General features: G+C 60.5%; 45 protein-coding genes (2 of these 45 cut by a window edge). 25 read left to right on the plus strand and 20 right to left on the minus strand.

Annotation, left to right across the window (positions count from 1 at the left end):
• Positions 1 to 586, minus strand: partial view of a rod shape-determining protein MreB gene (gene mreB / locus J3P93_RS23260; protein WP_002555108.1) — the 5' portion only. The gene continues 452 nt to the left of window position 1, outside the view; the window shows 586 of its 1,038 coding nt (coding positions 1-586); the start codon lies at positions 584 to 586; the stop codon falls past the left edge of the window.
• A gap of 211 nt (positions 587 to 797) precedes the next feature.
• On the opposite strand from mreB, the gene gatC reads away from it, so the two are divergent.
• The 6 genes from gatC (at position 798) to J3P93_RS23290 (ending at position 6,015) form a co-directional block, all read left to right on the plus strand.
• The gene (gene gatC / locus J3P93_RS23265; protein WP_007976465.1) at positions 798 to 1,085 is read left to right on the plus strand and encodes an Asp-tRNA(Asn)/Glu-tRNA(Gln) amidotransferase subunit GatC; all 288 of its coding nucleotides are present in this window, start codon (positions 798 to 800) and stop codon (positions 1,083 to 1,085) included.
• A gap of 16 nt (positions 1,086 to 1,101) precedes the next feature.
• On the plus strand, positions 1,102 to 2,553 hold the full coding sequence (gatA, locus tag J3P93_RS23270; protein ID WP_434592350.1) for an Asp-tRNA(Asn)/Glu-tRNA(Gln) amidotransferase subunit GatA: 1,452 nt from the start codon (positions 1,102 to 1,104) through the stop codon (positions 2,551 to 2,553).
• A 10-nt stretch (positions 2,554 to 2,563) separates the two neighbouring features.
• Positions 2,564 to 4,009 carry an Asp-tRNA(Asn)/Glu-tRNA(Gln) amidotransferase subunit GatB gene (gatB, locus tag J3P93_RS23275; RefSeq protein WP_090281763.1) on the plus strand — a complete coding sequence of 482 codons (1,446 nt, stop codon included), beginning with the start codon at positions 2,564 to 2,566 and terminating at the stop codon, positions 4,007 to 4,009.
• Between the two features lie 149 nt (positions 4,010 to 4,158).
• Positions 4,159 to 4,530 carry a septal ring lytic transglycosylase RlpA family protein gene (locus tag J3P93_RS23280; protein ID WP_434592351.1) on the plus strand — a complete coding sequence of 124 codons (372 nt, stop codon included), beginning with the start codon at positions 4,159 to 4,161 and terminating at the stop codon, positions 4,528 to 4,530.
• A 46-nt stretch (positions 4,531 to 4,576) separates the two neighbouring features.
• The gene (locus J3P93_RS23285; protein WP_434598471.1) at positions 4,577 to 5,638 is read left to right on the plus strand and encodes a calcium/sodium antiporter; all 1,062 of its coding nucleotides are present in this window, start codon (positions 4,577 to 4,579) and stop codon (positions 5,636 to 5,638) included.
• Complete coding sequence (locus tag J3P93_RS23290; RefSeq protein ID WP_434592353.1) at positions 5,635 to 6,015, plus strand: carboxymuconolactone decarboxylase family protein; 381 nt, start codon at positions 5,635 to 5,637, stop codon at positions 6,013 to 6,015. The genes J3P93_RS23285 and J3P93_RS23290 overlap by 4 nt, the downstream gene beginning before the upstream one ends.
• A 135-nt stretch (positions 6,016 to 6,150) precedes the next feature.
• Here J3P93_RS23290 and J3P93_RS23295 read toward each other — a convergent pair whose 3' ends face one another.
• From J3P93_RS23295 to kdgD, 5 genes are all read right to left on the minus strand, one after another.
• Positions 6,151 to 7,092 (minus strand): AEC family transporter, encoded by a 942-nt coding sequence (locus J3P93_RS23295; protein WP_434592355.1) that lies wholly within the window; start codon positions 7,090 to 7,092, stop codon positions 6,151 to 6,153.
• Positions 7,093 to 7,310: 218 nt separating this feature from the next.
• Positions 7,311 to 8,864 carry a galactarate dehydratase gene (garD, locus tag J3P93_RS23300; RefSeq protein WP_208938746.1) on the minus strand — a complete coding sequence of 518 codons (1,554 nt, stop codon included), beginning with the start codon at positions 8,862 to 8,864 and terminating at the stop codon, positions 7,311 to 7,313.
• Positions 8,865 to 8,875: 11 nt separating this feature from the next.
• On the minus strand, positions 8,876 to 10,237 hold the full coding sequence (locus tag J3P93_RS23305; protein WP_090281757.1) for an MFS transporter: 1,362 nt from the start codon (positions 10,235 to 10,237) through the stop codon (positions 8,876 to 8,878).
• 153 nt (positions 10,238 to 10,390) lie between these two features.
• Positions 10,391 to 11,836 carry an aldehyde dehydrogenase family protein gene (locus J3P93_RS23310; RefSeq protein WP_434592358.1) on the minus strand — a complete coding sequence of 482 codons (1,446 nt, stop codon included), beginning with the start codon at positions 11,834 to 11,836 and terminating at the stop codon, positions 10,391 to 10,393.
• Between the two features lie 74 nt (positions 11,837 to 11,910).
• Complete coding sequence (kdgD, locus tag J3P93_RS23315; protein WP_434592360.1) at positions 11,911 to 12,822, minus strand: 5-dehydro-4-deoxyglucarate dehydratase; 912 nt, start codon at positions 12,820 to 12,822, stop codon at positions 11,911 to 11,913.
• A 378-nt stretch (positions 12,823 to 13,200) separates the two neighbouring features.
• Here kdgD and J3P93_RS23320 point away from each other — a divergent pair, with 378 nt between their 5' ends.
• Positions 13,201 to 13,500 carry a hypothetical protein gene (locus J3P93_RS23320; protein WP_434592363.1) on the plus strand — a complete coding sequence of 100 codons (300 nt, stop codon included), beginning with the start codon at positions 13,201 to 13,203 and terminating at the stop codon, positions 13,498 to 13,500.
• Between the two features lie 141 nt (positions 13,501 to 13,641).
• Positions 13,642 to 13,995 (plus strand): hypothetical protein, encoded by a 354-nt coding sequence (locus J3P93_RS23325; protein ID WP_434592366.1) that lies wholly within the window; start codon positions 13,642 to 13,644, stop codon positions 13,993 to 13,995.
• A gap of 3 nt (positions 13,996 to 13,998) precedes the next feature.
• On the opposite strand, the gene J3P93_RS23330 is transcribed toward J3P93_RS23325, so the two are convergent.
• The 4 genes from J3P93_RS23330 to J3P93_RS23345 all read right to left on the minus strand — a co-directional run bounded on the left by J3P93_RS23330 (position 13,999) and on the right by J3P93_RS23345 (position 18,577).
• Positions 13,999 to 14,745 (minus strand): FadR/GntR family transcriptional regulator, encoded by a 747-nt coding sequence (locus J3P93_RS23330; protein ID WP_258450506.1) that lies wholly within the window; start codon positions 14,743 to 14,745, stop codon positions 13,999 to 14,001.
• A gap of 191 nt (positions 14,746 to 14,936) precedes the next feature.
• On the minus strand, positions 14,937 to 16,664 hold the full coding sequence (locus tag J3P93_RS23335) for an ABC transporter ATP-binding protein/permease (protein ID WP_434592369.1): 1,728 nt from the start codon (positions 16,662 to 16,664) through the stop codon (positions 14,937 to 14,939).
• Positions 16,665 to 16,760: 96 nt separating this feature from the next.
• Complete coding sequence (locus J3P93_RS23340; protein ID WP_003221630.1) at positions 16,761 to 17,321, minus strand: response regulator transcription factor; 561 nt, start codon at positions 17,319 to 17,321, stop codon at positions 16,761 to 16,763.
• Positions 17,318 to 18,577 (minus strand): ATP-binding protein, encoded by a 1,260-nt coding sequence (locus J3P93_RS23345; protein WP_332767943.1) that lies wholly within the window; start codon positions 18,575 to 18,577, stop codon positions 17,318 to 17,320. The genes J3P93_RS23340 and J3P93_RS23345 overlap by 4 nt, the downstream gene beginning before the upstream one ends.
• 258 nt (positions 18,578 to 18,835) lie before the next feature.
• Here J3P93_RS23345 and J3P93_RS23350 point away from each other — a divergent pair, with 258 nt between their 5' ends.
• Positions 18,836 to 19,552, plus strand: coding sequence for an SIMPL domain-containing protein (locus J3P93_RS23350; protein WP_434592374.1), 717 nt, complete (start codon positions 18,836 to 18,838; stop codon positions 19,550 to 19,552).
• A 171-nt stretch (positions 19,553 to 19,723) separates the two neighbouring features.
• On the opposite strand, the gene J3P93_RS23355 is transcribed toward J3P93_RS23350, so the two are convergent.
• Entirely contained in the window at positions 19,724 to 20,089 is a 366-nt protein-coding gene (locus J3P93_RS23355) for a DUF6124 family protein (protein ID WP_434592377.1), read from the minus strand.
• Positions 20,090 to 21,037: 948 nt separating this feature from the next.
• On the opposite strand from J3P93_RS23355, the gene J3P93_RS23360 reads away from it, so the two are divergent.
• From J3P93_RS23360 to J3P93_RS23400, 9 genes are all read left to right on the plus strand, one after another.
• Positions 21,038 to 22,639, plus strand: a complete 1,602-nt coding sequence (locus J3P93_RS23360) for an ABC transporter substrate-binding protein (RefSeq protein ID WP_434592380.1) — start codon at positions 21,038 to 21,040, stop codon at positions 22,637 to 22,639.
• A 260-nt stretch (positions 22,640 to 22,899) separates the two neighbouring features.
• A complete protein-coding gene (locus tag J3P93_RS23365) occupies positions 22,900 to 24,525 on the plus strand; it encodes an ABC transporter substrate-binding protein (RefSeq protein WP_434592383.1) in 1,626 nt (541 codons plus the stop codon).
• A 300-nt stretch (positions 24,526 to 24,825) separates the two neighbouring features.
• Positions 24,826 to 26,424, plus strand: a complete 1,599-nt coding sequence (locus tag J3P93_RS23370) for an ABC transporter substrate-binding protein (RefSeq protein WP_434592386.1) — start codon at positions 24,826 to 24,828, stop codon at positions 26,422 to 26,424.
• 176 nt (positions 26,425 to 26,600) lie between these two features.
• Entirely contained in the window at positions 26,601 to 28,016 is a 1,416-nt protein-coding gene (locus tag J3P93_RS23375) for an OprD family porin (RefSeq protein WP_434592389.1), read from the plus strand.
• A gap of 77 nt (positions 28,017 to 28,093) precedes the next feature.
• On the plus strand, positions 28,094 to 29,689 hold the full coding sequence (locus tag J3P93_RS23380; protein WP_434592392.1) for an ABC transporter substrate-binding protein: 1,596 nt from the start codon (positions 28,094 to 28,096) through the stop codon (positions 29,687 to 29,689).
• A gap of 73 nt (positions 29,690 to 29,762) precedes the next feature.
• Positions 29,763 to 30,773, plus strand: coding sequence for an ABC transporter permease subunit (locus J3P93_RS23385; RefSeq protein ID WP_016771720.1), 1,011 nt, complete (start codon positions 29,763 to 29,765; stop codon positions 30,771 to 30,773).
• 11 nt (positions 30,774 to 30,784) lie between these two features.
• The gene (locus J3P93_RS23390; protein ID WP_208938760.1) at positions 30,785 to 31,711 is read left to right on the plus strand and encodes an ABC transporter permease subunit; all 927 of its coding nucleotides are present in this window, start codon (positions 30,785 to 30,787) and stop codon (positions 31,709 to 31,711) included.
• A 10-nt stretch (positions 31,712 to 31,721) separates the two neighbouring features.
• Positions 31,722 to 32,690, plus strand: coding sequence for an ABC transporter ATP-binding protein (locus J3P93_RS23395; protein WP_101158004.1), 969 nt, complete (start codon positions 31,722 to 31,724; stop codon positions 32,688 to 32,690).
• The gene (locus J3P93_RS23400) at positions 32,690 to 33,670 is read left to right on the plus strand and encodes a peptide ABC transporter ATP-binding protein (protein ID WP_434592397.1); all 981 of its coding nucleotides are present in this window, start codon (positions 32,690 to 32,692) and stop codon (positions 33,668 to 33,670) included. The genes J3P93_RS23395 and J3P93_RS23400 overlap by 1 nt, the downstream gene beginning before the upstream one ends.
• A 217-nt stretch (positions 33,671 to 33,887) precedes the next feature.
• Here the strand turns inward: J3P93_RS23400 and J3P93_RS23405 are convergent, their stop codons facing one another.
• From J3P93_RS23405 to J3P93_RS23415, 3 genes are all read right to left on the minus strand, one after another.
• The gene (locus tag J3P93_RS23405; protein ID WP_434592400.1) at positions 33,888 to 34,151 is read right to left on the minus strand and encodes a hypothetical protein; all 264 of its coding nucleotides are present in this window, start codon (positions 34,149 to 34,151) and stop codon (positions 33,888 to 33,890) included.
• A 159-nt stretch (positions 34,152 to 34,310) separates the two neighbouring features.
• Positions 34,311 to 35,492, minus strand: a complete 1,182-nt coding sequence (locus J3P93_RS23410) for an MFS transporter (protein ID WP_434598474.1) — start codon at positions 35,490 to 35,492, stop codon at positions 34,311 to 34,313.
• A 797-nt stretch (positions 35,493 to 36,289) separates the two neighbouring features.
• Positions 36,290 to 37,873, minus strand: coding sequence for a peptide chain release factor 3 (locus J3P93_RS23415; RefSeq protein ID WP_203420722.1), 1,584 nt, complete (start codon positions 37,871 to 37,873; stop codon positions 36,290 to 36,292).
• A gap of 358 nt (positions 37,874 to 38,231) precedes the next feature.
• Between J3P93_RS23415 and J3P93_RS23420 the strand changes: the two genes are divergently transcribed.
• The 5 genes from J3P93_RS23420 (at position 38,232) to J3P93_RS23440 (ending at position 43,471) form a co-directional block, all read left to right on the plus strand.
• On the plus strand, positions 38,232 to 38,921 hold the full coding sequence (locus J3P93_RS23420) for an ABC transporter permease (RefSeq protein ID WP_172833351.1): 690 nt from the start codon (positions 38,232 to 38,234) through the stop codon (positions 38,919 to 38,921).
• A gap of 20 nt (positions 38,922 to 38,941) precedes the next feature.
• Positions 38,942 to 39,835: a glycine betaine ABC transporter substrate-binding protein gene (locus J3P93_RS23425; protein ID WP_434592403.1), complete on the plus strand. Its 894-nt coding sequence runs from the start codon at positions 38,942 to 38,944 to the stop codon at positions 39,833 to 39,835.
• Positions 39,836 to 39,848: 13 nt separating this feature from the next.
• A complete protein-coding gene (locus J3P93_RS23430) occupies positions 39,849 to 40,502 on the plus strand; it encodes an ABC transporter permease (RefSeq protein ID WP_090281735.1) in 654 nt (217 codons plus the stop codon).
• Complete coding sequence (locus J3P93_RS23435; RefSeq protein WP_093104729.1) at positions 40,499 to 41,656, plus strand: osmoprotectant ABC transporter ATP-binding protein OsmV; 1,158 nt, start codon at positions 40,499 to 40,501, stop codon at positions 41,654 to 41,656. Before J3P93_RS23430 ends, J3P93_RS23435 begins: the two co-directional genes overlap by 4 nt.
• Before the next feature lie 651 nt (positions 41,657 to 42,307).
• A complete protein-coding gene (locus J3P93_RS23440; protein WP_090281733.1) occupies positions 42,308 to 43,471 on the plus strand; it encodes a type III PLP-dependent enzyme in 1,164 nt (387 codons plus the stop codon).
• Between the two features lie 183 nt (positions 43,472 to 43,654).
• On the opposite strand, the gene J3P93_RS23445 is transcribed toward J3P93_RS23440, so the two are convergent.
• Together J3P93_RS23445 and J3P93_RS23450 are read right to left on the minus strand one after the other, a co-directional pair.
• Complete coding sequence (locus J3P93_RS23445) at positions 43,655 to 44,413, minus strand: tetratricopeptide repeat protein (RefSeq protein ID WP_434592408.1); 759 nt, start codon at positions 44,411 to 44,413, stop codon at positions 43,655 to 43,657.
• Positions 44,410 to 45,090, minus strand: a complete 681-nt coding sequence (locus J3P93_RS23450; protein ID WP_434592411.1) for a Fe2+-dependent dioxygenase — start codon at positions 45,088 to 45,090, stop codon at positions 44,410 to 44,412. Before J3P93_RS23450 ends, J3P93_RS23445 begins: the two co-directional genes overlap by 4 nt.
• Before the next feature lie 207 nt (positions 45,091 to 45,297).
• Here J3P93_RS23450 and J3P93_RS23455 point away from each other — a divergent pair, with 207 nt between their 5' ends.
• Together J3P93_RS23455 and J3P93_RS23460 are read left to right on the plus strand one after the other, a co-directional pair.
• Complete coding sequence (locus J3P93_RS23455; protein WP_206415510.1) at positions 45,298 to 47,601, plus strand: TonB-dependent receptor; 2,304 nt, start codon at positions 45,298 to 45,300, stop codon at positions 47,599 to 47,601.
• A gap of 234 nt (positions 47,602 to 47,835) precedes the next feature.
• Positions 47,836 to 50,364: a PepSY domain-containing protein gene (locus J3P93_RS23460; RefSeq protein ID WP_434598477.1), complete on the plus strand. Its 2,529-nt coding sequence runs from the start codon at positions 47,836 to 47,838 to the stop codon at positions 50,362 to 50,364.
• Between the two features lie 124 nt (positions 50,365 to 50,488).
• Here J3P93_RS23460 and J3P93_RS23465 read toward each other — a convergent pair whose 3' ends face one another.
• The 4 genes from J3P93_RS23465 to ptsP all read right to left on the minus strand — a co-directional run.
• Positions 50,489 to 52,030, minus strand: coding sequence for an alkaline phosphatase D family protein (locus J3P93_RS23465; protein ID WP_434592414.1), 1,542 nt, complete (start codon positions 52,028 to 52,030; stop codon positions 50,489 to 50,491).
• 180 nt (positions 52,031 to 52,210) lie between these two features.
• Positions 52,211 to 53,947 carry a PTS fructose-like transporter subunit IIB gene (locus J3P93_RS23470; protein ID WP_434592417.1) on the minus strand — a complete coding sequence of 579 codons (1,737 nt, stop codon included), beginning with the start codon at positions 53,945 to 53,947 and terminating at the stop codon, positions 52,211 to 52,213.
• Between the two features lie 11 nt (positions 53,948 to 53,958).
• Positions 53,959 to 54,900: a 1-phosphofructokinase gene (pfkB, locus tag J3P93_RS23475; RefSeq protein WP_434592419.1), complete on the minus strand. Its 942-nt coding sequence runs from the start codon at positions 54,898 to 54,900 to the stop codon at positions 53,959 to 53,961.
• Positions 54,900 to 57,671 carry the 3' portion of a phosphoenolpyruvate--protein phosphotransferase gene (gene ptsP, locus J3P93_RS23480; RefSeq protein ID WP_434592422.1) on the minus strand. It continues 90 nt past the right edge of the window, so 2,772 of the gene's 2,862 nt are visible here — the last part of the coding sequence; its start codon lies off the right edge, out of view; its stop codon occupies positions 54,900 to 54,902. Before ptsP ends, pfkB begins: the two co-directional genes overlap by 1 nt.

Here is a 57,671-nt window from a genome sequence, read left to right on the forward strand (position 1 = left end):
TCGCTTCGTCGAAACGGTCGCCGCCCACACGTACGGATTCGGCATAGACCACGCCGTTCAGGGAGATCAGTGCGATTTCAGTGGTACCACCACCGATATCGACCACCATCGAACCGCGTGCTTCTTCCACCGGCAGGCCGGCACCGATGGCAGCGGCCATTGGTTCTTCGATCAGGAACACTTCACGGGCTCCGGCGCCAAGGGCCGATTCACGGATGGCGCGACGCTCAACCTGAGTGGATTTGCATGGAACGCAGATCAGCACACGAGGGCTGGGCTGCAGAAAACTGTTTTCGTGAACCTTGTTGATAAAGTATTGCAGCATCTTTTCGCAGACGCTGAAGTCGGCGATCACGCCGTCCTTCATCGGACGAATGGCAGCAATGTTGCCCGGCGTACGGCCGAGCATGCGCTTGGCTTCGGTGCCGACAGCGACGACACTTTTCTGGTTACCGTGTGTCCGAATGGCCACAACCGATGGCTCATTCAGGACGATACCGCGCTCGCGCACGTAAATAAGGGTGTTGGCAGTGCCCAGGTCAATGGAAAGATCGCTGGAAAACATGCCACGCAGTTTCTTGAACATGGGAAAGGGACCCTAGGCAACGCGTGGGTAAAAAAGTGCGGCAAACTCTAACAACGACAGGGATTTTGGGCAAGGCGCCAATATGTTAAATTGGCCGCTTTTCTGTGCACCAAGCCCCACAATCGCGGCCTTATGACCGTAGAAGTGCGGTAGTGTTCCGACAATCTAACACACGGACGCCGTCCGTTCTGTTTTCCACAGGAGAATCCCGATGGCGCTAGAACGCTCCGACGTGGAAAAAATCGCTCATCTGGCCTGCCTTGGCCTCAATGATGCCGATCTTCCACACATTACTTCCGCCCTCAACAGCATTCTCGGTCTGGTCGACGAAATGCAGGCTGTTAATACCGACGGAATCGAGCCTCTGGCCCACCCGCTGGAAGCCAGTCAGCGCCTGCGCGCCGACGTTGTGACCGAGACCAATAACCGCGAGGCCTACCAGTCCATCGCACCAGCGGTCGAAAACGGCCTGTATCTGGTTCCGAAAGTCATCGACTAAAGGGAAAGAGCCTGCAATGCATCAATTGACTCTGGCCGAGATCGCCCGCGGTCTCGCCGATAAAAAGTTTTCCTCCGAAGAGCTGACCAAAGTCCTGCTGGCGCGCATCACCCAGCTCGATCCGCAGCTCAACAGTTTCATCAGCCTCACCGAAGAGCTGGCCCTCGAGCAGGCGAAAGCCGCCGACGCGCGCCGCGCCAACGGTGAGAGCGGCGCCCTGCTCGGCGCGCCGATCGCCCACAAAGACCTGTTCTGCACCCAGGGCATACGCACCAGCTGCGGCTCGAAGATGCTCGACAACTTCAAGGCGCCGTACGACGCCACCGTGGTGGCGAAGCTGGCTGCTGCCGGCGCCGTGACCCTGGGCAAGACCAACATGGACGAATTCGCCATGGGTTCGGCCAACGAGTCGAGCTGGTACGGCGCGGTGAAAAACCCGTGGAATCTGGACCACGTACCGGGCGGTTCGTCCGGTGGTTCGGCCGCCGCTGTCGCTGCTCGCCTGTTGCCTGCCGCGACCGCCACCGACACTGGCGGCTCGATCCGTCAGCCGGCAGCATTCACCAACCTCACCGGCCTGAAACCGACCTACGGTCGCGTATCGCGCTGGGGCATGATCGCCTACGCGTCCAGCCTCGATCAGGGCGGCCCGCTTGCGCGTACCGCTGAAGACTGCGCGATCCTGCTGCAAGGCATGGCCGGTTTCGATCAGAACGATTCGACCAGCATCGACGAGCCAGTGCCGGATTACTCCGCGAGCCTCGGCGATTCCCTGCAAGGCCTGCGCATCGGCGTACCGAAGGAATACTTCAGCGCCGGTCTCGACCCGCGCATTGCCGAACTGATCCAGAACAGCATCCAGCAGTTGCAGAAGCTCGGTGCGGTGATCAAGGAAATCAGCCTGCCGAACATGCAGCACGCGATTCCGGCGTACTACGTGATCGCCCCGGCAGAAGCCTCCTCGAACCTGTCGCGTTTCGACGGCGTGCGCTTTGGCCATCGCTGCGAGAACCCGGAAAACCTGATCGACCTGTACAAGCGTTCCCGTGGCGAAGGCTTCGGGCCTGAAGTGCAGCGCCGGATCATGGTCGGTGCCTACGCGCTGTCCGCCGGTTACTACGACGCCTACTACCTGAAAGCGCAGAAGATCCGTCGTCTGGTGAAGAACGATTTCATGACGGCCTTCAACGAAGTCGACATCATTCTCGGCCCGACCACGCCGAACCCGGCCTGGAAGCTCGGCGCGAAGAACAGCGACCCGGTCGCTGCCTATCTGGAAGACGTCTACACCATCACCGCCAACCTCGCCGGCCTGCCGGGCCTGTCGATGCCGGCCGGTTTTGTCGACGGTCTGCCGGTGGGCGTGCAATTGCTTGCGCCGTATTTCCAGGAAGGTCGCCTGCTCAATGTGGCGCACCAGTACCAGCTCAATACCGACTGGCACACCCGCACCCCAACCGGCTTCTGAGGAGACACACATGCAATGGGAAGTCGTGATCGGGCTGGAGATTCACACTCAGCTCACCACCCGGTCGAAAATCTTTTCCGGTAGTTCCACCACGTTCGGCTCCGAGCCGAACACCCAGGCCAGCCTGGTCGACCTGGGCATGCCCGGCGTGCTGCCGGTGCTCAACCAGGAAGCGGTGCGCATGGCGGTGATGTTCGGTCTGGCGATTGACGCCGAGATCGGTCAGCACAACGTGTTCGCACGCAAGAACTACTTCTACCCGGACCTGCCGAAGGGCTACCAGATCAGCCAGATGGAATTGCCGATCGTCGGTAAAGGCCACCTGGACATCGCCCTGGAAGACGGCACGGTCAAACGCGTCGGCATCACCCGTGCGCACCTGGAAGAAGACGCCGGCAAGAGCCTGCACGAAGAATTCAACGGCGCCACCGGCATCGACCTGAACCGTGCCGGCACGCCGCTGCTGGAAATCGTTTCCGAGCCGGACATGCGCAGTGCCAAGGAAGCCGTGGCTTACGTCAAGGCAATCCACGCGCTGGTGCGTTACCTGGGCATCTGCGACGGCAACATGGCTGAAGGTTCGCTGCGTTGCGACTGCAACGTCTCGGTGCGTCCTAAAGGCCAGGTCGAGTTCGGCACGCGCTGCGAGATCAAGAACGTCAACTCGTTCCGCTTCATCGAGAAGGCGATCAACTCCGAGATCCAGCGCCAGATCGAGCTGATCGAAGACGGCGGCAAAGTGATTCAGCAGACCCGCCTGTACGATCCGAACAAGGACGAGACCCGTCCGATGCGTTCGAAAGAGGAAGCCAACGACTACCGTTACTTCCCCGACCCGGACCTGCTGCCCGTGGTCATCGAGGAATCGTTCCTGGGCGAGGTGCGCGCCACCCTGCCGGAACTGCCACCGCAAAAGCGCGAGCGCTTCCAGAGCCAGTTCGGTCTGTCGGCCTATGACGCCAACGTGCTGGCCACCAGCCGTGAGCAAGCAGATTACTTCGAGAAAGTCGCAGCCATCGGCGGCGACGCGAAACTCGCGGCGAACTGGGTGATGGTCGAGTTGGGCAGCCTGCTCAACAAGCAAGGCGTGGACATCGACGAATCGCCGGTTTCCGCCGAGCAGCTGGGCGGCATGCTGCAGCGCATCAAGGACAACACCATCTCTGGCAAGATCGCCAAAGTGGTGTTCGAAGCGATGGCTAACGGCGAAGGCAGCGCGGACGAGATCATCGAAAAGCGCGGCCTGAAGCAAGTCACCGACACCGGCGCGATTTCGGCCGTGCTCGATGAAATGCTCGCGGCCAACGCCGAGCAGGTCGAACAGTACCGCGCGGCGGATGAAGCCAAACGCGGCAAGATGTTCGGCTTCTTCGTCGGCCAGGCCATGAAAGCCTCCAAAGGCAAGGCCAACCCGCAGCAAGTGAACGAACTGCTGAAAAGCAAGCTCGAAGGCTGACCACAAATGGAGCCAGATCCAAAGCCTGGCTCCATCCCCTGTAGGAGTGAGCCTGCTCGCGATCGCGAAATGTCAGACACTGAAAAGTTGACTGTCGAACCGCTATCGCGAGCAGGCTCACTCCTACATTTGATTCGGGATACCTTTGAATGAAGCGTCTGTTCCTGAGCAGCGCCCTGCTCTCCCTGCTGTCCGGTTGCGCCAGCACCGACACCATCGACCCGCACGGTTACGACCAGAGCGGCGTCGCCTCCTATTACGGAGCCAGACATCACGGTAAACGCACCGCCAGCGGCGAAGCGTTCAACCAGCATTCCCTGACTGCCGCCCACCGCCAATTGCCCTTTGGCACGCGGGTGAAAGTCACTAACCTGAAAAACGATGAATCGGTCGTGGTCCGCATCAACGACCGCGGCCCGCACACCCGTGGCCGGATAATCGACTTGTCACGCGAGGCCGCCGACCAGATCGGCATGCTGCGCAGCGGCACCGCGCGGGTTCGCGTACAGGCCCTCGATTAATGGAGCACCGACCATTTTCGGATTAGCCGACCTCCCCCTGATCAGCCTGATCGAACTGCTCGCCGGCCTGTGCCTGCTGATCTTCGGTGCCGAACTGATGGTGCGCGCGGCGGTGCGTCTGGCGGCACGCCTGCATGTACGGCCGCTGATCATCGGCCTGACCATCGTCGCCTTCGGCAGCAGCGCACCGCAAATGGCCGTCAGCCTGCAGGCAGCGCTGGCGCACAATCCGGACATCGCGGTCGGCAGCGTAGTCGGCAGCAGCATCTTCAACATCCTCGTCACGCTCGGACTGTCGGCGCTGATCATTCCGCTGCGCGTCTCGCGGCAATTGGTGCGACTCGATATTCCGCTGATGATCGGCGCCAGCCTGCTGGTGTTTCTGCTGGCCTGGAACAAAGAGATCGGTCGCTTCGACGGCATCTTGTTGCTCGCCGCTTTGGCGCTGTACCTCGGCCTGTTGTTGCGCCAGTCGCGTCACTCGACACGGCCACACTCCGAACAACCTGACGTCGCCCAGGCGTCGTGGTTCGGCAGTTTGCTGATGATCAGCGTCGGGCTGGCGATGCTGGTCTTTGCCGGGCATCTGTTGCTGGGCGCCGCGGTTGTGGTCGCCACCGATCTGGGTTTCTCCGAACGGGTGATCGGTCTGACCGTCGTCGCGGTCGGTACTTCATTGCCAGAACTGGCTACCTCATTGATCGCCGCACTGCGCGGGCAACGCGATATCGCCGTCGGCAACGTGATCGGCGCCAACCTGTTCAACCTGCTCGGCGTGCTGGGCCTCACTGCGCTGATCGCACCGACGCCACTGTCGGTCTCGCCGAATGCGCTGGATTTCGATTTGCCGGTGATGCTCGGCGTTGCGGCGCTGTGCCTGCCGGTGTTCTATTCCGGCTATCGCGTTACCCGCGCCGAAGGTTTGCTGTTGCTCGGTTTGTATCTGGTGTACGGACTGCATGTGGTGTCGTTCACCACCGGCATGCCGTTGGCCGGCCGGCTCGAGCGACTGATGCTGTTTTACGTCTTGCCGCCGCTGTTGATGTTTTTGCTGTTCACGTCGATACGCGCCTGGCGCCGCCAACATCACAAGAAGGATATGCCATGACCGAATCGAAGCAGTCCGGAGTTGAAATCCGCCGCCAGGTAATGGGCGACGCGTTCGTTGATCGCGCGCTGGGCAACGCCACCGAGTTCACCCAGCCATTGCAGGATTTCGTCAATGAACATGCTTGGGGCGGGGTGTGGAATCGTGAAGGCTTGCCGCTGAAAACCCGCAGCCTGATCACCCTCGCCGCGCTGACCGCACTGAAGTGTCCGCAAGAATTGAAGGGCCATGTGCGCGGCGCGCTGAATAATGGCTGCACGGTGGAGGAGATTCGTGAGGCGCTGCTGCATTGTGCGGTGTATGCCGGCGTGCCGGCGGCGATCGACGCGTTTCGCGCGGCGCAGGAAGTGATTGATAGCTACCAGAAACCTGAGTGACCTCCCGGGCCTCATCGCGGGCAAGCCCGCTCCCACAGGTTTTTCGGTTGCTAATCAAATTTCATCAACAACGAGATCCCCGTGGGAGCGGGCTTGCCCGCGATGAGGCCGGAACAATCACCGAAAATCGTTCACTTAGATCCACCCACCCCACTGCAACACAAATATCCCGACATTGGTGGTAATCGCCGCCATCAACGTGGTCATCACGATAATCGCCGCCGCCAGTTCATGGTTGCCCTGCGCCGCCCGCGCCATGACGAAACTCGCCGCTGCCGTCGGACTACCGAAGTAGAGAAACAGAATCCCCAGCTCCGCCCCGCGAAAGCCCCACAACCACGCGCCCAGCGTCGCCAGCACGGGCAAGCCGACCATTTTTACCAGACTGGAACTCAGCGCCATCTTGCCGCTCTTGCGCAACGCCGCCAGCGACAGCGTGCCACCGATGCAGATCAGCGCCAGCGGTAATGTGGTCTGCGCCAGATACTGACCCGACGTCTCCAGCCAGCCTGGCAAGGCGATCTTGAAATAGGCAAACGGCGCCGCCGCGATCACGCTGATGATCAACGGATTGCTGAACACGCTTTTGCAGATGCTCCACGGATCGGACTTGATCACCGGGCTGTAGACCGCCAGGACGATGGTCGACAGGGTGTTGTAAAACAGGATCACCAGCGCCGCGAGAATCGCCCCGAGGGAAATCCCGTAGTCGCCGTACATGCTCGCCGCGAGGGCCAGACCGATCACGCCGTTGTTGCCGCGAAAGGCGCCTTGGGTGTAGATGCCGCGATCCTCACGCGGGCATTTGAAAATCGCCCAGCCCCAAGCCACGGCAAAGCTCACCAGGGTGGCGAGGGAGAAGTAGATCAGCAGAGAGGGTTGCAGCGCGGCGTGCAGGTCCGCATGCAGGATGCCGAGAAACAGCAGCGCCGGCATGGTCACGTTGAACACCAGCGACGAGGCGGTGTGGATGAAGTTGTCGTTGATCCAGTCGATGCGCTTGAGCAGCACACCGAGAAACAGCATGGCAAATACCGGCGCGGTGATGTTCAGGGTTTCGAGGAAGATTGCCAGCATGCCGGGGAGCCTTGGGTGAGCGTCGATAGGAGGCTAATAATAAGCCACTTTCACCCTGATCGTTCCCACGCTCTGCGTGGGAATGCAGCCCGGGATGCTCTGCGTCCCCAAAGCGTGACGCGGAGCGTCACATGAGGCATTCCCACGCAGAGCGTGGGAACGATCACATGCAGTTCCCTGTGGGAGCGAGCCTGCTCGCGAAGAACGATGACGCGGTTTCAGGTAATCGGCGCCGGGTTGAACAAGGTAATGTCGTTATGCAGCTTGTGCTTCTCCGCCCAGGTCTGTTGCTTGCCGCTCGCCACGTCCAGATAGTAGTGAAACAGCTCCCAACCCAACTCCTCGATGGTCGCGCGCCCGGTAGCAATGCGCCCGGCATCGATGTCGATCAGATCCGGCCAACGCTGCGCCAGTTCGGTTCGCGTCGAGACCTTGACCACCGGCGCCATCGCCAGCCCATAAGGCGTGCCGCGCCCGGTGGTGAACACATGCAGGTTCATCCCGGCCGCCAGTTGCAACGTACCGCAGACGAAATCGCTGGCCGGCGTCGCGCAGAAAATCAAACCCTTCTGTTTGAAGCGCTCGCCCGGGCCGAGTACGCCGTTGATCGCGCTGCTGCCCGACTTGACGATCGACCCCAGCGACTTCTCGACAATGTTCGACAAGCCGCCCTTCTTGTTGCCCGGCGTGGTGTTGGCACTGCGATCGGCCTCGCCCTTGGCCAGGTAACGGTCGTACCAGTCCATTTCGCGTACCAGCTCTTCAGCGACGGTTTGCGTCTGCGCCCGTGAGGTCAGCAGGTAGATCGCATCGCGGACTTCGGTGACTTCGGAAAACATCACCGTCGCCCCGGCACGCAGCAGCAAATCCGAGGCAAACCCCAGCGCCGGGTTGGCGGTGATGCCGGAGAAGGCGTCGCTGCCGCCACACTGCATACCCAAAATCAGCTCGGACGCCGGCACGGTTTCGCGGCGGCGCTGGTCGAGTTTCTTCAGGCGCACTTCGGCCAGTTCCATGATCTGCTCGATCATCTCGGTAAAACCGTGACTGGAATCCTGCAAGCGATACAACCATGGATCGCTGAGATCGACCGAGGCATCGTCCTCGTGCATCACCTGCCCGGCCTGCAATTTCTCGCAGCCCAGGCTGATCACCAGCGCCTCGCCACCCAGGTTCGGGTTGCGTGCCAGATTGCGCACGGTGCGGATCGGAATGTAGGCGTCGGTGGCGGTGATCGCCACGCCGCAGCCGTAGCTGTGGGTCAGTGCCACCACGTCATCGACGTTCGGGTACTTGGGCAGCAGCTCTTCCTTGATCCTTTTCACCGCATGATCGAGCACGCCGGTCACGCACTGCACGGTGGTGGTGATGCCGAGAATGTTGCGCGTGCCGACGGTGCCGTCGGCGTTGCGATAACCCTCGAAGGTAAAGCCTTCCAGCGGCGCCTGCGCGTCCGGCACGTCGGTGGACAGCGGCAGGCTGTCCAGCGGCGGCGCGGTCGGCATGCGCAGTTGATCTTCCTTGACCCAACTGCCGCGACGGATCGGCTGCAAGGCGTAACCGATGATCTGCCCGTAGCGAATCACCGCGCCGCCCTCGGGAATATCTTCCAGGGTGACCTTGTGGCTCTGCGGAACAAAGTCCACCGTCACCAGGCCATCGGCAAACTCGGTGCCGGCCGGTACGCCCTGGTCGTTGACCACCACTACAACGTTGTCCCGCTCGTGCAGGCGGATGTAGCGCGGCGAGTCGGAATGTTCAATCAACTGCATGACGCCGCTCCTCAGGAATGCGCTTGAGACAAATTGCCGGTGGCTTCATTACCGCCCTTGGCAGGCGGCTCTTTGAGGACCACGCGCTTGATCGGGCCGACGATCACCAGATAGCTGAACACTGCGACCAGTGCGTTGGCACCCACAAACACCAGCGCCCATTTGAACGAACCGGTAGAGCTGATGATGTAGCCAATCACGATCGGTGTGGTGATCGAGGCGATGTTGCCAAACGTGTTGAACAGGCCGCCACTCAAACCGGCGATCTGCTTCGGCGAGGTGTCGGACACCACCGCCCAGCCCAGTGCGCCCACGCCTTTGCCGAAGAATGCCAGGGCCATGAAGCCAACGACCATCCATTCCACTTCGACATAGTTGCACGCCACGATGCTGCTCGACACCAGCAGACCGGCAATGATCGGTGCCTTGCGGGCGAAGGTCAGCGAATGGCCTTTGCGCAGCAGGTAATCGGAAATCACCCCGCCGAGCACACCACCGATGAAGCCGCAGATCGCCGGCAACGAAGCGATGAAACCAGCCTTGAGAATGGTCATGCCACGCTCTTGCACCAGATACACCGGGAACCAGGTCAGGAAGAAATACGTGATGCCGTTGATGCAGTACTGGCCCAGATACACGCCGAGCATCATGCGGTTGGTCAGCAACTGACGGATGTAGTCCCACTTCGGACCGTCGGCCTTCTTGCCCTTCTGGTCCATGTCGACCATGCCGCCGTTGTCGGCGATATGCTTGAACTCGGCGTCATTGATGCGTGGATGCTCGCGCGGGCTGTAGATCACTTTCAGCCAGACCAGCGAGAACACGATGCCGAGGATACCCATGACGATGAACACGTGCTCCCAGCCGAAGCTGTAGACGATCCAGCCCATCAGCGGCGCGAACAACACGGTGGCGAAGTACTGCGCCGAGTTGAAGATCGCCGAGGCGGTGCCGCGTTCAGCGGTCGGGAACCACGCAGCGACAATGCGCGCGTTGCCAGGGAACGATGGTGCTTCGGCCAGGCCCACGAGGAAGCGCAGCATGAACAGCGCAACCACCGCGGTGGACATGCCGAATTCACCGACAAAGCCTTGCAGCACGGTAAACAGCGACCAGGTGAAAATGCTCAGGGCATAAACTTTTTTCGAGCCGAAGCGATCGAGCAGCCAGCCACCGGGAATTTGCCCGGCCACGTAGGCCCAACCGAATGCGGAGAAGATATAGCCGAGGGTGACGGCATCGATGCCCAGATCCTTTTGCAGGCTGGAGCCGGCAATGGCGATCGTGGCACGGTCGGCGTAGTTGATCGTGGTCACCAGAAACAGCATGAGCAAGATCAAATAGCGGACGTGAGTCGGCTTGGACGATTGCATGTAGATGTACTCCCACTGATTATTTTTATGCGGGTAAAACATTCTTTGGTCTTTGTGGGAGCTGGCTTGCCAGCGATGGCATCAGCGCGGCGTGCCTGAAGCACCGCGTTGCCCGAATCGCTGGCAAGCCAGCTCCCACAGGTATTGCACGTATCAGGAACCGATGTAGGCAGTCTTCACGACCGTGTAGAACTCTTGCGCATAGCGCCCCTGCTCGCGCGAGCCGTAGGACGAGCCTTTACGGCCACCGAACGGTACGTGGTAATCGACACCGGCGGTCGGCAGGTTGACCATCACCATCCCGGCCTGGGAGTGGCGCTTGAAGTGGTTGGCGTACTTCAACGAAGTGGTGGCGATGCCGGCCGACAGACCGAATTCGGTGTCGTTGGCCATCGCCAATGCTGCTTCGTAGTCCGCCACGCGCACGACGTTGGCCACCGGGCCGAAGATCTCTTCGCGGCTGATGCGCATCGACGCTTCGCTGTCGGCAAACAGGGTTGGCGCGAGGAAGTAACCCTCGGTATCGCAGGTCACCACACCACCGCCGCTGACCAGACGTGCACCTTCGGACTGGCCGATGTCGATGTACTTCATGTCCTGTTCGAGCTGCGCCTGGGACACCACCGGACCAATGTCGGTGCCGGCTTTCAGCGCGTGGCCGACCTTGATCGACTTCATGCGCTCGGCCATGGCCTCGACGAATTTGTCATGGATGCCGGCAGTCACGATCAGACGGCTCGACGCCGTGCAGCGCTGACCGGTGGAGTAGAAGGCGCTCTGCACCGACAGCTCGACCGCTTGCTTGAGGTCGGCGTCGTCGAGAATGATCTGCGGGTTCTTGCCGCCCATTTCCAGCTGAACCTTGGCCTGGCGCGCAACGCAGTTGACCGCGATCTGGCGACCAACGCCCACCGAACCGGTGAAGCTGATGCCGTCGACTTTCGGGCTGTTGACCAACGCCTCGCCAACCACGCGACCGCTGCCCATCACCAGGTTGAACACACCGGCCGGGAAGCCTGCGCGGGAGATGATTTCCGCCAACGCCCAGGCGCAGCCCGGTACCAGATCGGCAGGCTTGAGCACGACGCAGTTGCCGTAGGCCAGGGCCGGAGCAATCTTCCACGCCGGGATGGCAATCGGGAAGTTCCACGGGGTGATCAGACCGACCACGCCCAGCGCTTCGCGGGTGACTTCAACGTTGACGCCCGGACGCACCGACGGCACGTAGTCGCCCGACAGGCGCAGGCATTCACCGGCGAAAAACTTGAAGATGTTGCCGGCGCGGGTCACTTCGCCGATGGCTTCCGGCAAGGTTTTGCCTTCTTCGCGAGCCAACAGCGTGCCGAGCTCTTCGCGACGGGCGAGGATTTCGGTGCCGACCTTGTCCAGCGAATCGTGACGGGCCTGAATGCCCGAAGTGGAATACGCCGGGAATGCTGCGCGGGCGGCGTCGATGGCAGCGTTGACCTGATTCAGGTCAGCCTTGGCGTAGTCGCCGATGGTGTCGCTCAATTCGGACGGGTTGATGTTGGCCGAGTAATCGGCACCGGCAACCCACTCGCCGTTGATGTAGTTGTCGTAGCGTTTTGCTGTTGTCACAGGGCAGCCCTCAACTCTAAAAGCCTTTACGCAAAAAGCCGCTGATTGCTCAGCGGCCTCGCTTTACTCGGGTATTACTGCGCGCCTTGCTTGTCGATCAGCGCGGCGAGCATGTCGTACTCTTCGCCGGTCAGGTCGGTCAGCGGCGCACGCACCGGACCTGCGTCATAGCCGGCGATTTTTGCACCTGCCTTGACGATGCTCACGGCGTAACCGGCCTTGCGGTTGCGGATGTCCAGGTACGGCAGGAAGAAGTCGTCGATGATCTTGCCGACGGTCGCGTGATCTTCACGAGCGATCGCGTGGTAGAAGTCCATCGCGGTTTTCGGGATGAAGTTGAACACCGCCGAGGAGTACACCGGCACGCCCAGTGCCTTGTAGGCCGCGGCGTAGACTTCGGCGGTCGGCAGACCACCCAGGTAGCTGAAGCGATCACCGAGGCGGCGACGGATCGATACCATCAACTCGATATCACCCAGGCCATCCTTGTAACCGATCAGGTTCGGGCAGCGCTCGGCCAGACGTTCCAGCAGCGGCGCGTTGAGGCGGCAAACGTTGCGGTTGTAGACGACCACGCCGATTTTCACCGAATTACACACGGCTTCAACGTGAGCGGCAACGCCGTCCTGGCTCGCTTCGGTCAGGTAGTGCGGCAGCAGCAACAGGCCTTTGGCGCCCAGACGCTCGGCTTCCTGAGCGTATTCGATGGCCTGACGGGTCGAACCGCCCACACCGGCGAGGATTGGCACGCTGGTCGCGCAGGTGTCGACGGCAGTCTTGATGATTTCCGAGTATTCGCTGGCCGCCAGGGAGAAGAACTCACCGGTGCCGCCCGCTGCGAACAGGGCCGAAGCGCCATACGGAGCCAGCCATTCCAGGCGTTTGATATAGCCCGCGCGGTTGAAATCGCCTTGCGCGTTGAAATCGGTCACCGGGAACGACAGCAGGCCGGCAGAGAGGATGGACTTCAGTTCTTGTGGATTCATTATTCGAACACCCTGGTAGCAACGTTTTATTGTGAGTGGACCGTTCAGCCTTGGCTGAAGTTGTAGGTCATCGTACAACTTAAAAGACAACCGTCAACTGCATTTCATCGTTGTCGGCACTTTTTTGTCGGACAATATTGGCTCGAGTACTGGCAAAAATCGCTGCAAAGCCCGTCTTTGCGGCTTCCGTTCACGGAAATATCTGGTCTGGATTCGTTTAATTCATTGAGGGCGAGCGGCTCGTAAAGTAGGTCGACTGCCACGAAGGATCGTGGCGGACCATTCAAAGGAAGCCGTTATGTCGATGCATTTTGCTGCCCCTACCTTTCTCATGCCGCCCCCGCTCAGGATGACTGCGTCACGCTTCAGCTCTCGCAATTGCCGGACATTCTCGCTGTACAAGTACCGGACTCCAGCGATTTCGCCGCGAACTGGACCGTCTACGCGATCCTCGGCAGCGATGGTGAAGAGCCGGAATGGGAAGGTGATGAAGTGGACACGGGCGCCTGGGACGACGCCGAGGATGAAATGGAAAAGCTGTTCGACATCGAAGCGCAACTGCCGAAAGAAGCGCTGCAACCGTACCTTGGCCGCGAGGTGGAGCTGCGCTACAAGTTTCGCGATGAGTCGAGTATGGAGCCGTATTCGCAGGCGTTGAGGTTGCGGATCGAGGCGTGATGGACTGTGCGTTTGACGTTTTGACCGTTGGTCGGGACTGGTATTTCTTACAGGTGCGACTCCAGGTTCAGCGGTCCTTTAATGAATACGCGGGACAAGCACTCTATTAAGCCGACTGATACTGACAAAAGGACCTTGAACATGACAAATGCAACGCTTCCCCCTCTACCTGCACCGAAACTCACAGAAGCGTCAAACGGCACCCTTTCCGTGAGCACAATCAAAGACCCGACCGAAGCGGTGGTACCTCTATATGCTGAAGCCTCGGCAGGAGACCAAGTGAAACTGATGCTTGTCATCGGCGATAAGCAATGGGATTACGTGAAAGCTCTGACTTACGCCGATCTGGGCAAGGACATCCCTTTCGCAATTGAGAAGGCTCATTTTGAAAAAGGTCTAAGTGCAGCAGCCGATGCCCGATTGCGTTACAGCGTATCGAAGCAAGGTCAAGTTCCCGCAATGTCTGAAGAACTCAAAGTCGCCATAGTGCGTTGAGCACTAACCCTGCGCCTGCGCTTCTTCATGAGCCTGGCGCAGTCGTTCGCGGCTGTTGGTCAAGTGCAACCGCATCGCCGCGCGGGCAGCATCGGAATCCTGACGGGCAATCGCGTCGTAGATTTCCTCGTGCTCACGGCTCAAGCGCCCCATGTAGTGCTGTTGATCATCGTGAGCCAGACGCGCCGAGTTCAACCGCGTACGCGGAATGATGCTGGTACCCAGGTGAGTCATGATGTCGGTGAAGTAGCGGTTGCCGGTGGACAGCGCGATTTCCAGGTGGAAGGCAAAGTCTGACGACACGGCATCACTGGCGTGGGACGCGCTTTCGTTCAACGCATCAAGGGCGGCGCGCATGGTTGCCAGTTGCTCGGGGCTGCGGCGTTGCGCGGCGAGGCCGGCGGATTCGACTTCGAGGCTGATGCGCAATTCGAGAATCGCCAGGACGTCACGCAGGGTGACGACGGTCGCCGGGTCGATACGGAAACCACTCGGGCTCGGCGTGTCGAGGACGAAGGTGCCGATGCCATGGCGGGTTTCCACCTGACCTGCGGCCTGCAGACGGGAAATCGCTTCACGCACTACGGTGCGGCTGACGCCATGGGCTTCCATGATCGCCGACTCGGTGGGCAACTTGTCGCCACGCTTGAGCAGACCGTCACGGATCTGCTCGCTCAGCACCGTCACCAGTTCCTGAGCCAGACTGCGGCGCTTGCGCGGTAGGCGCGGGGTGTCCATCAGCTTTTCCATGGTCTGCATCTTGTCTCGAAAGTTCGGCTTGCGGCCATCATAGCTCAAGCGGGTTGTACGATCACTTTCCGTTTCCACACAAATCCTGTGGGAGCTGGCTTGCCAGCGATGAGGCCATACCAAGCGACATAGATGTCGTCTGTTCCGCCGCCATCGCTGGCAAGCCAGCTCCCACAGGGGTATCGCATTATTCAGGCAGTTACGGGTTGCTCGACCAAATGCCCGCTGTCGATCCGCACATGCCGAGGATGGAAGCGTTTCAGACTGCTGCGATGGCCGACGCTGACGATACTCAACCCCGGGATCTGATCGATCAGCGCCTGGTACAGCGTCGCTTCGTCTTCCTCATCCATCGCCGAGGTCGCTTCGTCCATGTACAGCCATTGCGGTGCATAAAGCAGCGCGCGGGCGAAGGCCAGACGTTGCTGTTCGCCTGGTGAAAGCATGCGTTGCCAGTGATTGGCTTCGTCCAGCCGTGCAACCAGATGCGGCAGGCGACAGGTTTCCAGCACTTGGGCATAACGCTCTGTTGCATACGCGTCGCCCGGTTGTGGATAACTCAGCGCTTCACGCAAGGTGCCGATCGGCAGGTACGGTTTCTGCGGCAGGAACAGATAACGCGCCGCTGGCAGGCGAATGTTGCCATGCCCCGCCGGCCACAAGTGCCCCATCGCCCGCAGCAACGTCGACTTGCCGCTGCCGGAACGCCCGCTAAGCATGACTCGCTCGCCCGGTTCCACGGTCATGTCGGCACTGGTCAACAGATGACGGCCATCAGCCAGATCCAGCCCCAGGTTGTGCACCTTCAATTCACTGCCCTGATTCTGCACATCAATGGCTGGCGCCCGCTCCTCGTTGTCGCTCATGGCCTGACGGAAGCTCAGCAGACGATCACAGGTCGCACGCCACGCGGCCAGATCCGCGTAGGCAGTGATGAACCAGCTGAAGTTCTCCTGCACGTTGCCGAACGCCGAGTTGATTTGCATCAGCTCGCCCAGTTCGATCTTGCCGGACAGGTAGCGCGGCGCCGCGACGATAAACGGGAAAATAATTGCGATCTGGCCGTAGCCGGAGGTGAAGAACGTCAGACGCTTGGACACGCGCATGATGTCCCAGAAGTTGTGCCAGACCAGGCCGAAACGGCTGCTCAAACGGCGATTTTCATTCGGCTCGCCGTTGTACAGCGCAATACTTTCGGCGTTTTCCCGCACCCGCACCATGGAGAAACGCAGGTCGGCCTCGAAGCGTTGCTGCTGGTTGTTCAAACCGATCAAGCGGCGACCGATCAGGTGCGTCAGCCAACTGCCGACGGCCGCATAGAGCAGCGCACACCAGAACATGTAGCCGGGAATCTCGATACCAAAGACTTCGATACTGCCCGACACGCCCCACAAAATGATCGAGAACGACACCAGACTGACGATCGTGCGCAGCAGCCCGAGGCCCAGGCTCAAGGTATTGGCGGTGTAAGTGTTGAGGTCTTCGGAAATTCGCTGGTCGGGGTTATCGGTGTAACCGCCCTGCTCCAGTTGGTAATAGTTCTTGTGGTCGAGCCAGCGCTTGAAGTGCTTTTCGGTCAGCCACGCCCGCCAGCGGATGGTCAGCATCTGCGTCAGGTACAGGCGATACACCGCGCCAAGAATCGCCACCGCAGCGATACCGCAGAAATACAGGATCAACTGCCAGAACGCCGCCTCGTCCTTCTTCTGCAAGGCGTTGTAGAAGTCCTTGTACCAACTGTTGATCCACACCGAAATTGCCACGCTGAACAACGTCAGCGCGATCACGGCAATCAGCAACGTCCAGGCCTTGCCCTTCTCTTCGCTGCGCCAGTAAGGCGTGGTCATCGCCCAGACTTTGCGAAAAAACTGCCCGCGCACAGCATCGTTGACCGCGGAATATTCGGCGTTCTGATTCATGGATAAGGCTCGATAAAGATAAGAACAGACACGCACCGATCATAGATGATCGGTGCGTTTTATCGCGAGGGCTGGCGATAGTCGTTCAGCGCAGGTTCAGCGACGAACCGGACGCTTCTGCAGTTTGCGCTGCAGGGTGCGGCGATGCATGCCCAAGGCGCGGGCAGTGGCGGAGATATTGCCTTCGTGTTCGGTGAGCACGCGCTGGATGTGTTCCCACTGCAAGCGGTCGACCGACATCGGGTTTTCCGGCACCAGACTGTCGAGGTCGGCGTGCTCGGAAAGCAGCGCGGCCAGCACGTCATCGGCATCGGCGGGTTTGCACAGGTAGTTGCAGGCGCCGCGTTTGATCGCTTCGACCGCAGTGGCAATGCTCGAATAACCGGTGAGGATCACCACGCGCATTTCCGGGTCCAGCTCCAGCAGCTTGGGCAGCAGGACCAGACCGGAGTCGCCGTCCATTTTCAGGTCGAGCGCGGCGTAATCCGGCAGATCGGCCTGGGCGATGGTCAGTCCTTCTTCGGCGGAACCGGCGGTGCTGACGCGAAAGCCACGGCGGGCCATGGCGCGCGCCATCACGCGGGTGAAGGTCGCGTCGTCATCGACCAGCAGCAAATGCGGCAGTTCTTCGCCTTCGACTTGGATTTCGTCACTCATGTTAGGTCTCCTCGGGCGCCGTGGGGCAGGCGCAGCTCGGTGAGCGTGCCGCCTTCCTCATGACTATAGAGTTTCACTGAGCCGCCGGCGCGTGTCACGCTGGCCTTGCTCAAAAACAGGCCCAGGCCGAAACCTTTGCCCTTGGTGGTAAAAAACGGTTTGCCGATCTGCTCGGCAATGGCCAGCGGCACACCGGCGCCGTGGTCGCGAATGCTGATGGTCAGCGTCTCGGCATCCCAATCGAGAGTGACCTGGAGGTTTTCCGGGCAAGCGTCGGCGGCATTGTTCAGCAGATTAAGCAGCGCCTGGGTCAGATCCGGCGGCGGCGCCATGCGCGGCACACTGCCCTGGCCAAGACGCTGGAAGCGATAACTGGCCTCCGGGCGCATCAAGTGCCAACGGTTCAGCGCTTCGTCGAGCCAGTCGGTAACGTCCTGCATCTCCACCGCCAGACGCCGGTTGGCCTCGGCGGCACGTACCAGTTGCTGCAAGGTTTCCTTGCACAGCTTGACCTGATCCTGCAGCACCTTCAGATCGTCCTGCAACATCGGATCGGGATGGTCCTGCTGCATTTCCTTGAGCAAAACACTCATGGTCGCCAGCGGCGTGCCAAGTTCATGGGCAGCCCCTGCGGCCTGAGTGGCGACCGCGAGCAATTGCTGATCGCGCAGGCCTTCTTCACGGCGAATCGCGCGCAATTCTTCTTGCCGACGCAGCTCTTCAGCCATGCGCGCGGCAAAGAAGGTAATTACCGCAGCCGCCAATGCAAAGCTCAGCCACATGCCGTAGATCTGCAGGTTCTCGCGGGCCACCGGCAAGGTTTCCAGTGGATAGAAACGCGTCAGCATCACCGTGTACAGCGCCAGCGCAATGCCGGACAGGATCACCGAATAGCGCCACGGCAGCGTCACCGCCGCGATGGTCAGCGGCACCAGATAATAGGAAACGAACGGGTTGGTCGAGCCGCCGGAGAAATACAGCAGCGCACTGTGGATCACCAGATCGCAGGCCAGTTGCAGCGCATATTCAAGCTCAGTCACCGGCCACGATGTGCGCAGGCGCACGGCGGTGAACACGCAGAGCAGAATCGAACAGCCGAGGGTCATCGCCAGTTGCACCCACGGCAACGGCAATAGCTCCAGCCAGTAGGCCAGGCCCACGGAACCGGCCTGCGCGGCGAGCACCAGGGTGCGGATGAAAGTCAGCCGCCAGAGGTTCTGGCGAGTGGCGGAAGTCAGTTGTACGGGGGCGAGCATGAGCTCTCCTGATGAGCGCTCCAGGCGGATCGCACGGAGTATAACCAAGGCGCGGGCGTGAGAGGCGAAAGTGCGGCAAACGACCACAGGAAGGGAGCTGCAAGTTGCTAGCTTCAAGCGGCAAGCAAGATCAAAAGCGCCGCAGTTCTTGCTCTTGCTTTTACTTGCAGCTTGAAGCTTGCAACTTGCAGCTGCTTTCTGGAGTCTGATGGTTCACGCAGGCTCGAACCAACACCTGCGCCCCCTCAAGGAGCTTTCATGCACACAGTTCGCCGCAGCGCCGCCCTTCTCGCCCTGACCGTCGGCAGCATCGCCAGCCTTCCGGCCCTGGCCGCCGATGAGCTGCATTACAACCAGATTTCCCTGCGCGCCGAAGTCAGCCAGGAAGTGGCCCGCGATCAGATGATCGTGACGCTCTACACCGAAGACCAGAACACCGACCCGGCCAAACTCGCCGCCGCCATCAGCACCACGATGAACAAGGCAACGGCCCAGGCCAAGCAAGTCAAGGACGTCACCTTGCGCACGGGCAGCCGCAACAGCTACCCGATCTACGACACCAAGGGCCAGAAAATCACTGGCTGGCGCGAACGCGCCGAACTGCGCCTGGAAAGCACCGACTTCGCCGCCCTGTCGAAACTCACCGGCGAATTGCTCACCGACCTGAAAATGGGCGGCATGGACTTCGCCATCGCCGACCCGACCCGCAAGGCCAGCGAAGACCAGTTGCTCAAAGAAGCCGTCACCGCCTTCAAGGCCCGCGCACAACTGGCCACCGACGCCCTGGGCGGCAAAGGCTACAAAATCGTCAACCTGAACCTCAACAGCAACGGTTATCCACAACCGTACCTGCGCGCCCCGATGATGATGAAAGCCGCCGCCATGGATTCAGCACCGGTAACCCCAGAAGTCGAAGCCGGCACCAGCCAGGTCAGCATGACCGCCGATGGCTCGATTGAAGTGTTGATGCAGTAAATTGAAGCGAGCTGAATGCAAAACCGCCGATCGGTGAATGATCGGCGGTTTTTTTATGCCGGGGATTTGTGGTGAATGTTCCGCCGCTTTCGCGAGCAGGCTCGCTCCCACAGTTTGAAATGCATTCCACCTGTGGGAGCGAGCCTGCTCGCGAAGAACGATGACGCGCTCTCAAGCCTGCGGATCAACCCGATCCAGCGCCCGATTCACCGCCAGCTCCGCCAACATGATGATCTGCTGAATCGCCAGCGCCGTATTGCGCTCGGGCCGGCCTAGTTGATCGGCAAAGTTTCCGGCAAGGGTATTCGCCGAAGCCAGGGATTCGCAGGCGTGAGCCAGCAGGCTCTCAGTGTCGATGTCGGGCTGGATCAAAAACATCGTGCTCGGTGGATGCGGTTTGCTGGGTGGAGGGCAGAGATAGAAATCGAGGGCACGCTTTATGGCTTCGCGGTTCTTGATTTGATCGTCGGCGCGGACGGCGTCTTCGAGAGGGGTTGTGGGTTCAAGGGGTGGGTCGGGGACAATTTTATCTTTCATACAAATCTGCTCGTAATTCGAGCCGCCCTTAGCCATTTCTCACGTGGCGAAGGGTGGCAGCTATGTGCGGAGTGAGAAACCGGTGAGCAGAAAACCGGCCAGACCGAGGTCTGCCCGCACACAGCCGCCATAAGGCATTGCGACAACTGATAAGCCGGCCGCAATTATGGTCTTACTGGTGCCAGTTTCAAGCTCAGCGGGTTCTCACACCCGATCACTGAACATTCAGCGACACCCAGAGCCTAGAGAGCGAGCGTCCGACGGACAACCTGAAAACCTTGTGGGAAGGTTCTGGTTATCTGACACAGCTTTAAACAGCCAAAAGCCATCCCTCACCCTAGCCCTCTCCCGGAGGGAGAGGGGACTGACCGCGGTGGATGCGAAAGCCACTCCGACCTGAAATACCGAGTCGAACTCAGGTTTTGAACGGCCCACGAATCGGCTCCCTCTCCTCGGGGAGAGGGCTGGGGTGAGGGGCGAACCCACCGAAAATCTCAAGCCGTGCGGCGCTTCTCACCACTCAACAATGAGCGTTGGCTCGAGTGCTCTTGATCTTGATCTTGCCTAACCAGCGACATCGGAAGGCTGAGCGGAGGGATCGATCCGGGCGTGGGAGCGCAGCGACCGTCTGGCGCAGCCAGACACAGCGGAAGTAGGTGCAGCGCAGCAAACCGTAGCCGCTGCGCCCGGATCGATCCCGGAGCGAAGGGACCCGAGCCTGCGAGGGCCGTACGTAGGAGCAAGCCTTTTGGTTCCTTTTTGGCGTCTGAAAAAGGGACTCGCCGTAGGGGCGAAACCGCCAGCCGCAGCACCCGAAGCAACGGATATACCCCCAAACCAAGCCTCTATATGCCGAGATAGACACCCCGACACGAAAAACGATATTTCCGAAGCCCCGCAAATCCCCGCTACCCTGAAATCATAACCAGCAAATTCCCCGGGGACTCCATGCCAAGATTCACCCTCAAACCACTATTGATCACCCTCGCACTAACGGCCATAGCCCCGATCACACACGCCGCCACCACCCTGGTCTACTGCTCCGAGGCCAGCCCCGCCGGCTTCGACCCGAGCCAATACACCAGCGGCACCGACTTCGACGCCTCCGCCGAAACCGTCTTCAACCGCCTCACCCAATTCCAGCGCGGCGGCACCGACATCGAACCTGGCCTTGCGACAAAATGGGATGTTTCCAGCGACGGCCTGCAATACGCCTTCCACCTGCGCGAAGGTGTGAAATTCCACAGCACCGACTACTTCACCCCGACCCGCGACTTCAACGCCGACGACGTCCTGTTCACCTTCCAGCGCCTGCTCGACCCGGATAACGCCTTCCGCAAGGCCTACCCCGCCGAGTCCCCGTACTTCACCGACATGGGCCTGAACACCACGATCAAATCGGTGGAGAAAATCGACGAGCACAGCGTGCGCTTCAACCTCAACAACGTCGACGCCGCCTTCGTGCAGAACCTCGCCATGAGCTTCGCCTCGGTGCAATCGGCCGAATACGCCGCGCAGCTGTTGAAGCAAGGCAAAGCCGCCGACCTCAACCAGAAGCCCATCGGCACCGGCCCTTTCGTGTTCAAGCGCTACCAGAAGGATTCGCAGATCCGCTACGTCGCGAACAAGGCCTACTGGAAACCCGAAGACGTCAAAATCGATAACCTGATCTTCTCGATCACCCCGGACGCTGCCGTACGCCTGCAGAAACTCAAGGCCGGTGAATGCCAGGTCAGCGGCTACCCGCGCCCGGCCGATATCGAAGTGATGGAAAAAGACCCGAACCTGCGCGTGCTCAAGCAGCCCGGTTTCAACCTCGGTTTCCTCGCCTACAACACCACTCACCCACCACTGGACCAGCTCAAGGTGCGTCAGGCGCTGGACATGGCCATCGACAAGCCGGCCATCATCAAGGCCGTTTACCAAAGTGCCGGTCAACTGGCACAAAACGCCTTGCCGCCCGCGCAATGGTCCTACGATCCGAACATCAAGGACGCGCCATACGACCCGGAGAAAGCCCGGGTGCTACTGAAGGAAGCAGGGGTTGCGCCGGGTACAACCATCAACCTCTGGGCGATGACAGTGCAGCGTGCATCGAACCCGAATGCACGCATGTCGGCGCAGATGATCCAGCAGGACTGGGCAAAAATCGGCATCAAAGCCAACATCGTCAGCTACGAGTGGGGCGAGTACATCAAGCGCGCAAAAAATGGCGAGCACGACGCCATGATCTACGGCTGGACCGGCGACAACGGTGACCCGGACAACTGGCTCGGCGTGCTTTACAGCTGCGCGGCGGTCAAGGGCAGCAACTATGCCAAATGGTGCGACCCGGCCTACGACAAGTTCGTTCAGCAAGCCAAAGTGGCTACCGATAAAGCGCAACGGATAAAGCTGTATCAACAGGCGCAACTGATCCTTAAACAACAAGTGCCGATCACGCCGATTGCCAACTCCACGGTGTTTCAGCCGCTGCGCAAGGAAGTCACTGATTTCCGCATCAGCCCGTTCGGTCTCACCCCCTTCTATGGCGTGGGTATAAATAGGTAACACCGAGCCCCAACGCAGCGCGCACAACGTGACTGGCGCACTGTTTTGGGGCTCGATTTGCACCGTAAAAACCACCCGCAAACGGTCAAATGCGTCAGAAGTTATACGGATGCGACATTAAGGTACGTTCGTGCCACGCTTTGGCACCGCCGACCGCTCTGGATCTTGCATTGGGTATGGCCCCTGCATAAGTATCCGCAGGCACGACTCACGAGGTCGTACCTCACTACTAAAAAATGACAACAAATCATGAGGCCAACATGCTTAAACACGCGGTCATTCCGTTTTTAGTCGGCGCAGGCTTGTTAGCCTCCGCACCGTTCGCATCCGCTGCGACTAACCTGGTGTTCTGCTCCGAAGGCAGCCCGGCCGGTTTCGACCCAGGCCAATACACCACCGGAACCGACTTCGACGCCTCAGCCGAAACCATGTTCAACCGTCTGACCCAGTTCGAGCGCGGCGGCACCGCCGTGATTCCTGGGCTGGCGACCAAGTGGGACATTTCCGATGACGGCCTGACGTACACCTTCCATCTGCGCGAAGGCGTCAAGTTCCACACCACGCCGTACTTCAAGCCGACTCGTGAATTCAACGCCGACGACGTGCTGTTCACTTTCAACCGCATGATCAACAAGGACGACCCTTTCCGTAAGGCGTACCCGACCGAATTCCCGTACTTCACCGACATGGGGATGGACACCAACATCACCAAGATCGATAAAGTCGACGACCACACCGTCAAGTTCACGTTGAAAGAAGTCGATGCTGCGTTCATCCAGAACCTGGCGATGAGCTTCGCTTCCGTGCAGTCCGCCGAATACGCGGCCCAGCTGCTCAAGGATGGCAAAGCCGCCGACATCAACCAGAAGCCGATCGGCACTGGTCCGTTCGTATTCAAGAGCTACCAGAAAGATTCCAACATCCGTTACACCGGCAACAAGGATTACTGGAAGCCTGAAGACGTAAAGATCGACAACCTGATCTTCGCCATCACCACCGACCCGTCGGTGCGTATCCAGAAACTGAAAAAGAACGAGTGCCAGGTCACCCTGTTCCCGCGTCCGGCCGACCTCAAGGCGCTGAAAGAAGACAAAGCGCTGAAGATGCCGGATCAGGCCGGTTTCAACCTGGGCTACATCGCCTACAACGTGATGGACAAGGTCAAGGGCAGCAACGAAGCCAACCCGCTGGCTGACCTGCGCGTACGTCAGGCGCTGGACATGGCGGTGAACAAGCCGCAGATCATCGATTCGGTTTACCAGGGCGCGGGCCAGCTGGCCGTCAACGCCATGCCGCCGACCCAGTGGTCTTACGACACCACGATCAAAGATGCCAAGTACGACCCTGAGAAAGCCAAACAGCTGCTCAAGGAAGCCGGCGTCAAGGAAGGTACCGAAATCGTGCTGTGGGCGATGCCGGTACAGCGTCCATACAACCCGAACGCCAAGCTGATGGCCGAAATGCTCCAGTCCGACTGGGCCAAGATCGGCTTGAAAGTGAAGATCACCAGCTACGAATGGGGCGAGTACATCAAACGTTCCAAAGGTGGCGAGAACCAGGCCATGATCATTGGCTGGAGCGGTGACAATGGTGATCCGGACAACTGGCTGAACGTGCTGTTCGGCTGCGACTCGCTCAGCGGCAACAACTTCTCCAAGTGGTGCGACAAGAAGTTCGACGGTCTGGTGAAAGAAGCCAAACGCACGACCGATCAGGGCAAGCGCACCGAACTGTACAAACAGGCGCAACACGTCCTCAAAGATGCAGTCCCGATGACACCTATCGCTCACTCGACGGTGTACCAACCCATGCGCGCCAACGTGCAGGATTTCAAGATCAGCCCATTTGGCTTGAATTCTTTCTACGGCGTCAGCGTCAGCAAGTAAGGCATTGCAACGGCGGCGTTTCTGACGTCGCCGTTGCTTTTTCTACCGGGCAAACAGGAAAAGGCCTACACCCAAATCCGTAGTAGATGATTGCTTCGGTCTAGGCGCGTCGACTTTTCCTACGAGCATTAAGGCTTTTACGTATTTACTGCCAGAAGCACGGTGCCTACCGTCGCGTACTGACCAGTGTCTGCGTGGGCCACCGGTTTTGCCGTACGTATTGGATTGAGCTCAATGCGCCATGAACGTCCCGGAATCGGGGCCAAAGCGCATTGCACCATTAAAAAAAGAGGGAGCGTCATGCGCCATACCTTGAAGTTTTCCGCATTGCTGGGTGCCGGCCTGCTGGCCGCGTCGTCCGCCAGTTTCGCCGCACCAAAAAGCCTGGTGTTCTGCTCCGAAGGCAGCCCGGCGGGTTTCGATACTGCGCAATACACGACGGCCACCGATAACGACGCCGCCGAACCGCTGTATAACCGCCTGGTCGAGTTCGAAAAAGGCGCGACCAATGTCGTACCTGGCCTGGCAACCACGTGGGATATTTCCGAGGATGGTCTGAAATACACCTTTCACCTGCGTGAGGGTGTGAAATTTCATACGACTCCTTATTTCAAGCCAACCCGCGACTTCAACGCCGACGACGTGCTGTTCACGTTTAATCGCATGCTCGATGCGCAGCAGCCGTTCCGTAAGGCTTACCCGACCGAGTTCCCGTATTTCAACGGGATGAGCCTGAACAAGAACATCGCCAAGGTCGAAAAGACCGGGCCACTGACCGTGGAGTTCACGCTCAACAGCGTCGACGCCGCGTTCATCCAGAACATCGCCATGAGCTTCGCCTCGATTCTGTCCGCCGAATACGCCGACAAGCTGCTGGCCGAAGGCAAGCCGAGCGACATCAACCAGAAACCGATTGGCACCGGGCCGTTCGTGTTCAAGAGCTATCAGAAAGATTCGAACATCCGTTACACAGGCAATAAACAGTATTGGGACCCGAGCCGGGTCAAACTCGACAACCTGATCTTCGCGATCAACACCGACGCTTCGGTGCGGGTGCAGAAGCTCAAGGCCGGCGAATGCCAGATCACCCTGCATCCGCGTCCGGCCGATGTCGAAGCGCTGAAGGCCGACCCGAAACTGCAACTGATCTCCAAGCCCGGTTTCAACCTCGGCTACATCGCCTACAACGTCCGCCACAAGCCTTTCGACCAGCTCGAAGTGCGCCAGGCGCTGGACATGGCGGTGAATAAACAAGGGATTCTCAACGCTGTTTATCAAGGAGCCGGTCAACTGGCCGTCAACGCGATGCCACCGACCCAGTGGTCCTACGACGACACCGTCAAGGACGCGGCGTACAACCCGGAAAAAGCCAAGGAACTGCTCAAGGCTGCCGGCGTGAAAGAAGGCACCGAGATCACCCTGTGGGCAATGCCGGTGCAACGCCCGTACAACCCGAACGCGAAACTGATGGCCGAAATGCTCCAGGCCGACTGGGCCAAGATCGGTCTGAAAGTGAAGATCGTCAGCTATGAATGGGGCGAGTACATCAAGCGCACCAAGAATGGCGAACACGATGTCAGCCTGATCGGCTGGACCGGCGACAACGGGGACCCGGACAACTGGCTCGGCACCCTGTACAGCTGCGACGCGATTGGCGGCAACAACTACTCCATGTGGTGCGATCCGGCGTACGACAAGCTGATCAAGCAGGCCAAGGTCGTTACCGACCGCGAACAGCGCACCGTGCTTTATAAACAGGCCCAGCAATTGCTTAAACAGCAAGTGCCGATCACGCCAGTCGCCCACTCGACGGTTAACCAGCCGTTAAGCGCCAAGGTCGAAGGCTTCAAAGTGAGCCCGTTCGGTCGCAACGTATTTTCGGCCGTCAGTATCGATTAAACCCACCGATTAGCCGCAACGCTGAGGGGAGCCGTCTACTCCCCTCACGCAAGCGCTTTGCCGAAATTCGCCAATCCGGCCTTTTGCAAACGTTTGCGATGTTTGAACGAGTTCTAAACCAATAACCGGCATACCAAAAAAAGCCGGGATAAAAAGAAAGTAAAGGAGCTTCACCCATGAAACTGAGCAGCACCGCGATACTGGCCCTGGCCATCAGCAGCATTACCGCCACGACTTATGCGGAAACCCAAAGCCAGGCGTTCACGCCAGTGACCGTCAACGAAAAGAGCGCCCAGGCCGAAGCCACCGGTTTCCTCGAAGGGCAATCGATCAGCGGTTCGACCCGTAACTGGTACGCCAACGAACAACTCAAGCGCGGCGGCAAGTTCGCTTACCGCAAGAACGGTCAATCCAACGAAACCGACCGTCGCATCAACTGGGTGCAAGGCACGATCATCAAGTACAACTCGGGCTTCACCGAAGGTACTGTCGGTTTCAGCACCGAAGTGGCCGCATACAACGCCATCGCGCTGGAGCGTGACCGCGAAAACCTCGCTGCCAACAATGGTGGTGCACCGGGCACCCGTCCAGGCGCCGGCAACAACCGTACCCTGACCCGCGAAGGCGGCGACGCTGTCGGTCAGTGGAGCAAGCTGGGCCTGGCCAACGTCAAGGCACGCATCTCCAACACCACTCTGACCGCCGGCCGCATGAACTTCAGCAGCCCGCAGGTCGATGTGATCGGTAACCGTCCGCTGCCATCGAGCTTCGAAGGTATCGCGATCCACAGCGAAGAGCTGAACAACCTGGCGTTCGACGTCGCGACCTTCGACCGCGTTTCGCCACGTACCGAAGAAAGCCTGAGCAAATTCCGCTCCGAATACGGCGACATCAACGCCGAAGCCGACCACGTCAACACCGCCGGTATCTCGTACCAGCCGTTCGCCAGCCTGACCACCAGCCTGTGGGGTACCCAGGCCGAAGACCTGTGGAACCAGTACTACTTCGGCGCCACCCACGTATTGGGTGACAGCTCGATCCTCAGCCTGACCACCGGCCTGAACTACTACAAGACCGTCGACGAAGGCAAAAAGCTGCTGGGCGACATCGACAACGACACCTACTCGCTGTCGTTCGGCCTGACTCACCTGGCGCATACCCTGACCTTCTCGTATCAGGAAGTGAACGGTAACGAGTACTTCGACTACCTGCACGAAACCAACGGTATCTACCTGGCCAACTCCCTGCTCTCGGACTTCAACGGCCCGAACGAGAAATCCTTCCAGGTTTCCTACGGCATCAACATGGCCGAATACGGCGTACCGGGCCTGAAATTCAACATCTACCAGGCGCGCGGCTGGGGCATCGACGGCACTCACTACAAGGGTGGCGGCTATGACGGCGTGCAGGCGATGAACGGCGAGCACCACTATGAATACGGCGTCGGTGCAACCTACGCGGTACAGAGCGGCCCGCTTAAAGCTACGACCATTCGCGGCACTTACACCGCGCACCGCGCCAGCGAAAACCAGGCGGACGGCAGCATCAACGAGTTCCGTCTCGTGACCACGATTCCATTCAACATTCTGTAAAAACGCCAACCGACGGCTGACTCATGATGAGTCGGCCGTTCGGTTTTTTGTCTTCAACCGATTGCAGAGGGTTATCGATGAAAATGCTTCCCCTACGTGCGGCCATCGCGGCTGCGTTGCTGAGTGTCGCTGTTGGCGTCTCGGCCAAACCCTTGGTGGTCTGCACCGAAGCCAGCCCGGAAGGCTTCGATATGGTCCAGTACACGACTGCAGTCACGGCGGATGCTGTGGCCGAAACCATCTTCAACCGCTTGGCCGACTTCAAGCCCGGCACCACCGAAGTGATCCCGGCACTCGCCGAGTCCTGGGACATCAGCGAAGACGGCCTGACCTACACGTTTCATCTGCGCAAAGGCGTCAAGTTTCACACCACCGAATACTTCAAGCCGACTCGCGACATGAACGCCGACGACGTGGTCTGGAGCTTCCAGCGTCAGCTGGACCCGAATCACCCGTGGCACAAACTGTCGAGCGTGGGCTTCCCGTACTTTGAAAGCATGGGCTTCAAGGAACTGCTCAAAAGCGTCGAAAAAGTCGACGACAACACGGTCAAGTTCACCCTGACCCGCCGTGAGGCGCCGTTCCTGGCCGACATCGCCATGGCGTTCTCGTCGATCTACCCGGCCGAATACGCCGACCAGTTGCTCAAGGCGAACAAGACTGGTGATCTGAACAACAAGCCGGTCGGTACCGGCCCGTTCATCTTCCAGCGTTACGCCAAGGATGCGCAGGTGCGCTTCAAGGCCAACCCGGACTACTTCCGTGGCAAGCCACCGGCCGACGCGCTGATCCTGGCGATCGCTACCGACAACAACGTGCGTTTGCAGAAGCTCAAGGCCAACGAGTGCCAGATTGCCCTGTATCCGAAACCGGACGACATCCCGAGCATCAAGAAAGACAGCAACCTGAAAGTCGACGAGCTGGACGCGATGACCGTTTCGTACATCGCGATGAACACCCAGCACAAATACATGAGCGACGTGCGTGTGCGTAAAGCCATCGACATTGCTTTCGACAAGGAAGCCTATGTCAACGCGCTGTTCGGCAAAGGCAACGCGTCGGTTGCAGTCAACCCGTACCCGCCGACCTTGCTGGGTTATAACCACGACCTGAAAAATCCGCCACGCGACCTCGATGCAGCACGCAAGCTGCTCAAGGAAGCCGGGGTTCCGGAAGGCACCGTGTTCACCCTGTTCACCCGCAACGGTGGCGGCCCGACCAACCCCAACCCGATGCTTGGTGCGCAGATGATGCAGGCCGACCTTGCGAAAGTCGGGATCAAGATCGACATCCGCGTGATGGAATGGGGTGAAATGCTCAAGCGCGCCAAGGCTGGCGAGCACGACATGGTGTCGGCCGGATGGGCGGGCGACAACGGCGACCCGGATAACTTCCTGACGCCTATGCTCAGTTGCGAGGCGGCCAAGAACGGCGAAAACTACGCGCGCTGGTGCAACGAGAAATTCCAGGCGCTGCTGGATGAAGCACGGGCTAAAGTAGATCCGGCCGAACGCGCCGCGCTCTACGAACAGGCACAAGTGCTGTTTAATCAGGACCAGCCATGGATCAGCATGGCCCATACTCGGATGTTTACCGCAATGCGCAAAAATGTAGAGGGCTACCACATCAGCCCTCTCACAACCAATAACTTCGCCACCACCCAGGTGAAGTAGATAAGAAACGCCCGGTGTCCCTGACCTGAGGGACGCCGGACACGCCTAACCGGCTGATGAGGTACCACACAAGATGTTTAGTTTTATTGCCCGCCGACTGGGGTTGTTGATCCCCACGTTTTTCGGCATCACCTTGCTGACTTTCGCGTTGATTCGCATGATTCCGGGCGACCCCGTGGAAGTGATGATGGGCGAACGTCGGGTCGACCCCGAAATGCACGCTCAGGCAATGGAACGCCTAGGTCTGAACAAACCGCTGTACGCCCAATACCTGGACTACATCGGCAAACTGGCCCAAGGCGATCTCGGCGAATCACTGCGTACGCGTGAGAGCGTGTGGACCGAATTCACCTCCCTCTTCCCGGCGACGCTGGAACTGTCCATGGCCGCCCTGCTGTTCGCCGGCATCCTCGGGCTGCTGGCCGGGGTAATCGCGGCACTCAAGCGAGGATCGCTGTTCGATCACGGGGTGATGGGCATCTCCCTCGCGGGCTATTCGATGCCGATCTTCTGGTGGGGCCTGATCCTGATCATGTTCTTCTCGGTGAGCCTGGGCTGGACCCCGGTCTCCGGGCGCATCGACTTGCTGTATGACATCGAGCCGAAAACCGGCTTCATGCTGATCGACACGCTGCTGGCCGATGACGTCGGCGCGTTCTTCGATGCGCTGCATCACCTGATCCTGCCGGCCATCGTCCTCGGCACCATTCCGCTGGCGGTGATCGCGCGGATGACCCGTTCGTCGATGCTCGAAGTGCTGCGTGAAGACTATATCCGCACCGCCAAGGCCAAAGGCCTGTCGCCGTCGCGCGTGGTGTTTGTCCACGGTCTGCGTAACGCGCTGATTCCGGTACTGACCGTGGTCGGTCTGCAGGTCGGCACGCTGCTGGCCGGTGCGGTTCTGACCGAAACCATCTTTTCCTGGCCCGGCATCGGCAAATGGCTGATCGAAGCCATCGGCGCCCGGGACTATCCGGTGGTGCAAAACGGCATCCTGTTAATCGCCTGCCTGGTGATTCTGGTCAACTTCGTGGTGGACATCCTCTACGGCTTTGCCAACCCACGCATCCGTCATCAGCGCTGAGGTCAATACCCATGAGCACTCCAACATCCTCAGTAGCCACCGCCACGTCCGCCGTGGATCAAAGCCTGCTGTACCCGTCACCGTACAAAGAATTCTGGCAAGCCTTCGCAAAAAACAAAGGCGCGGTTGCCGGCCTGCTGTTCATGCTGCTGATCATTTTCTGCGCAATCTTCGCGCCGTGGGTTGCGCCGCATGACCCGAGCGAGCAATACCGTGACTTCCTGCTGACGCCGCCGGCGTGGCTTGAAGGCGGCCAGTTGCAGTTCCTGCTCGGCACCGATGAACTCGGTCGTGACCTGCTGTCGCGTCTGATCCAGGGCTCGCGCCTGTCGCTGCTGATCGGCTTGTCGTCGGTGGTGATGTCGCTGATTCCGGGGATCCTGCTCGGACTGTTCGCCGGTTTCTTCCCGAAGATGATCGGCCCGACCATCATGCGTCTGATGGACATCATGCTCGCCCTGCCGTCGCTGCTGCTGGCCGTGGCGATCGTCGCCATCCTCGGCCCTGGCCTGATCAACACCGTGATCGCGATTGCTGTGGTGTCGCTGCCTTCCTACGTGCGTCTGACCCGTGCCGCGGTGATGGGCGAACTGAACCGCGACTACGTCACCGCCGCGCGTCTGGCCGGTGCCGGTCTGCCGCGTCTGATGTTCATCACCGTGCTGCCCAACTGCATGGCGCCGCTGATCGTGCAGGCGACCCTGAGCTTCTCGTCGGCGATCCTCGATGCCGCCGCACTGGGCTTCCTCGGCCTCGGCGTACAACCGCCAACCCCTGAGTGGGGCACCATGCTGGCCTCGGCCCGCGACTACATCGAACGCGCCTGGTGGGTAGTCAGCTTGCCTGGTTTGACCATTTTGCTCAGCGTGCTGGCAATCAACTTGATGGGCGACGGTCTGCGCGATGCGCTGGACCCGAAACTCAAGAACGCCGCCTGAGGAGATTCCCATGTCACTGCTAGAAATCAAGAATCTCAACGTCCGCTTCGGCGACAAGAACGCTACTCCGGTGGTCGACGGCCTCGACCTGAAAGTCGACAAAGGCGAAGTGCTGGCCATCGTGGGCGAGTCGGGTTCGGGTAAATCCGTGACCATGATGGCGCTGATGGGCCTGATCGAGCATCCCGGCATCGTCACCGCCGATTCGCTCAGCTTCGACGGCAAGGACATGCTCAAGCTGAGCAACCGTCAGCGTCGGCAGATCGTCGGCAAAGACCTGTCGATGGTTTTCCAGGACCCGATGACCGCGCTGAACCCGAGCTACACCGTCGGTTTCCAGATCGAAGAAGTGCTGCGCCTGCACCTGAAAATGTCCGGCAAGCAAGCGCGCAAGCGTGCCATCGAACTGCTGGAGAAAGTTGAAATCCCGGGCGCCGCCAGCCGTATGGACGCCTACCCGCATCAACTGTCCGGTGGCATGAGCCAGCGCGTCGCGATCGCCATGGCGATTGCCGGCGAGCCGAAACTGCTGATCGCCGACGAACCGACCACCGCGCTCGACGTGACGATTCAGGCGCAGATCATGGATCTGCTGCTGGCATTGCAGAAAGAACAGAACATGGGCCTGGTGCTGATCACTCACGACCTCGCCGTCGTGGCGGAAACCGCTCAGCGCGTCTGCGTGATGTATGCCGGCCAGGCCGTGGAAGTCGGCCAGGTGCCGCAACTGTTCGACATCCCGGCGCACCCATACAGCGAAGCCCTGCTCAAGGCGATTCCCGAGCACAGCCTCGGCGCCTCACGCCTGTCGACGTTGCCGGGCATCGTCCCGGGTCGTTACGACCGTCCGCAAGGTTGCCTGCTGTCGCCGCGCTGCCCGTACGTGCAGGACAACTGCCGCGCCCAGCGTCCCGGCCTTGACCCGAAAAGCCACAGCCTCGCCCGCTGCTTCTACCCGCTGAACCAGGAGGTGGCGTAATGGCCGTCGTACTTACCGCCCGCGACCTGACCCGTCACTACGAAGTCTCCCGTGGCTTGTTCAAGGGCCATGCAACCGTGCGCGCACTCAACGGCGTGTCGTTCGAACTGGAAGCCGGCAAGACCCTCGCCGTGGTGGGCGAATCAGGCTGCGGCAAATCCACCCTCGCCCGCGCGCTGACGCTGATTGAGGAGCCATCGTCCGGCTCGCTGAAAATCGCCGGCCATGAAGTGGCCGGTGCCGACAAGGCGCAACGCAAGCAACTGCGCAAAGACGTGCAGATGGTCTTTCAAAGCCCGTACGCGTCGCTGAACCCACGGCAGAAAGTCGGTGACCAGCTCGGCGAACCGCTGCTGATCAACACCAACCTCTCCGCCGCCGAGCGTCGCGAGAAAGTCCAGGCGATGATGAAGCAGGTCGGCTTGCGTCCCGAGCACTACCAGCGCTATCCGCACATGTTCTCCGGCGGTCAGCGCCAGCGTATTGCCCTGGCCCGGGCGATGATGCTGCAACCGAAAGTGCTGGTAGCCGATGAACCGACCTCGGCGCTGGATGTGTCGATTCAGGCTCAGGTGTTGAACCTGTTCATGGACCTGCAGCAGGAGTTCAACACCGCGTACGTGTTCATCTCGCACAACCTCGCGGTAGTGCAGCACGTGGCCGATGACGTGATGGTGATGTACCTCGGGCGCCCGGTGGAACTGGGCCCGAAAAACGACATCTACGAACGCCCGCTGCACCCTTACACCCAGGCGCTGCTGTCGGCGACCCCGACCATTCACCCGGACCCGAACAAGCCGAAAATCAAGATCGTCGGCGAACTGCCCAACCCTCTGAACCCGCCTTCAGGCTGCGCTTTCCACAAGCGCTGCCCGTATGCGACCGAGCGTTGCAGCACCGAAGAGCCGTTGTTGCGTGAACTGGATAACCGGCAGGTGGCTTGCCACTACGCCGAGCAATTCCTCGACGGCGCGGCGTAAGCAGCTCCGCAGGCCACCACAAAACCCCATGTGGAAGCGAGCCTGCTCGCGAAAGCGGTTCATCAGTCACCGATAATGTTGACTGAAATGACGCCTTCGCGAGCAGGCTCGCTCCCACAGGGGATTTGTATCGATTCAGGAATTCATGTGTTAACAAACCCCTTCCACCCCGATTGCGCATCTGTCGAGGCCGAAGGGGTTTTCTTTTGCCTGCAATCTACGTCTGGCTATCGCCCTCATCATCCGGGTCATCGCTGTCCGGATCATCGGTGGTCGAGTCGTCATCATCGGCGCTGCCGCCCTGATTCATATCCCCCGGCTCCGACTCAGACTTGGCAATCATCAGCCCGCTGTGCCCGACCTGCCCATTGAAGGCCTGGGAATCGTGATCCTCACACTCAGCCCAGGCCGTTGCGGTGCCGAGGGACAGCATCACCATCACTTTCAACAACATCAAAACCCGTAGCAATCTGCTTTTCATGGCCGACTCCATCCTGTTGCGCTAAGACATGCTTGCCGGACTGGCTCCGAATGAAATCTAGTTGCGAACAGTCCGACTCACCACTTAGGACGCGACGGCATGGGCAGAAATGCCCTTGATAGACAGATTGCTTTCGAATAACCCCGATAACCGAAACAGCTAAGCGGCGCGAGTCGCCTGCCAGGTCAGCGGAATCGAGATCAGCACCAGCAGCGCACTCATCAGCCAGACGCTGTGCCCGCCATACTCGCCATAGAGCTGACCGCTGAACACCGGCGACACTAATGCGCTAGCGCTCCAGCTCATGAAGAACAGCCCGAAGTACTGACCGCTTTTGCCACTCTGCGCAAACTGCATCGCCAGTACATTCAGCGGCGGCATGAACAGCGCCTCGCCCAGCGTCCAGATGACCGTCGACAGGCACACATAAAACAGCCCGGAACCGAACGGCAACATCCCCAGCCCGCAGGCGAGCAACACACTGCCCGCGAGCATCTGCCAGCGCGCGCCCCAACGTTCCACCGAGTGCGACAGCGGAATCTGCAGCGCAATCACCAGCAATGCATTAAGGCCGAACTGCCAGCCAATGGCCTCGGTGCTCAACTGGTAATGGTCTCGCAGATAGTTGCCCAGCGTGCTGTAGACCGTATCGAACGCAATACCGAGCACCGCGGTCGCCGCCAGCAACCAGAGGAACGGCTGGTCGCGATACGGCGAGCCGGAAGCCGTCTCCAGCGCTTTGTCCTGCTTAATGATTGGCCGCCGCCACGTCGTGCGAACAAACCACAACAACGCCAGCAATGTCATCGCCGCACTGACAAAAAACACCCAGCGAAAATCCGCCTGCGCCAACACCCCACCCGCCACCCCGGCAGCCGCCATGCCCAGATTACGCGCCACCCGACTCAACGCCTGCGCCCGCGAACGCTGCGCAACTTCGCAGTACTCCATGATCAGCCGTTGATGCAGCGTACGAATCGCCCCATCAATCACACCACTGAGCAACAACAGACCGGCCAGCCACGCCACCTGCGTCACCAGCCCCAGCAGCATCAGCACCCACACCGAAACAAAAAACAGCGCCGCCGTCAGCCGCGCCGTGCGCACGTAATCACTGAGCCAACCGCCGAGCATCGAACCCACCAGCAACCCCGCGCCATAAGCCGAGAGCAACCAGCCAACGGTTTCAATCGCAAAGCCCAACTCCTGACGCAGGTACAACGCCATGAACAGCTTGACCATGGCGCTGAGGCGATTGATGAATAAAAGCGCGGCGAGCACCCAAGCCATGGAGGTGAAATAGCCGTTGGGGCGCAGGAGATGGGTCAGTCCTTTGAGCATGAAACGTCCGCTGTGGGCGAAAGGTTCTTTGAACACTAAACCGGATCAAGCGCAATGTCGCGAGGCAAAGGCCTGGCGAAGTAAAAAAAGAGTCGGGCTACGCCGCTGAAGAAAATTGCCTACAGAAAATTCGTCGTGCCTGACCGTTTCTCATCTTGAAGCTGCAGCCGAAAAGCCCCTCATCGGAACGCCGCCCGCCTATCCCTCTCCCGGAGGGAGAGGGGACTGACCGAGTTGTTTGGGAGAAGTGCGCCAACGTGCAATACCGAGTCGGATACAAAATTCAAATCCAACCAAAATCGGCTCCCTCTCCAGGGGGAGAGGGCTGGGGTGAGGGGCGAATCCACTGAAGATTTCAAGCCATGCGGCGCTTCTAACCACTCAACAATGAGCGCAAGCTCGCGTGCTCTTGATCTTGATCTTGCCTAACCAGCGACATCGGAAGGCTGAGCGGAGGGATTGATCCGGGCGTGGGAGCGCAGCGACCGTCTGGCGCAGCCAGACACAGCGGAAGGAGGTGCAGCGAAGCAAACCGTAGCCGCTGCGCCCGGATCGATCCCGGAGCGAAGGGACCCGAGCCTGCGAGGGCCTTACGTAGGAGCAAAGCCTTTTGGTTCCTTTTTGGCGTCTGAAAAAGGGACTCGCCGTAAGGGCGAAACCGCCAGCCGCAACACCCCAAAAAACGGATATGCCCCCAAAACAACCAGAACATGGTCGGCCCAAAGGCCGCCAATACCAAAGCAAAAAAAAGCCCCCAAGGCCTACACCCCAGGGGCTTCCGAAAAACAACTCAAACCTTAATGATGCTCACGCGTCGCACGGAATTTCACATCCGGCCAACGCTCTTCCATCAACGCCAGATTCACCCGCGTCGGCGCCAGATAGGTCAGATGCCCACCGCCATCCAACGCCAGGTTCTCCACCGCCTTGTTGGAAAACTCCTCAAGCTTCTTCTTGTCGCTGCACTCGATCCAGCGCGCCGAATACACGGTGATCGGCTCATACGAGCACTCAACCTTGTATTCCTCTTTCAAACGGCTGGCGACCACATCGAACTGCAGCACACCGACGGCGCCAAGAATGATGTCGTTGCTGCGCTCCGGAAAGAACACCTGCGTCGCGCCCTCTTCTGCCAACTGCTGCAAGCCCTGACGCAGCTGCTTGGATTTCAGCGGATCACGCAGACGCACACGGCGGAACAGTTCCGGGGCGAAGTGCGGGATACCGGTGAAACCGAGGACTTCGCCTTCGCTGAAGGTGTCGCCGATCTGGATCGTGCCGTGGTTGTGCAGGCCGATGATGTCGCCGGCGTACGCCTCTTCCAGCTGTTCACGCTCGGAGGAGAAGAACGTCAGGGCGTCGCCGATGCGCACGTCCTTGCCGGTGCGCACATGCCGCATCTTCATACCTTTCTCGTACTTGCCGGAGCAGATACGCATGAAGGCGATACGGTCGCGGTGTTTCGGGTCCATGTTCGCCTGGATCTTGAAGATGAAGCCCGTGAACTTCTCTTCGACCGGCTCGACAGTGCGCTCGTTGGCCACACGAGCCAGCGGGCGCGGCGCCCAGTCAACCACCGCATCGAGCACATGGTCGACACCGAAGTTGCCCAGCGCGGTACCGAAGAACACCGGGGTCAGTTGACCGTCGAGGAACTCCTGCTGGTTGAATTCGTGGCAGGCGCCCTGTACCAGTTCCAGTTGTTCGATGAAGCGCTCGTACTCGTCGCCCAGGTGCGCACGCGCCTCGTCGGAGTCGAGTTTCTGGATGATCTTGGTTTCGGTGCGTTCGTGACCGTGGCCCGGGGTGTAAACGATGATGTAGTCATCAGCCAGGTGGTACACGCCCTTGAAGTCGCGGTAGCAACCGATCGGCCAGGTGATTGGCGCGGCCTTGATCTTCAGAACGGCTTCGATCTCGTCGAGCAGTTCGATCGGGTCGCGGATGTCGCGGTCGAGTTTGTTGATGAAGCTGACGATCGGCGTGTCACGCAGACGGCAGACGTCCATCAGCGCGATGGTCCGTGGCTCGACACCTTTACCGCCGTCGAGCACCATCAGGGCCGAGTCCACCGCGGTCAGGGTGCGGTAGGTGTCTTCGGAGAAGTCTTCGTGGCCCGGGGTATCGAGCAGGTTGATCATGTGTTCGCGATACGGGAACTGCATGACCGACGTGGTAATGGAAATACCCCGCTGCTTCTCCATCTCCATCCAGTCGGAGGTCGCATGGCGATCGGATTTACGGGATTTCACCGTACCGGCCACCGCAATCGCCTTGCCCATCAACAGGAGCTTTTCGGTGATCGTGGTTTTACCGGCATCGGGGTGGGAAATAATGGCGAAAGTGCGGCGTTTCGCGACTTCGGCGGCCTGTTGGGTCATGGGAAATCGCCTGGCGGTGATTCAAAAAAGGGCCGCGATTATAGCCCAACTCAGGACAATAACCGAACCGTTGAGCACATTAAGGGTGGCCAAATGCTGCCTCAGATGGGAACCTTTTAAAGCAAGGAGACGTCCATCCCCTGTTACGAATCTTCGTCAGGGGCTGAAAAATCAGCAAGTTAGCCTGACGAGGCTGCGCTCATGGCTCGCTTTCACGCCGCTTGGCCGGTGCTGGAAAACGGCTACTTTTCGCGAACGCTGACTTCGGCAGCCAGGAATGGTCTTGCCACGCGGAGCAGCGCTCGCCGACTACAAAAAAAGGAGTCCGCCTGTGGCTATCCGCTATGGCAAAGGGCTGATGGGAGGTGCGGTGGTGATCGCGCTCCTGGCCCTGCTGGTCCACTGGATCGGCATCAACACGATCGAACACTACCGCGACGATTTGTTGTTTTACCTGCAAGCTCATCTGGTTCTCGTCCTCGCTTCCATGCTGGCCGCCCTTGTCGTGGGCATCCCCGCCGGTATCTTCCTCAGCCGCCCGAACATGGTGGGCCGCGCCGAACGCTTCATGCAGATCTTCAATATCGGCAACACCGTGCCACCGTTGGCCGTGCTCGCGATCGCGCTGGGCATCCTCGGCATCGGCAGCGGCCCGGCGATCTTCGCCTTGTTCCTCGCCTCCCTGTTGCCGATCGTGCGCAACACCTACGAAGGCCTGAAAAATGTCCAGGGCTCGCTGAAAGAAGCCGCCGTCGGCATCGGCATGACGCCGCGCCAGGTGCTGTGGAAAGTCGAATTGCCCAACGCCGTGCCGATCATTGTCGGCGGCGTGCGCGTGGCGCTGGCGATCAACGTCGGTACCGCGCCGCTGGCCTTTCTGATCGGCGCCAATAGCCTTGGCAGCCTGATCTTCCCCGGCATCGCCCTGAACAATCAGCCGCAACTGCTGCTCGGCGCCGCGTGCACCGCGCTGCTGGCGTTGTTGCTCGATGGCGTGGTCACCCTTGCCAGCCGTCTCTGGCTGGAACGCGGTTTGCGCCCGTCTTAAGGCTTCGCGAAGGAATATTTATGAAACGACTTAGTTTAATCCTGAGCTGCGTCCTGCTGTTCGCAGGAATCGCCCAAGCCGCTGAAAAACCGGTGATCCGCCTCGGCGCCCGGGTCTTCACCGAGCAGACCCTGCTCGCCGAAATCACCGCGCAATACCTGCGCAGCAAAGGTTATGACGCGCAGATCACCGGCGGTCTGGGCAGCAACCTTGCCCGTAGCGCCCACGAAAGCGGACAACTGGACATGCTCTGGGAGTACACCGGCGTATCGCTGGTGGCCTACAACCATGTCACCGAAAAACTCGACAGCGCGCAGTCCTACGCCCGGGTCAAGGAACTCGACGCGAAGAAAGGCCTGATCTGGCTGACGCCATCGAAATTCAGCAACACCTACGCCCTCGCCCTGCCGAAAAAGATCGCCGAGGAGTATCCGCAGATCAGCAATATCAGCCAGCTCAACGACGTGCTGCGCGCCGAAGCCAAGAGCAATCACTTGGTGGCGCTGGACACCGAGTTCGCCAACCGTTCCGACGGTCTCGACGGCATGGTCAAGCTCTACGACATGAACCTGACCCGCAAGAACATCCGTCAGATGGACGCCGGCCTGGTCTACACCGCGCTGCGCAACGGCCAAGTATTTGCCGGTCTGGTCTATACCACCGACGGCCGCCTCAACGCTTTCGGCCTGAAGTTGCTGGCCGACGACAAACATTACTTCCCCGATTACACCGCAGCTCCCGTGGTGCGTCAGGCCACGCTGGATGCCAATCCGAAACTGGCCGAACAACTCAAGCCGCTGGCCGAACTGTTCGACGACGAAACCATGCGCCAACTCAACGCACGGGTCGACGTCAATCATGAAAGCCCGTCGTCCGTTGCCGCCGATTTCCTGCGTCAGCACCCACTGAACTAAGAGAGGAGAAGTCATGGAATTTCTGAACGCCTTTTCCCATCTCGACTGGCAGCAGGTGATGCACCTGACCTGGCAGCACATCACCCTGGTCGGCATCGCCGTGACCCTGGCGATCGTCATCGGTGTGCCGCTGGGCATTTTGATGACGCGTTTTCCGGCCCTCGCCGGCCCGTTGCAGGCCAGCGCCACGGTGCTGCTGACCGTACCGTCGATTGCCCTGTTCGGCCTGCTGCTGCCGTTCTACTCCAAGTTCGGCCAGGGCCTTGGCCCGCTGCCGGCGATCACCGCAGTGTTCCTGTATTCACTGCTGCCGATCATGCGCAACACCTACCTCGCCCTCACCGGCGTCGAGCCGGGTATTCGTGAAGCCGCGCGCGGCATCGGCATGACCTTCGGCCAGCGCTTGCGCATGGTTGAACTGCCCATCGCGGTGCCAGTGATCCTCGCCGGCGTGCGCACTGCCGTGGTGATGAACATCGGCGTGATGACCATCGCCGCCACCATCGGCGCCGGCGGCCTCGGTGTATTGATCCTCGCCTCCATCAGCCGCAGCGACATGTCGATGCTCATCGTCGGCGCGCTGCTGGTCAGTCTTCTGGCGATCTTCGCCGACCTGTTTCTCCAATGGCTGCAACGTTCGTTGACTCCAAAAGGACTCCTCAAATGATCGAACTTCAAAACCTCAGCAAGACCTTCCAAAGCAACGGCAAAGATGTGAAAGCCGTGGACTCGGTGAGCCTGACCGTCAATGAAGGCGAGATCTGCGTATTCCTCGGGCCTTCGGGTTGCGGCAAAAGCACCACGCTGAAGATGATCAACCGTCTGATCAAACCGACCTCCGGCAAGATCCTGATCAACGGCGAAGACACCACCGATCTCGACGAAGTGACCCTGCGCCGCAACATCGGCTACGTGATCCAGCAGATCGGTCTGTTCCCCAACATGACCATCGAAGAGAACATCGTCGTGGTGCCGAAACTGCTCGGCTGGGACAAACAGAAATGCCACGACCGCGCTCGCGAGCTGATGAGCATGATCAAGCTCGAGCCCAAGCAGTATCTGCATCGCTATCCGCGTGAATTGTCCGGTGGCCAGCAGCAGCGTATCGGTGTGATCCGCGCACTCGCAGCCGACGCCCCGCTGTTGCTGATGGACGAGCCGTTCGGTGCGGTCGACCCGATCAACCGCGAGATGATCCAGAACGAATTTTTCGAGATGCAGCGCGCGCTGAACAAGACCGTGATCATGGTCAGCCATGACATCGATGAGGCGATCAAGCTCGGCGACAAGATTGCGATCTTCCGCGCCGGCAAACTGCTGCAGATCGATCACCCGGACACCTTGCTCGCGCACCCGGCAGATGATTTCGTCAGCAACTTCGTCGGTCAGGACAGCACGCTCAAGCGCCTGCTGTTGGTGAAAGCCGAAGACGCCGCGGACAACGCGCCATCGGTGAGCCCGGAAACGCCTGTGGCCGATGCGCTGGAATTGATGGACGAACATGACCGTCGCTACGTCGTAGTCACCTGCGCGGAGAACAAGGCACTGGGCTACGTGCGTCGTCGCGATCTGCATCGCCAGACCGGCACCTGCGCGCAGTTCCTGCGGGAGTTCAACGCCACCGCGGCATACGACGAGCACCTGCGCATCCTGCTGTCGCGCATGTACGAGTTCAACCGCGCCTGGCTGCCGGTGATGGATGCCGAGCGGGTGTTCCTCGGCGAGGTGACGCAGGAGTCGATTGCGGCTTACCTGAGCTCGGGGCGTTCGCGTGGGATGAAGACCAATATCGTCTCGCCGGCTGAGGCCGTGGTCGCCTGATTCCATCTGCTGAAATGCAATCCCTTGTAGGAGTGAGCCTGCTCGCGATGGCGTAATCCCGGTCGACGAATAGGTTGTCTGGAAAAAAGCTATCGCGAGCAGGCTCACTCCTACAGGAATTGGTGTGAATTTCCGGTCCTGACCAGGCGGAAAAGAATCTCAACACCCGCCTCTCTGGATGATTCTCGGAGAGGCTGTCCGAAACGGCCAAAATCCCCATCAACACTCCCTCTCGCCGCTAACATCGCCGATGTTGCCGCCATCAGACTTACCACTGACTTCGCCGCCAAAAGCCGCGAACGTGCAGGTATGTTTAACACGCGAAAAATCGCCGGGAACATCTTTCCGTCATCTCGGTCGGCTACAAGGAGTGATGAACGCGTCGCACGTCAGAAGCGTGCAAAAACGCGACATTTTTAGTTGATCTCAACCCCCTCACGCCCTAAAGTTCGCGCCGAACGTCCATGCTGGAAACGATCCATCCGGCTCAAGTACTGACGACGAGACAGCAAGGCCAAGGGATAGCTGCACATCCCTGGGCCTTTTTGCTTTCGGCGACATGCCTTGGGAAGTAGGCGAACCAAAGTGGGGATACGGAGGACGTTCATGCACCCATTGTTTAATGTAGTTTGCCGATAGGAGCTCTCCAGCATGTCGATCAAGGTCGAAGATTATTTCGCGCGCGCCACTTTTGACAAAATGAAGGCGTTCGCCGACAAACAGGAAACCCCGTTCGTGGTGATCGACACCGCGATGATCGCCCAGGCCTACGATGACCTGCGCGCCGGTTTCGAATTCGCCAAGGTCTACTACGCGGTCAAGGCCAACCCGGCGGTCGAGATCATCGACCTGCTCAAGGACAAGGGTTCGAGCTTCGATATCGCCTCGATCTACGAGCTGGACAAGGTGATGGACCGCGGCGTCAGCGCCGACCGTATCAGCTACGGCAACACCATCAAGAAGTCCAAGGACATCCGCTACTTCTACGAGAAGGGCGTGCGGCTGTTCTCCACCGACTCCGAAGCCGACCTGCGCAACATCGCCAAGGCTGCGCCGGGCTCGAAAGTCTATGTACGTATTCTCACCGAAGGCTCGACCACCGCTGACTGGCCGTTGTCGCGCAAATTCGGCTGCCAGACCGACATGGCCATGGACCTGCTGATCCTCGCCCGCGACCTCGGTCTGGTGCCATACGGCATCTCGTTCCACGTCGGTTCGCAGCAGCGCGACATCAGCGTCTGGGACGCGGCAATCGCCAAGGTCAAAGTGATCTTCGAGCGCCTGAAAGAAGAAGACGGCATCCACCTCAAGCTGATCAACATGGGCGGCGGCTTCCCGGCCAACTACATCACCCGCACCAACAGCCTGGAAACCTACGCCGAGGAAATCATCCGTTTCCTCAAGGAAGATTTTGGTGATGACCTGCCGGAAATCATTCTCGAGCCAGGCCGTTCATTGATCGCCAACGCCGGCATTCTGGTCAGCGAAGTGGTACTGGTGGCGCGTAAATCCCGCACTGCTGTCGAGCGCTGGGTGTACACCGATGTGGGCAAGTTCTCCGGCCTGATCGAAACCATGGACGAAGCGATCAAGTTCCCGATCTGGACCGAGAAGAAAGGCGAGATGGAAGAAGTGGTCATCGCCGGCCCGACCTGCGACAGCGCCGACATCATGTACGAGAACTACAAGTACGGTCTGCCGCTGAACCTGGCGATCGGTGATCGTTTGTACTGGTTGTCGACCGGGGCCTACACCACCAGTTACAGCGCGGTCGAGTTCAACGGGTTTCCGCCGCTGAAGTCGTATTACGTTTAAAAAGCAGCGGCAAGTTTCTAGCTGTTAGCTGCAAGTGAAAAGCCCACGATGTGTGGGCTTTTTTGTGGATTACGAATAGATGAAGATCCCTTGTGGGAGCGAACCTGCTCGCGAAAGCGGTGGGTCAGTGCAGATGATGGCGACTGACACGACGACTTCGCGAGCAGGCTCGCTCCCACAGGGTTATGCGGTGCGGCTCAGTTCATCTGCACGCCGCTGATATCGGGTTGCCAACGTTTGTATCCTCGGATCAGGCGCACTCAAAAGCGTCTGACTCGCCACCCGCAAAAAATTCAGATTGCCAGCAACCAAGGCTTTCTCCAGCCAAACGAGCGCCTGATCAATCCTGCCCTCCGCCGCCAACACTGCGGCAAAACTGAACTGCCCACGAAAATCCCCGGCCTCGGCCGAACGCCGATACCAGTCACGTGCCGCGACCGAATCCGCCGGGCACACCTGCCCTTCCTCCAGATAGCGCCCCAGCAGGTTCATCGATTTCCCATGGCCGAGTTCCGCCGCGCGTCGATACAGCCCGAGCGCCTGCAGATGATCAACCGCGACACCGCGCCCGGTCGCGAGCAGATTGGCGAGGTTGTACATCGCCCAGTCCAGCCCGGCCTCTGCGGCGATACGATAATGCTGCGCCGCCATCGAGGCATCCGCCACGCAACCCCAGCCATGCTCATGACAGCGCCCGAGCATGTTGCGCGCCATCAGGTGCCCGCGCCCGGCGGCAATGCCGAACCAGCGCAGCGCCAGTGGTTGATCCTGAGCGATGCCGCGGCCATCGAGCAGAATCTGCCCGAGCAACGCCTGCGCTTCGATTTCGCCTTCACCCGCAGCCAGCAGAATCGCCTGCGCCGCTCGAGCCGGGCTTTCTTCAAGCATCGCCGTCAACCCGGCCGCATCGAGGACTTCCTCGCGGCGCAACTGGAAGCTCATACCTCGACCCAGCGCCGCAACAGGTTGTGATAGGTGCCGGTGAGACGGATCAGCGAAGGGTGGTCGGGAACATCATGCGTGAGTTGCTGAATCGCCCCGTCCATCTCGAACAGCAACGCACGCTGGCTGTCTTCGCGCACCAGACTTTGCGTCCAGAAAAACGACGCATAACGCGCGCCGCGAGTGACGGCGTTGACCTTGTGCAGACTGGTGCCCGGATACAACACCATGTCGCCGGCTGGCAGCTTCACTCGCTGGGTGCCGTAGGTGTCCTGAATCTCCAGCTCGCCGCCGTCGTAATCGTCCGGCTCGCTGAAAAACAGCGTGGCCGACAGATCGGTGCGCACGCGCTCGATGCTGCCCTTGGGCTGGCGCACAGCGTTATCGATATGGAAATCGAAGCTGCCGCCGGCCGTGTAACAGTTGATCAACGGCGGGAAGACTTTGTGCGGCAGCGCGGCGGACATGAACAGTGGATTTTTCCACAGCCGTTCGAGCATCGCCGCGCCGATTTCCTTGGCCAGCGGATGGCCTTCGGGCAGTTGCAGGTTGTGCTTGGCCTTGGCCGATTGAAAGCCTGCGGTGATCTTGCCATCGGCCCAATCGGCCTGCTCCAACGCCTGGCGAATGCGTTGCACCTCTTCTTTGGCGAACAGTCCGGGAATGTGCAGCAGCATGGCGGTGTCACCTGATGGCAAAGAGGCGGCAATGGTATTGATTCTTATTGCCCGTGTAAAACGCGAGAGACGAACGAACTGGCAAAAACCGTAAGGTTAAATTGTAAAGAATGTAAATTTGTCGCGAATAGTAATTTTTCGCAATTGATACAAATACCTGTTTACCCTATATTCCGCCGCCTCAAATCCTTGGGGAGGGGAATAAAAATGGCACGTCAACACGCACAATTACCGGTCAGTTCACCACGTCTGCTCGCCTCTGCAATCGGTGTGGCAATCACCGCCGGCTCCGCAGGCCAGATGGTGTTCGCCGCCGAAAAGACCGAGAGCAAAGCCTCCGGTAATGCCATCGCCCTGGACGCCACCGCCATCACGGGCGAAGCCCAGGACTCGACGTCCTACCAGGTCGAGAAAGCCTCCTCGCCCAAGTACACCGCGCCGCTGGTCGATACGCCGCGCTCGGTCACCGTCATTCCGCAACAAGTACTCAAAGACACCGGCGCGCTGAACATGCAGGACGCGCTGCGCACCGTGCCGGGCATCACCTTCGGCGCCGGTGAAGGTGGCAACCCGCAGGGCGACCGTCCGTTCATCCGTGGTTTCGATGCACAGGGCGACACCTACCTCGACGGCGTGCGTGACACCGGCTCGCAAAGCCGCGAGATCTTCGCCGTCGAGAACATCGAAGTCAGCAAGGGCCCGAATTCCGCCATCGGCGGTCGTGGCGCGGCGGGCGGCAGCATCAACCTGGTGAGCAAGAAAGCCCATTTGGGCAACTCGTTCGATGGCGGCTTCACCTACGGCTCCGACCAGACCCAGCGCTACACCCTCGACGGCAACTATCAGTTCAGCGACAGCGCCGCCGGTCGTTTGAACCTGATGAGCCACGAGAGCAACGTCGCCGGTCGTGACAAGGTCGATTACGACCGGTGGGGCATCGCGCCGTCGCTGGCGTTTGGCCTGGGCACCGACACCCGCGTCAACCTCGATTACTACCATCTGGAAAGCAACGACACGCCGGATTCGGGCATCCCTTATACCCTGTCGAACCCGCGTACCAAGTCCAACCCGGACAAGCCATATGCCGGTGGCGATGACAGCAACTTCTACGGTCTGGACCGCGACTTCCGCAAGGGCCGCACCGACACCGCGACCTTCGCCATCGAGCATGACCTGAACGATTCGCTGACGCTCAAGAACACCCTGCGCCACGGCACCAGCATGCAGGATTACATCCTCACTCAGCCGGACGACAGCAAGGGCAACGTCAACAATGGCAGCGTCTGGCGCCGAGCGAATACGCGGGTGAGCAACACCGAAACCACCACCAACCAGACCGACCTGTTTGGCACCTTCTACGTGGCCGGTTTCAAGAACAGCTTCTCCACCGGGGTTGAATACACCCGCGAGCAGAGCGAGAAATCCTCGTACAACGTCAACACCGATACCACGCCGCGCACCAGCGCCGTCACCACCAACTGCAACCCGGGCCTGATCGGCGCGGCCAGCGGTTACAACTGCACCTCGCTGTCGAACCCGAACCCGAACGATCCGTGGAACGGTGCGATCTCGCGCAACTACGCCGGCACCGACACTCAGGCCGACACTTACGCGCTGTACGTGTTCGACACCCTGGAGCTGTCCGAGCAGTGGCTGGTCAACATGGGCCTGCGGTACGACCACTTCGACACCGACTACAAGACCTACAACGCAGCCGGTCGCACCACCTCCAAGGGCGATGACACCAGCGAGTTCGTCACCGGCCAGTTCGGCGTGGTCTACAAACCGGCGGAAAACGGCAGCATCTACGCGTCCTACGCCACCTCCGCCACGCCGCCGGGCAACACCTTGGGCGAAGGTCAGGAAGGCAATCCGCTGGGCGGCACGCCGGATCGCAGCGGCAACCTGCTGAGCAGCGACATGGAGCCGGAAACCACCAAGAACTACGAGATCGGCACCAAGTGGGATCTGCTCAACGATCGCCTGTCGCTGACCGCTGACATCTTCCGTACCGAGAAAGAAAACGCCCGCGTGCAGGTTGATACCAGCTCGTACGAAAACGCCGGCAAGACCCGCGTACAAGGTTTCGAGCTGTCGGCCAGCGGCAAGCTCACCGACAAGTGGCAGGTGTTCGCCGGGTACGCGTTCATGGACAGCGAACAGGTTGACGGCGGTCCGTTGGGCCGCGCCAACGACGGCAACGACTTGCCGAACACACCGAAAAACAGCGCCAGCCTGTGGACCACTTACCAGGTCACACCAAAGCTGACGATCGGCGGTGGCGCGTTCTACGTCGACGACGTCTACGGCAGTGTCGCCAACACCACGATGGTCGATTCCTATGTACGTTACGACGCGATGGCCGCCTACAAGCTGACCAAGAACGTCGACCTCCAACTCAACGTACAGAACCTGACCGACGAAACCTATTACGACAAAGCCTTCTCGACCCACTTCGCCAATCAGGCGGCGGGCCGTACGGCACTGTTGAGCACCAATTTCCACTTCTGATAACGGTGGAACCTGTAGGAGTGAGCCTGCTCGCGATTGCGGTGATCAGTCAGCATCTGCGTATCTGACAAATAGCTATCGCGAGCAGGCTCACTCCTACACAGGGATATGCCGCAAGGCTTGGCCCCGTTCATTCAATTGAACGGGGCTTTTGCGTGTAACGAAAAACGCTTCACGACAACCCACGGCATAATGCGCGCCGTGATGACAACTTTCGAACGGACGGCGAGTGACGTGTTGAAGAAAACCCTGTTCCAGTTGCACTGGTTTTTTGGCATCACCGCGGGGCTGGTGCTGGCCTTGATGGGCATCACCGGGGCGGCCTATTCGTTTCAGGACGAAATCCTGCGGGCGCTGAATCCGTCCGTCCTGCAAGTGGAAAAACGGGTCGCCGGGGTGCTGCCGCCGGTCGAACTGGTGGAGCGCATCGAAGGTGCGTCCGGCAAGAAAGTCGCCATGCTTTGGGTCGAAACCGACAGTGGCAACGCGGCGCGGGTTTACTTCACGCCGCCCAAAGGCGAGCGGCGCGGCGAAATGCGCTACTTCGACCCGTACACCGCCGAGTTCAAGGGCGATGCAGTTGGCCAGGATTTCTTCGGCCTGATGCTGCAACTGCACCGCTTCCTCGCGATGGGTGACACCGGGCGCAACATCACCGGCGCCTGCACCTTGATGCTGCTGTTTTTCTGCCTGTCCGGTTTGTACCTGCGCTGGCCGCGGCAGTGGAACAGCTGGCGCGTGTGGCTGACTCTGGACTGGAAGAAAAAAGGTCGGGCGTTCAACTGGGATTTGCATTCGGTGGCCGGTACCTGGTGCCTGCTGGTGTATCTGCTGCTGGCGCTGACCGGGTTGTCGTGGTCCTACGAGTGGTACAACAAAGGCCTGACCCGTCTGCTGTCCGATGCGCCGCAAAACGAGCGCGTGCGCGGCGGGCGCGGCCCGGCCCCCGAAGGCCCGGCGCCGACCGCCGACTACGCGGCGATGTGGAGCAGCATCTACAGCGCCGCCGGCCCGGGCCTGTCCGCCTACAACATCCGCATGCCACCGGTGGCCGGCCAACCGGCGACGGTGTTCTATTTGCTCGACAGCTCGCCGCATGACCGTGCGCTGAACCAGATCACCCTCGACCCGGCCACCGGGCAGGTCAAACGCGTCGACCGTTACGCCGACAAAAGCTTCAAGGCGCAACTGCTGACCAGCATTTATGCGCTGCACGTCGGCAGCTATTTCGGCCTCGTCGGGCGCATCATCGTGACCATTGCGGCGGTGTGCATGCCGCTGTTCTTTATCACCGGATGGTTGCTGTACCTCGACCGCCGGCGCAAGAAAAAGCAGATCAAGGATGCACGCAAAGGGCTAGAACAACCGGCCGGCGATGCCCCGGCATGGCTGGTCGGCTTCGCCAGCCAGAGCGGTTTTGCCGAGCAACTGGCCTGGCAAACCGCCGGGCAATTGCAAGCTGCCGGACTGCCGGTCAACGTGCAGCCGCTGGCCAATGTCAGCGAGCAGGATCTGCGCGCATCGAGCAATGCGCTGTTCGTGGTCAGTACCTTTGGTGACGGCGAAGCGCCGGACAGCGCGCGCGGTTTCGAGCGCAAAGTGCTGAGCCAGGCCGCGACCCTCGACAGCCTGAACTACGCGGTGCTGGGCCTCGGCGACCGCCAGTACGGACACTTCTGCGGCTTCGCCAAACGCCTGCACCAATGGCTAAGCGAGCACGGCGGCAAGACCTTGTTCGCGCCGGTAGAAGTCGACAGCGGCGATCCCTACGCCCTGCGTCACTGGCAAACCCAACTCGGTCAGCTCACCGGACAGGCGCCGAGCGAAACCTGGCAGGCGCCGAGCTACGCCAACTGGACGCTGCTGCGGCGCGAACTGATGAACCCCGACAGCAGCGGCGCGCCGGTCTACCTGCTGGGCCTCAAAGCGCCGGACACCAGCAGCTGGCTGGCCGGCGATCTGGTCGAAGTGCTGCCGCGCAACTGCCCGTGGGCGATTGAACATTTTCTCGACGGCCTCGGCATTCGTGGCGAGACCACGGTGAACATCAACGGCCTCAGCGAGCCGCTGGAAGTGGCACTGGCCTCGCGCCAATTGCCAGAACACCGCGCGCATCTGGTCGGCCTGCATGCGCAGTCACTGGTCGATGCAATGGTGCCGCTGGCCATGCGCGAATACTCGATCGCCTCGATCGCCGACGACGGCGTGCTGGAACTGATCGTGCGTCAGGAACAGCACGCCGACGGCACGCTCGGCATCGGTTCCGGCTGGCTGACCGAACATGCACCCGTGGGCGGCAGCATCAGCCTGCGCGTACGCCGCAACAGCGGTTTCCATTTGCCCAACGAGCCAGTGCCGATGATTTTGCTGGGCAACGGCACCGGCCTCGCCGGCCTGCGCAGTTTGCTCAAGGCACGGATTGCCGACGGCCAACAACGCCAGTGGCTGCTGTTTGGTGAGCGTAATCGTGAGCACGATTTCCTCTGCCGCGCCGAGCTGGAAGAGTGGTTGATCAACGGTGATCTGGCGCGCCTGGACCTGGCGTTTTCCCGGGATCAGGCCGAGAAGGTTTATGTGCAGGATCGTTTGCGTGAATCGGCGCAAGAGCTGAAGCAATGGCTGGCGGAGGGCGCCGTCATTTATATCTGCGGCAGCCTTCAAGGGATGGCCTCAGGGGTGGATCAGGCACTCACCGATATCCTCGGCAGCGCCGAGGTCGAACGCCTGATCGAACAGGGCCGCTACCGCCGCGACGTTTACTGACGCCTCCGATCCCTGTAGGAGTGAGCCTGCTCGCGATAGCGGTGTGTCAGTCAGCATCAATTTCTCTGACAGATAGCTATCGCGAGCAGGCTCACTCCTACAGGGGACTGCGGTGTTAATCGAATCAGACCGGCTGCAACTTCTGCTCAAACACCGCCATCCCGTCCAGATCCCGCAACACCACACTCATCTCCCCGCTCTGCCCGTCGATATTGACCTCGCCAAAAAACTGAAACCCGGCAAACGGCGAGGTGTTCTGCGCGGCGGGGGCTTTCTCGAAGACCACTTGCGGCCCGAAGGTTTTATCCAGCGGATTGGGACCGAAACTCCCGGCATTCAACGGCCCGGCCACGAACTCCCAGAACGGTTCGAAATCCTGAAACGCCGCCCGGTCCGGGTGATAGTGGTGCGCGGCGCAGTAATGCACGTCCGCCGTCAGAAACACGAAATTGCGCACCTGCTGTGCGCGCAGGAAGCCGAGCAGTTCGGCGATTTCCAGCTCCCGTCCCTGCGCCGGGCCAGGGTCGCCATTGGCCACGGCTTCCCAGCGCGCAACGCCCGGGCTGACCTCGCCGTCCGGCACGCCGAGCCCGATGGGCATGTCGGCAGCGATGACTTTCCACTGTGCCTTCGAAACCTTCAATTCACGCTTGAGCCAGTCCAGTTGCTCACGCCCGAGAAACGGTTTCGCCGCGCCGAGGTTGTCGTCGTTGGCCTCGCGATAACTACGCATATCCAGCACAAACACATCGAGCATCGGCCCATAGCTCAGCTTGCGATAAATCCGCCCGCCGCCATCGGCCGCCTGCAAGCGCATCGGCGCATATTCCAGCCACGCCTGCCGCGCGCGCCCGACGAGGGTATGGATATTTTTTTCCTGATAGCGCTCATCGAGTTGTTTGCCCGGCGACCAGTTGTTGACCACTTCATGATCGTCCCACTGCCAGATCTGCGGCACTTCGGCGTTGAAGCGGCGAATGTTTTCGTCCATCAGGTTGTAGCGGTAGTTGCCGCGATAGTCATCGAGCGTCTGCGCGACTTTGCTCTTGGCTTCAGTAGTGAGGTTGCGCCAGATGCGGCCGTCTTCGGTGGTCAGTTGCGCCGGCACCGGGCCGTCGGCATAGATGGTGTCGCCACTGTGGATGAAGAAGTCCGGCAGGCGCAGGCGCATTGCTTCGTAGATGCGCATGCCGCCGATGTCCGGGTTGATGCCGAAACCTTGGCCGACGGTGTCACCGCTCCAGACAAAACGGATATCGCGCTTGGCCGTCGGCACGCTGCGCAAGTGGCCGAACCACGGTTCGCTGGCAACACCGGTCTGGGCATCCTCGAAGTACACGCGATAGAAAATTGCCTGATCGGCGGGCAGCCCGGTCAGCTCGACGCGGGCGGTGAAGTCGCTGCGGGCATCGGCCAGTGGCGAGACGAACTTGCGCGGATTGCCGAACAGGCTTCGGGTGTCCCACTCGACCACCATGCGCGCCGGGCGATCGCTGCGGCTCCAGATCATCGCACGGTCGCCGAGCAGGTCGCCCGATTGCACGCCGTCGGTAAGCTGCGGACGATCCTTGACCGAGGCAATCACCGCCGGCGCCAGCCCCGGCAGCAACAGCCCGGCGCCGACCGCTTGCATGACGCGACGGCGGCCGAGGTTGAAATCGCTCATGGTGTTCTCCCTGCAAAAGGGAAAACTTAAGCATGGCTGTATGAACTCGCCATGACATCAGCCACACCGCAAACAAAATGTAGGAGTGAGCCTGCTCGCGATAGCGGTGGGTCAGTAACATCAATGCACCTGACACACCGCTATCGCGAGCAGGCTCACTCCTACAAGGGGATTGTGCTATCAGGCGTTGACGGGATCGACCGCCAGCTCAACCCCCTCAGGCCGCTTGAGCAGCGCATACACCACTGCCGTCACCAGACTTCCGGCGACAATCGCCAGCAAATACAGCAACGCATGGTTGATCGTGTTGGGAATGACCATCACGAACAAACCGCCATGCGGCGACATCAGTTTGCAGCTGAAATACATCGACAATGCGCCGGCCAGCGCGCCACCGAGAATGCTCGCAGGGATCACCCGCAGCGGATCTTTCGCAGCAAACGGAATCGCTCCTTCGGAAATGAAGCACATGCCCAATACCAACGCCGCCTTACCCGCCTCGCGCTCAGTCTGGGCGAATTTGCGTCGAGCGAGGAAAGTGGCGATGCCCATACCGATTGGCGGCACCATGCCGGCAGCCATGACGGCGGCAATCGGTGCATAGCTGGCATTGGCCGACGTCATCAGGCCGACTGAAAACGCATAGGCCGCTTTATTGATCGGCCCACCGAGGTCAACGCACATCATCGCGCCGAGTACCACGCCCAACAGCACGGCGTTGGCGGTGCCCATGTCTTTGAGGAACGTGGTCATGCTGGCGAGCACGCCTGCAACAGGCTGCCCCACCACATAGATCATGATCAAGCCGACAACCAGACTGGCCAGCAACGGGATGAGCAGAATCGGCTTCAAAGCATCAAACGATTGCGGCAGACGCAGCCAGCGACTGATCGCGGCGGCGCTGTAACCGGCGAGGAAACCGGCGATGATGCCGCCGATGAAGCCCGCGCCCAATGTGCTCGCCAGAACACCGCCGATCATGCCGGGCGCGATGCCTGGCCGATCGGCAATCGAATAGGCAATATAACCGGCCAGCAACGGCACCATCAGAGTGAATGCCGCATCGCCGATTTGCTTGAGCGCAGCCGGCAACGTTCCCGGCTCCTCGAAAGCATTGATGCCGAATGCGAACGACAGCGCGATCATCAAACCGCCCGCCACCACCATCGGCAGCATGAAAGACACACCGGTCAGCAGGTGTTTGTAGACACCGGTCTTCTCTGACCTGGTCGCAGGTTTTCCGTCACTGGCAGTGCTTTCCACCTTGCCTTCCGCCAGGGCTTTTTTCAGCGTGGCCTCGGACTGCTTCAAGGCGATGCCGGTGCCGCAGCGATAGATCTTCTTGCCAGCAAAACGCTCGGTAGCGACTTCGATGTCTGCCGCCAGCAGGACCACGTCAGCGTCGGCAATCGCCGCTGCGCTCAACGGAGTTTTCGCGCCGACCGAGCCTTGGGTCTCGACCTGCAATTCATAGCCCAGACGCTTGGCCGTCTGCTGCAATGCTTCGGCCGCCATGAAGGTGTGGGCGACGCCCGTCGGGCACGCGGTGATCGCGACAATGCGCGGCGCACGCGGCGCGTCAGCAGCCGGTTCTGCTTCGCTGGCGACGTAGACCTCAGCCTCCTCGGCACCACGGCGCAGCACCGCTTCGACATCCTGCAACGCCTGCGCCGGGGCGATCTGGAACACCCGCTTGCCGACAAAACGACTCATGTCGATCGGGCCGGTGGTGACCAGCAAAACCCACTCCGCCGCTTCGATGGTGGCCGCCGACAACTCGCGCTCCGGGTGCGCCGGATCGACCACTTCGACGCTGGTGCTCCAGCCCTGACGCTGCGCCGCAGCATCGAGCAAACGTGCGCACAGCACACTGGTGACCATGCCGTTCGGGCAAGCCGTAACAATGGCTAACTTCATCACAAACCCTCTTATTGTTCTGTCAGGGGGCGCACGCGCACGCCCTGTTCGAGCTGCGCCAGTTGCGCGGCATCGTCGATGCCGAAACCGATCTGGGTCACCGCCATCGCGGCAATCGCGGTGGCCGTGCGCAGGGTTTGCTCGGGCGTATCGGCGCTGAGCAAACCGTGGAGCATTCCGGCCAGCAACGAATCACCGGCACCGACCGTGCTGGCGACGCTGACCTTCGGCGGCGTCGCATGCAGCGCCGAGCCGACGCGGAACCAGTTCACGCCGTCTGCGCCGTGGGAAATCACCACATGCTCGATACCTTGCGCATGCAACTGTGCCGCTGCTTGCGCTTCGGCGACTTGGGAAACCACCTCACAGCCGAGCGCATGGGCCAGTTCTTCGGTGTTCGGCTTGATCAGCCAAGGCCCGGCCTGCAATGCCGCACGCAACGCTTCGCCGCTGGAGTCGAGGGCGACTTTCAGGCCGAGCGCATTGAGTTTTTCGATCAGCTCACGCAACCACTGCGCCGTGACCCCGCGCGGCAAACTGCCGGCGACCACCACCGCGTCATGCCCCGGTGCGATTTGCAGCAGACGGTCGAGCAACGCTTGTTGCGCCGCGGCATCGACCACCGGCCCGGGACCGTTGATGTCGGTGATGCGGCCATCCTGCTCGGCGACCTTGATGTTGCTGCGCGTCTCGCCCGGCACGCGGATGAATGCGTCGACAAAGCCGCGTTTGGCGAACAGGGTTTCGAACGCTTGCAGATTGTCCTCACCGAGAAAACCGCTGACCGTCAGTTGATGGCCGAGGTCGGCGAGGACCTGCGCGACGTTCACGCCTTTGCCAGCAGCGTGGGTGTGCATTTCGTCGCTGCGATTGACCTGACCGGCCTCCAGCTGCGGCAACTCGACGGTGAGGTCGAGCGCCGGGTTGAGGGTCAGGGTAAGAATCCTGGCCATTACAGGGCCTCCACTAATGTGCGCACTTCGTTGGCGCTGCCCACGGCCAAGGCCTGTTGAGCAAGGGTTTGCGCCTGGGTCAGGCTGAGTTCGCGGATGCGCGCCTTGACTTCGGCAATGCTGCGGCCGGACACGCTCAGTTCATCGACACCGAGGCCGACCAGCACCGGCACCGCCAGCGGATCGGCCGCCAGTTCGCCGCAGACGCCGACCCATTTGCCATGGGCATGGGCCGCGCGCACGGTAATGTCGATCAGTTGCAGCACCGCCGGGTGCAAGCCGTCCGCCTGCGCCGACAGCGTCGGGTGACCACGGTCGATGGCCAGGGTGTATTGCGTCAGGTCGTTGGTGCCGACGCTGAAAAAATCGACTTCCTTGGCCAGCACCGGCGCGAGCAACGCGGCGGACGGCACTTCGATCATGATCCCCAGTTGCAGATCGGCCACCGGGATTTCCTCACGCAGACGTTCAGTCATGTCACGGGCCTGGCGCCATTCTTCGACGCTGCCGACCATCGGGAACATGATCCGCAACGGTCGGTTGTCGGCCGAACGCAGCAAGGCGCGCAGTTGCGCTTCCATGATCTGTGGGCGCTGCAAGGTCAGGCGAATGCCACGCACGCCAAGGAATGGATTTTCCTCTTTGGCGATCGGCCAATACGGCAGCGGTTTGTCGCCGCCGACATCCAGCGTACGCACCACCAGCGGACGCCCGGCGAGGCCGTCCAGGACGCGGCGATATTCGGCTTCTTGTGTCGCCTCATCCGGCGCTTGCGGGTGAGCCATGAAAATCAGTTCGGTGCGCAGTAGACCGATGCCTTCGGCGCCCTGCTCGACTGCGCTGGTCACGCCGGCGCTTTCGCCGATGTTGGCGAACACTTCGACGGCATGGCCGTCGGTGGTGTGTGCCGGTTGATGGCGCTGTTCGGCGGCGATCTTCAAGCGTTGCTCGCGGGTGTCGCGCTCTTCGGCGGCACGTTTGAGGGTCGCGGCATCGGCGTCGACATGCAGGCGCCCGCGTTGGCCGTCGAGCAGCAACGGCGTGCCCGGCTCCAGCAGCAACACTGCCGCGCCTGCGCCAACCAGCGCCGGAATGCCGAGGGCACGAGCGACGATTGCGCTGTGCGCGGTGGCGCCGCCGCGCGCGGTGAGAATCCCGGCGACACGCACCGGATCCAGACGCGCAACATCGGACGGGCCGACTTCGTCCATCACCAGAATGTACGGCTGCTCCGGCTCGCTCGCGGTTTGCACGCCACACAACTGAGCCAGCACCCGGCGACCAATGTCGCGCAGATCCGCCGCGCGCTCGGCGAGCAAGGCGTCCTGCAACGCTTCCTGCTGTTTCGCCGCGGCTTCGATCACCGCCATCCACGCTGCTTCGGCGCTCTCGCCTTGCTTGAGGCGGGTGTCGACTTCGTCGGTCAGATCCGGGTCGTCGAGCATTTCCTGATGGGTGATGAAAATTTCGCGAATGGCTTTGGCCTTGCCGCGTTCGATCAGGCCCTGAATGTCTGTGCGCACGTCGCTCAGCGCTTGCGTCAGGCGCTCACGCTCGATGGCGGCGGACTCGCCGCGCAACGGGTAATCAATGTGCTGCTGAACCTGAACATGCGCCGGGCCGATGGCAATGCCCGGCGCTGCCGGAATCGCTTGCAGCAGGCTGCCTGAGGCCGGGGCGACCAGCACCTCGGCGATGTCGGCCATCACTTCACGCTGCTGACTGACGGCGGGCAGCGGCTCGACTTCTTCGCCGAGGCCTTCTTCGATGGCGGCGAGCAGTGCCGGCAAGGCATCGGCGGCGATGCTCGGCTCGGCGATCAACTCCAGCACCTGACCACGCCGGGCGCCGAGGCTGAGCAATTTGCTCAAACTTTTGACCGACACGGCGCTGTCCTGGCTGTCGACGATCCGTACACGAATTTCGCCGTCAAAACTCTTCGCCAGTTGCGCGAGGATTTTCGCCGGCCGCGCATGCAGACCGTGGGCGTTGGCCAGCGCAATGCGCGCGCTCGGCCAGTCGGCAGGCAACTCACCGCCGAGCACTTCGAGGACTTTGCGGCTGCTAGTGGCACGGCCCAATTCATTACCGCGACCTTCGATCAGCAGCGCACACAAACGCTCGAGCAACGCCTGATGCGCTTCGCCAAGGCTCGCGAGGCAAAACAGACCGCTGAGCGGCTGACCGAGGTAACGCATCGGTTTGTCCGGGGTGACGAACGCCAGGCCCGGACGCTTGACGGTTTGCTCGCTGTGCAGCCACCACAGACCATCGCCCAGCGGCAGCGCTTCGACCTGCTGCAACACGCCGGCAAAACCGATGCTGACGCAATCGGCCTGACGCAGCAGACGCGCGCCACGCCAGACCAATTCTTCGAAATCGTCGGCAGAAACGCCGAGGCCGATCATCTGCGCATCCAGCGCCAGCTCCTGCGGCGCACCTTGCAGCAACTTCAGCAGCGCTTCCGGCGAACTGGCACGGCGCAGGGCCTGGCCCAGATCGGTTTCGCCGAGCGCGCGGGTCAGCAGTTGCAACAGGCGCAGGTGCTCGTCGGATTTGGCCGCAATGCCGATTGCCAGATAGACAATCTGCCCATCACCCCAATCGACGCCCTCGGGAAACTGCATCAGGCGCACGCCGGTGGCGAATACCTGATCGCGGGTTTCCGGGGTGCCATGAGGAATGGCAATACCTTGGCCGAGAAAGGTCGAGCCCTGTGCTTCCCGGGCCTGCAAGCCGGCGAGATAACCATCGGCGACCAGGCCATCGGC

The sequence above is a fragment of the Pseudomonas sp. R3-57 genome, assembly GCF_051132065.1.
GTDB lineage: Bacteria > Pseudomonadota > Gammaproteobacteria > Pseudomonadales > Pseudomonadaceae > Aquipseudomonas.

Excerpts from the sequence above, each read along its gene's own strand:
- gatC (WP_007976465.1), top strand. The coding sequence starts at position 798 with ATGGCGCTAGAACGCTCCGACGTGGAAAAAATCGCTCATCTGGCCTGC.
- gatA (WP_434592350.1), top strand. The coding sequence starts at position 1,102 with ATGCATCAATTGACTCTGGCCGAGATCGCCCGCGGTCTCGCCGATAAA.
- gatB (WP_090281763.1), top strand. The coding sequence starts at position 2,564 with ATGCAATGGGAAGTCGTGATCGGGCTGGAGATTCACACTCAGCTCACC.
- J3P93_RS23280 (WP_434592351.1), top strand. The coding sequence starts at position 4,159 with ATGAAGCGTCTGTTCCTGAGCAGCGCCCTGCTCTCCCTGCTGTCCGGT.
- J3P93_RS23290 (WP_434592353.1), top strand. The coding sequence starts at position 5,635 with ATGACCGAATCGAAGCAGTCCGGAGTTGAAATCCGCCGCCAGGTAATG.
- J3P93_RS23295 (WP_434592355.1), bottom strand. The coding sequence starts at position 7,092 with ATGCTGGCAATCTTCCTCGAAACCCTGAACATCACCGCGCCGGTATTT.
- garD (WP_208938746.1), bottom strand. The coding sequence starts at position 8,864 with ATGCAGTTGATTGAACATTCCGACTCGCCGCGCTACATCCGCCTGCAC.
- J3P93_RS23305 (WP_090281757.1), bottom strand. The coding sequence starts at position 10,237 with ATGCAATCGTCCAAGCCGACTCACGTCCGCTATTTGATCTTGCTCATG.
- kdgD (WP_434592360.1), bottom strand. The coding sequence starts at position 12,822 with ATGAATCCACAAGAACTGAAGTCCATCCTCTCTGCCGGCCTGCTGTCG.
- J3P93_RS23325 (WP_434592366.1), top strand. The coding sequence starts at position 13,642 with ATGACAAATGCAACGCTTCCCCCTCTACCTGCACCGAAACTCACAGAA.
- J3P93_RS23330 (WP_258450506.1), bottom strand. The coding sequence starts at position 14,745 with ATGGAAAAGCTGATGGACACCCCGCGCCTACCGCGCAAGCGCCGCAGT.
- J3P93_RS23335 (WP_434592369.1), bottom strand. The coding sequence starts at position 16,664 with ATGAATCAGAACGCCGAATATTCCGCGGTCAACGATGCTGTGCGCGGG.
- J3P93_RS23340 (WP_003221630.1), bottom strand. The coding sequence starts at position 17,321 with ATGAGTGACGAAATCCAAGTCGAAGGCGAAGAACTGCCGCATTTGCTG.
- J3P93_RS23345 (WP_332767943.1), bottom strand. The coding sequence starts at position 18,577 with ATGCTCGCCCCCGTACAACTGACTTCCGCCACTCGCCAGAACCTCTGG.
- J3P93_RS23350 (WP_434592374.1), top strand. The coding sequence starts at position 18,836 with ATGCACACAGTTCGCCGCAGCGCCGCCCTTCTCGCCCTGACCGTCGGC.
- J3P93_RS23355 (WP_434592377.1), bottom strand. The coding sequence starts at position 20,089 with ATGAAAGATAAAATTGTCCCCGACCCACCCCTTGAACCCACAACCCCT.
- J3P93_RS23360 (WP_434592380.1), top strand. The coding sequence starts at position 21,038 with ATGCCAAGATTCACCCTCAAACCACTATTGATCACCCTCGCACTAACG.
- J3P93_RS23365 (WP_434592383.1), top strand. The coding sequence starts at position 22,900 with ATGCTTAAACACGCGGTCATTCCGTTTTTAGTCGGCGCAGGCTTGTTA.
- J3P93_RS23370 (WP_434592386.1), top strand. The coding sequence starts at position 24,826 with ATGCGCCATACCTTGAAGTTTTCCGCATTGCTGGGTGCCGGCCTGCTG.
- J3P93_RS23375 (WP_434592389.1), top strand. The coding sequence starts at position 26,601 with ATGAAACTGAGCAGCACCGCGATACTGGCCCTGGCCATCAGCAGCATT.
- J3P93_RS23380 (WP_434592392.1), top strand. The coding sequence starts at position 28,094 with ATGAAAATGCTTCCCCTACGTGCGGCCATCGCGGCTGCGTTGCTGAGT.
- J3P93_RS23385 (WP_016771720.1), top strand. The coding sequence starts at position 29,763 with ATGTTTAGTTTTATTGCCCGCCGACTGGGGTTGTTGATCCCCACGTTT.
- J3P93_RS23390 (WP_208938760.1), top strand. The coding sequence starts at position 30,785 with ATGAGCACTCCAACATCCTCAGTAGCCACCGCCACGTCCGCCGTGGAT.
- J3P93_RS23395 (WP_101158004.1), top strand. The coding sequence starts at position 31,722 with ATGTCACTGCTAGAAATCAAGAATCTCAACGTCCGCTTCGGCGACAAG.
- J3P93_RS23400 (WP_434592397.1), top strand. The coding sequence starts at position 32,690 with ATGGCCGTCGTACTTACCGCCCGCGACCTGACCCGTCACTACGAAGTC.
- J3P93_RS23405 (WP_434592400.1), bottom strand. The coding sequence starts at position 34,151 with ATGAAAAGCAGATTGCTACGGGTTTTGATGTTGTTGAAAGTGATGGTG.
- J3P93_RS23410 (WP_434598474.1), bottom strand. The coding sequence starts at position 35,492 with ATGCTCAAAGGACTGACCCATCTCCTGCGCCCCAACGGCTATTTCACC.
- J3P93_RS23415 (WP_203420722.1), bottom strand. The coding sequence starts at position 37,873 with ATGACCCAACAGGCCGCCGAAGTCGCGAAACGCCGCACTTTCGCCATT.
- J3P93_RS23420 (WP_172833351.1), top strand. The coding sequence starts at position 38,232 with ATGGGAGGTGCGGTGGTGATCGCGCTCCTGGCCCTGCTGGTCCACTGG.
- J3P93_RS23425 (WP_434592403.1), top strand. The coding sequence starts at position 38,942 with ATGAAACGACTTAGTTTAATCCTGAGCTGCGTCCTGCTGTTCGCAGGA.
- J3P93_RS23430 (WP_090281735.1), top strand. The coding sequence starts at position 39,849 with ATGGAATTTCTGAACGCCTTTTCCCATCTCGACTGGCAGCAGGTGATG.
- J3P93_RS23435 (WP_093104729.1), top strand. The coding sequence starts at position 40,499 with ATGATCGAACTTCAAAACCTCAGCAAGACCTTCCAAAGCAACGGCAAA.
- J3P93_RS23440 (WP_090281733.1), top strand. The coding sequence starts at position 42,308 with ATGTCGATCAAGGTCGAAGATTATTTCGCGCGCGCCACTTTTGACAAA.
- J3P93_RS23445 (WP_434592408.1), bottom strand. The coding sequence starts at position 44,413 with ATGAGCTTCCAGTTGCGCCGCGAGGAAGTCCTCGATGCGGCCGGGTTG.
- J3P93_RS23450 (WP_434592411.1), bottom strand. The coding sequence starts at position 45,090 with ATGCTGCTGCACATTCCCGGACTGTTCGCCAAAGAAGAGGTGCAACGC.
- J3P93_RS23455 (WP_206415510.1), top strand. The coding sequence starts at position 45,298 with ATGGCACGTCAACACGCACAATTACCGGTCAGTTCACCACGTCTGCTC.
- J3P93_RS23465 (WP_434592414.1), bottom strand. The coding sequence starts at position 52,030 with ATGAGCGATTTCAACCTCGGCCGCCGTCGCGTCATGCAAGCGGTCGGC.
- J3P93_RS23470 (WP_434592417.1), bottom strand. The coding sequence starts at position 53,947 with ATGAAGTTAGCCATTGTTACGGCTTGCCCGAACGGCATGGTCACCAGT.
- pfkB (WP_434592419.1), bottom strand. The coding sequence starts at position 54,900 with ATGGCCAGGATTCTTACCCTGACCCTCAACCCGGCGCTCGACCTCACC.